The sequence below is a fragment of the Telluria sp. AIW5 genome (assembly GCF_056680575.1).
Genome location: NZ_CM155289.1, coordinates 1,144,473 through 1,202,143, shown reverse-complemented (window position 1 = coordinate 1,202,143; position 57,671 = coordinate 1,144,473). Strand labels below are relative to the sequence as shown.

Sequence of the window (57,671 nt, the reverse complement as noted above, 5' to 3'; positions counted from 1 at the left end):
CCGGCGACGGCAAACAATCGCGGGGGCCGTAGGGTGGGCATGCCCACGCGGACCGTCGCGTCATGTTTGCTTCTTTCACACCCGCACGTGCGAATCGCGGTAACACGTCCACATGATCCGCGATAACGCGTCGGGTTGATCACCGGCCGTTACCGCGTTCATGGGCCAACACGGTGCGAACGTCCGCGTGGGCATGCCCACCCTACGTTAGGCCGCGGCCAGAGGTTGTGGTCAGCGATGTGAATATTCCGGCGACGGCAAACAATCGCGGCGGCGGCGCACCGTAGGGTGGGCATGCCCACGCGAACCGTCGCGTCATGTTTGCTTCGTTCACACCCGCACGTTCGGATCGCGATAACGCGTCGGGTTGATCACCGGCCGTTACCGCGTTCATGGGCCAACACGGCGCCAACGTCCGCGTGGGCATGCCCACCCTACGTTAGGCCGCGGCCAGTGCTTGTGGTCAGCGATGTGAATATTCCGGCGACGGCAAACAATCGCGGCGGCGGCGCACCGTAGGGTGGGCATGCCCACGCGAACCGTCGCGTCATGTTTGCTTCGTTCACACCCGCACGTTCGGATCGCGATAACGCGTCGGGTTGATCACCGGCCGTTACCGCGTTCATGGGCCAACACGGTGCGAACGTCCGCGTGGGCATGCCCACCCTACTCCACCGCCTTGACCATCGACTCGATCACCTTCTTCGCGTCACCGAACACCATCATCGTGTTCGGCATGTAGAACAAATCGTTGTCCAGGCCCGCATACCCCGACGCCATCGAGCGTTTATTCACGATGATGCTTTTCGCCTTATAGGCTTCCAGGATCGGCATGCCGGCGATCGGCGATTTCGGGTCTTTGGCCGCCGGGTTCACGACGTCGTTCGCGCCCAGCACCAGCACCACGTCGGTCTGGCCGAACTCGCCGTTGATGTCTTCCATCTCGGCCACCTGGTCGTAAGGCACCTCGGCTTCGGCCAGCAGCACGTTCATGTGCCCGGGCATGCGCCCGGCCACAGGGTGGATCGCGTAACGCACGTTCACACCGTGTTCGGTCAGTTTATCCACCAGCTCCTTGACGGAATGCTGGGCGCGCGCCACGGCCAGGCCGTAGCCCGGCACGATGATCACCGACTCCGCGTTCTGCAAGATGAACGCCGCGTCTTCGGCCGAACCGGCTTTCACCGGACGCTGTTCCTGCGCGCCGCTGACGGCCGCCACCGCTTCGCCGCCGAAGCCGCCCAGGATCACGTTGAAGAAGGAGCGGTTCATCGCCTTGCACATGATGTACGAGAGGATCGCGCCCGACGAGCCGACCAACGAGCCGGCGATGATCAGCATCGAGTTGTTCAGCGAGAAGCCGATGCCGGCCGCCGCCCAGCCGGAATAGGAGTTCAGCATCGACACCACCACCGGCATGTCGGCGCCGCCGATCGGGATGATGATGAGTACCCCCAGCACGAACGACAGCGCGGCCATGATGGCAAACGGCGTCCAGGCCGGCTCCACCGCATCGGAAAAGCAGAACATCAGTCCCAGCGCGATGAGGGCGATCGCGATGATGAGGTTCAGGATGTGCTGGCCTTTGAAGCGCACCGGCGCGCCCTGGAACAGCCGGAATTTATACTTGCCCGAGAGTTTGCCGAAGGCGATCACCGAACCGGAAAAGGTGACGGCACCGACGAAAGTACCGATGAACAGTTCGAGCCGGTTCCCGAACGGCAGCGCGCGGCCACGCTCGGCAATGTTGAATGCCCAGGGCTCGGACACGGCGGCAATCGCGATGCAGACGGCCGCGAGACCGATCAGCGAGTGCATGGCGGCGACCAGTTCCGGCATCTTGGTCATCTCGACTTTTTTCGCCGCGTAGGCGCCGATCGCGCCGCCCACCACCACGCCCAGCAGCACGAGCGTAAACCCCATGCCGCCGCTGCGCCCGGCCTCGGCAAATTGCGCCTGCAATTTGAAAATCAGGGCGACCGTCGTGACCGCGGCGATCGCCATGCCGGCCATGCCGAAGGTATTGCCCATGCGCGCCGACGACGGCGACGACAGCCCTTTCAAGGCCTGGATGAAGCAGACCGAGGCCACGAGGTAGAGCAGCGTGACCACATTCATGCTGATGAAGTTCATGCGGCCTCCTTCTGGGCCACTTTCGGCGCCGCCGCATCGGCGGACCGTTTGGGTTCCTTCTTCCGGAACATCTCGAGCATGCGCTGGGTGACCAGGAAGCCGCCGAACACGTTCACGGCCGCCAGCGCCACAGCGACCGTCCCCATGGCCTGGCCCAGCGCCCCTTCGGTGAGCCCGGCGGCCAGCATGGCGCCGACGATGATGATGGCGGAAATGGCGTTGGTCACCGCCATCAGCGGCGTGTGCAGCGCCGGCGTCACGGTCCAGACGACGTGGTAGCCGACGTAGATCGCCAGCACGAAGATGATCAGGTTGATGATGGTATGGCTGATTTCCATGTCGGTCTCCGTATTATTTGCGCAAGCTCTCGCCGTCATGGCAGAGCAGCGTCGCGCGCACGATCTCGTCCTCGCGGTCGATGACGAACCTGTCTTCCTTGTCGAAGACGAGTTTTAAAAAGTCGAGCACGTTGCGCGCGTACAGGGCCGACGCATCGGCTGCGACCAGCGAGGCCAGGTTCGGCTCGCCGATGATGTAGACGCCGTGCTTGACCACCGTCTTGCCGAGTTCCGTAAGCGGGCAGTTGCCGCCCTGCTCGATCGCCATGTCGACGATCACCGAACCCGGCTTCATGGCGGCGACCGTCTCCTCGCGAATCAGGATCGGCGCCGCGCGTCCGGGAATCAGGGCGGTGGTGATGATGATGTCGGCCAGTTTCGCCCGTTCGTGCACCAGCTCTCCCTGGCGCCGCATCCAGTCGGCCGGCATCTGGCGCGCGTAACCGCCCACGCCCTGCGCGATTTCGCGCTCCTCGTCGGTAATAAAAGGCACGTCGATGAACTTGGCGCCGAGCGACTCGACCTGCTCTTTCACCGGCGGGCGCACGTCGGAGGCTTCGATCACGGCGCCCAGGCGTTTCGCCGTGGCGATCGCCTGCAGGCCGGCCACGCCGACGCCCATGATCAGGACACGCGCAGCTTTCACCGTGCCGGCGGCGGTCATCAGCATCGGCATGAAGCGTTGGTACGTGTTCGCGGCCAGCATCACGGCCTTGTAGCCGGCGATGTTCGCCTGCGAGGACAGCACGTCCATCGACTGCGCACGCGTAATGCGCGGCGCCGCTTCCAGCGCAAAGGCGGTCAGGCGGCTTGTCGCCATGGCGGCGATGTTGTCGGCATCAAAAGGGTTGAGCATGCCGACGATGACGGTACCGGGGCGCATGCGCGCGCGTTCGGATTCGTTCGGGGCGCGCACTTTCAGGACCATGTCGCAAGCGAAGGCGTCGTCGGCGCTGCCGACCGTGGCGCCGGCGGCGGCGTAGGCTTCGTCGGTGACTGCCGCATGCAGGCCGGCGCCGGACTGCACCACGACCTGGTGTTTACCCGCCAGTTTTTTGACTGTTTCCGGAGTTGCTGCTACGCGTGTCTCGCCCGGCCGTGTTTCGGCCGGAATGCCGATTCTCATGCATGCCTCCTTCATATTGATGTTCTGTTCACAATCTAACACGTAAACATGGCCCTTTTGTCATTACATGGAGGCAGCTCTGCGGACAACATGCAAAGCGGGTGGAAGTGATACAGATGGGGCAGATTGGCCACGGTTTTTGTATCAAATCGCGGCAATTGACGCTTTTTTGTTGCACTGCACAGGTACTTGCAAGCAACGCTTTGCGCACCGCTGTAGAATATCGGCTCATTTGTCGAGGACGCGCATGACCCATACCTTCAGACCGTCAGTCACCGTTGCCGCCATCATTGAACGCGATGGCCGTTTCCTCCTGATCGAGGAAGAGACGAGCGAAGGCATCAAGCTGAACCAGCCGGCCGGTCACCTGGACCCGGGCGAATCGCTCGAGCAGGCGGTCGTGCGCGAATCGATGGAAGAGACGGCGCACGAGTTCATCCCGACCGGCCTGGTCGGCATGTACATGTCGCGCTACTACTCGAAGTCGCGCAATGCCGACATCACCTATTTGCGCTTTACCTTCTGCGGCACCGCCGGCAAGCAGTACGACCAGCCGCTCGACGACGGCATCCTGCGCACCATCTGGATGACGCGCGACGAGATCGCCGCATCGAGCGCGCGTCACCGCAGCCCGATCGTGCTCCAATGCGTGGACGATTACATCGCCGGCCGGCGCACGGATCTCGCGCTGCTGTACACCCACCCGTCGGTGTTCGAAGAAGCACTGACAACAGACCGGACGTAACATGAGCAAGAAAAAAGTCGTGATCGGGATGTCGGGCGGAGTCGACTCCTCGGTCGCGGCCTGGATGCTGAAGGAACAAGGCTACGACGTGGTCGGCCTGTTCATGAAGAACTGGGAAGACGACGACGATTCCGAATACTGTTCGACGCGCCAGGACTGGATCGACGCGGCCAGCGTCGCCGACTTGGTCGGCGTGGACATCGAGGCCGTGAACTTCGCCGCCGAGTACAAGGACCGCGTGTTCGCCGAATTCCTGCGCGAATACCAGGCCGGCCGCACGCCGAACCCGGATGTCCTGTGCAACGCCGAGATCAAATTCAAGGCCTTTCTCGACCATGCGATGAAGCTGGGCGCCGACCTGATCGCCACCGGCCACTACGCGCGCGTTCGCGAAAATTCCATCGGCAAGTTCGAGCTGCTGAAAGCCTTCGACCACACCAAGGACCAAAGCTATTTCCTGCACCGCCTGAACCAGGCGCAGTTGTCGAAGTCGCTGTTCCCGCTGGGCGAGATCCCGAAAACGGAAGTGCGCAAGATCGCGGAAAAGCTGAAGCTGCCGAACGCGGCGAAGAAGGATTCGACCGGCATCTGTTTTATCGGCGAGCGCCCGTTCCGCGACTTTTTGAACCGCTACCTGTCCCATAAACCGGGCCCGATGAAGCTCGATAACGGGCAGACCGTGGGCGAGCACATCGGCCTGTCCTTCTACACGCTGGGCCAACGTAAAGGCATCGGCATCGGCGGATTGAAATCGCACCGGAATGCCGACGGCACCAGCGAGCCGTGGTTCGTCGCGCGCAAGGATATCGAGAACAACACGCTGTACATCGTGCAAGGCCACGACCATCCGTGGTTACTGTCCGCGCGTCTCGACGCGGGCCAGGCGAGCTGGATCGCGGGCGAGCCGCCTGCCCCCGGCCTGCTGTCGGCCAAGACGCGCTACCGCCAGGCGGATGTGGCGTGCACGGTTGCGGCCGATGGCATGGAGCGGTTCGCGCTCGATTTCACGGAGCCGCAATGGGCGGTCACGCCGGGGCAGTCGGCGGTGCTGTATGACGGCGATATTTGCCTGGGCGGCGGGATCATCGACGGGGCCAGCGCGGTACAAAGCTGACATCGGCATTGCCGACCCATGCCCAGCGGCGCACCGGTTTTTACGGTGCGCCGTTTTGTTTTTAGGGCACTGCCAAACCCGGCCAGTAAAGCCTGCGTTCAGGTATACGTAGGGTGGACTCCTGAGTCCACGCGGTGCACCGTTCGCATTCACGCGGCCCAATTACAACACTGCCGCATGCGATAACGATGCCGGCCGTCGTTTCGATTTCGGACATGCCCTACCGCGTGGACTCGGGAGTCCACCCTACGTATCGCGGCGGCTCACGCGCAGGCTAGCGCCTCGACCCGCTTCGTCCCCCGCGGCCGCGCCAGCGTCCACTCGGCGCAGATCCACTCTTCGAATTGTTCAGGCGCCATCGGCCGCGCGTACAGATAACCCTGCACCTGGTCGCAGCCGGCGCTGGCGAGGAAGCGCGCTACCGGCGCCGTTTCCACGCCTTCGGCCACGACCACCTGGCAGAGGTCGTGCGAGAGCTTGATCATGGTCGCCACCAACGCGCGCCGGCGCTCGTCCGTATCGAGGTCGCGTACAAAACTCTGGTCGATCTTGACCACTTTCGCCGGCACTCTCTGCAAATAGGCCAGGCTGCTGTAGCCGGTACCGAAATCGTCGATCGCCAGCTGCACCCCGCCCGCGGCCAGGGCCTCGAGGGTGGCCGTGGCCAGCGTGCGGTTGGTCATCAGCGCGCTTTCGGTGATTTCGATGGCCAGCGCGTTCGCCGGGAGGCCGTGCGCGCGCAGGCGCGCCAGCACGTGGGCGCAAAAATCCGGCTCGAGCAGGTTCACGGCCGATACGTTCACCGCCACCTGCATCACCAGCCCGGCGCGCCGCCAGGCGGATACCTGGAGCAGCGCGCGTTCGAGCACCCAGCGCGTGGTCGCGCGCGCCAGCGAGGTCTGTTCGATCACCGGGATGAATTCGCCGGGCGAGACTTCGCCCAGTGACGGATGGCGCCAGCGCAGCAGCGCCTCGGCGCCGATGCAGCGGCCGGTCGCCAGTTCGATCTTCGGCTGGTACACGAGGCGCAGCTGGCTGTCGTCGTCGAGGGCCGCGCCGAACTCGTTGGCGACCCGGAAGCGGCGCAGGAACACGGCGTTCTGCTCGGCCGAAAAGACGCGCACCCGGTGCGAGCCTTCGATGGCGTCGTGCGACGCGCTGTGCATGTCGCGCAGCAGTTCGAGCGGGTCGGCCTGGCCGGTCGCGAACGGCGCCACGCCGACGGTGGCGGTGGTGACGAAACGGGCGGTGGTGGTCTCGGCGCGCAGCGCGACCCAGGCTGCGAGCCAGTCGCAAAAGCGCGCCAGGTCCGCGCCCGGCTCGGCCAGGAAGGCGAACTGGAACGGGGCCACGTGGTACAGCTTGCGCGCTGGACCGAGTGCGGCGCGCAGCATGCGTGCGGCCTCGCTGATGATGTCGTCCATGAAACCGGCGCCCATCGCGCGCACCGCGCTGCTCATCTGCCCCGGAGTCGCCAGGTTCACCAGCGCGGCCAGGCGCGCTTCGCCGCCGGGACGGTCGAGGGCAAGGTCACGCAGGTCGTCGACGAACTGGCTGCGGTTCGGGATGCCGCTCACCGGGTCGATGCGGCCGATCGCATGCTGGAGTTCGATCTGCGCCATCACCATCGCGGCCAGGTCGGCGAGCCCCGTGCGTTCGGTGTCGCTGATGGTGCGCGGCTCGGTGCCGAGCACGCACATCGCGCCCAGGCAGTGGCCATCGCGCGTGAGCAGCGGCGCGCCGGCATAGAAGCGCACGCCGGACGCTGCCAGGGGGCTGTCGCGGTAGCAGGCGTCAAGCTGGAGGTCGGGAATCACGAGCATGCGCGACGTATTCGCCACTTCGCCGCAGGGCGCCTTCTCGCGCGGGATCGAACAGTGTTCGACGCCGACGCGCGACTTGAACCACTGGCGGTCGACATCGGTGAGCGACACCGCCGCCACCGGCAGCTTGAACAGCTGGGCAGCCATGCGCGTGATGCGGTCGAAGGCTTCGTTGGGAGGCGTGTCGAGCAGGTCGAGCTTGCGCAGTGCGTCGAGACGGACTGCTTCCATCTGTGCCGGCGGATGTTGAGGCATGGGGTTCCTTGTTCCTGTCGACCCCCGACAACCGGGATATGACGAAAATGATTGTGCGACTCATTCTGATCGTCAAATTTCCTGACGTCAACTTAATTCCCATGAATTGATGTGTGAATATGGACTTATGTGGGTAAAAAACAAATATACAGTCGCCCAATCATCAATTTCGGCATTTTATTTGCCGACTCAAGTAAGATGCTGAGAAGTTATTGCTTGAATGGAATTAATACCATGCCAGTATCCTGCCCCGGTGACGGGGACGACCCGATCCTCACCACGCGCGAAGCGGCGCGGCTGCTCGGCATTGCCGTCAGCACGGCGCAGCAATGGAGCGAAACCGGCATCCTGCCGGCCTGGAAGACACCCGGCGGGCACCGGCGCGTGCGCCAGTCCGACGTCAGCGCCCTGCTGCGCGAACGTGCGGGCTTCGGGGACGCCGCCCACCGTGCCGGCTCCATCGACTTCCTGCCCGAAGCCGGCGGCGCCCTGCCGCACCACGAGTATGCACGCCTGGATGCCCTGCGCGCGACCGGCCTGCTGGGCAGCGAAGCGGAAGCCGTGTTCGACCGCCTGACCTGGCTCGCGACCCAGGTGACCGCTTGCCCGATCGCCCTGCTCTCGTTAGTGACGGCGCGGCGCCAGTGGTTCAAGTCGCGCGCCGGCACGGTGCTGCCGCAGACCGCGCGCGAGCATGCCTTTTGCAGCCATACGATCACCCAGGACGGTCCGCTGGTCGTGCCCGACACCCTGCTCGACGCGCGGTTCAAGGACAATCCGCTGGTGCTTGGTGCGCCGCATGTCCGCTTTTATGCGGGCTTCCCGCTGGTCGATGGCGCCGGCTTCCGGCTCGGCGCGCTGTGCGTGATGGACCGCGAGCCGCGCCGCCTGCGCCAGCGCGAGCTGCGCGCGCTGGGAGAATTGACGGCGATCGCGGCCGAGGAAATCAGGCGCCGTCAGAGTCCGGCGTAGCGCCTGCCTGCTGCTTGCGCACCAGCGCCAGCACCGTGTTGCGGATGGTCTTGAGCACCGTATCCGCCCTGAACGGCTTGACGATGAAGCCGTGTACGCCGCGCGCCAGCGCCGACTCGATGGCCGGCGCGTCGAGCGTGCCCGAGACCATGAAGATCAGCGTCTTCGGCAGGTTGGCGCGCAACTGCTCGACGACCTTGCTGCCATCCTCGACCTGCTCGCGCGCGATGCACATGATCTGCGGCCGGAATTTCGCCGCCTGCACCAGCGCAGTGTGGCCGGTGTGGGCCTGGGCCACGACCTCGTAGCCGCCATCGGTCAGCACGGTATTCAACAAGCCGCGTGAAATTGCGTTCGAGTCCACTATCACCGCTTTAAGCATCGCGCACTTTCTTTAAGGAGATTCGTAGGCAAGCATCTTCCAGGTCACGCCGAGGCGCACGTCGGTTTTCAGCTCCACCAGCCGGCGCGACAGATACAGGATGTCGCGCTCGGCGCGCAGGCGCTCGCCCAACGGCGTTTTGAGGATGCCGGCGCCGGCCATCACCGCGTCCAGGCCGCCATACGCATTGAGCAGGCGCGCCGCCGTCTTCATGCCGATTTTGGACACGCCCGGCACGCCGTCGGTGGCGTCGCCCATCAGCGCCAATAAATCGTGCAGCAATTCCGGCGCCACGCCGAACTTGTTGCGCACCCAGGCGTCGTCATGCCACTCGTTTTTAAAATGATCCCACACCAGGGCGCCGTGCGCGATCAGGACATGTAAATCCTTGTCGGTGGTGGCGACGATCGCCTCGCCCCGGTTCTCGTTCAGCCAGCGCATGACGCAGGTGGCGACGACATCATCGGCCTCGACCCCGGGCAGCATTGCCACCGGCACCCCGGCCGTTTTCAGGCGCTTCTGGAATTCCGGCAGCGCTTCCCTCAGCACCGAAGGCATGGGCGCGCGGTGCTCGCGGTAGCGCGGGTAGAGCGCGTGGCGCCAGGTCTGTCCGCCGTAATCGAAGGCAGCCAGCACGTGCGTGGGCGCGTGCGCTTCGAGCAGGTTGCGAAACGAGGAGAACGCATGGCGCAGGGCGATGCCGGCTTTCAGATCGGAGTCGGGCTCCGGGCTGGCTTCATAGACCCGGCGCACGATGTTCAGTCCATCGATCGCGAGCAGCTTGGCCATGCTTTACCTTGCGTAGTCGTACTTGCCGCCGCGTTCCAGGGCGCGCGCGTAGGCCGGACGGGCGTGGATGCGCGCCAGGAAGCTGGTGAGGCGCGGGTATTGCGCGCCCAGTCCGGCGCGCGACGCGGCGGCCTCCAGCGGGAAGCTCATCTGGATATCGGCGCCCGTCATCTCGTTCCCGGCGAACCAATCGCGCGTGGCCAGTTCGGACTCGAGGTAGTCGAGCTGGGAGCTGATGTTCGGCTCGACCAGGGTGCCCTTCACCTTGCGCGCGATGGTGCGCGCGATCGGCCTGGCGAAGAAGGGCATCGGGCCGTGTTCGATGCGGTCGAACACCAGCTTCATCAGCAGCGGCGACATCGCCGAGCCTTCGGCGAAGTGCAGGAAGAAGGTGTACTTCAGCTTTTCCGGGGTGCCGGCGGCCGGGACCAGGCGCCCGTTGCCGTAACGCTCGACCAGGTATTCGACAATCGCGCCCGACTCGGCAACGACCGTCTCGCCGTCGGTGATCACCGGCGATTTGCCGAGCGGGTGCACGGCCTTCAGTTCCGGCGGCGCCAGCATCGTCTTCGGGTCGCGCTGGTATTTCTTGATCTCGTACGGCAGGCCCAGCTCTTCGAGCAGCCACAGGATGCGCTGCGAGCGCGAATTGTTCAGGTGATGGACGGTGATCATGGGCGGGCCGGTCGGATCGGAAAGACCGCTAGCTTAGCATTGTTGCGTCGTTACAAAAAGGCGGGCCGATGTGCGATCAGCATGGCGGCGCCCCGGCGCGGCAGGGTTCGTCAACGCACCGAGCCCGTCAGGCTCGCCCTTTATGATGGATTCATGGGCAAGATTCACATCGGTATCTCCGGCTGGCGCTACGCACCCTGGCGCGGGAAATTCTATCCTCCCGGCCTGGCGCAGGCGCGCGAGCTCGACTACGCCTCGCGCCAGCTGCCGACGATCGAGATCAACGGCTCCTTCTACTCGCTGCAGCGGCCCGAGAGCTATGCCGCCTGGTATGCGGCGACGCCGGCGGACTTCCTGTTCGCGGTGAAAGGCAACCGTTTTATTACGCACATGCTCAAATTGAAGGACATCGATGGGCCGCTGGCGAATGTGCTGGCGTCGGGCGTGTTCGAACTGCGCGAGAAGCTCGGGCCCTTCCTCTGGCAATTCCCGCCGATGGTGCGTTTTGACCCGGAGCGCTTCGAGCACTTCCTCAGCATCCTGCCGCAGGATACGGAGGCAGCGTTGGCCCTGGCGCGCCAGTACCAGTCGCGCATGGAGGGCAAGGTGTCACTGGCGATGACTGAAAAACGCCCGATGCGCCACGCCGTCGAGATCCGCCACGAGAGCTTTCGCGACGAACGCTTCATTGCCCTGCTGCGCAAGTACAACGTTGCCCTGGTCGTGGCCGACACCGCCGGCAAGTGGCCGTATATCGAAGACGTGACGGCCGACTTCGTCTACATCCGCCTGCACGGCGACAAGGAGCTGTATGCCAGCGGCTATGACGACGACGCGATCGCACGCTGGGCCGAACGGATTCGCGCCTGGAGCACGGGCGGACAGCCATTGGAAGACCGCTGCGTCTCGTCGAAGGCGCCACCCAGGCGTGCGAGCCGGGATGTGTACTGCTACTTCGATAACGATATCAAGGTGCACGCGCCATACGATGCGCAGCGCTTAATGGCGGCGCTGGGACTCCCGAGGCCTGATCGTTCGAACACGTAGGGTGGACTCCCGAGTCCACGCGTTACGCTTGCGAACCGCTTACTCCAAATCCACATCCGCAATCTCCGGCGATCCCGCCCAACCATCGGAATACATCCCATCGCGCACATAACGATGAAAGGTCGAATGCGGCCATTCGCACACCTGCCGCACCTGCCCGTGCTTGACCGGATTGAAATGGATGTAATCGACATGCTTCTCCATGTCGAACTCGTCGCGGATCTGATGTTCCCAAAACCGCCGTTGCCAGATCGTCGATTCGTTGCGCTGCCTTGCCGCACGTGTCAACAGTTTGGGGTCATGCAACTGGTCCTTGCACGCGTTGGTCACGTATCGTTTGATTTCCGCCCAGCGCGTCGAATAATCGTTGTCGCCGTCGGGAAGGGTCCAGATACAGTGCATGTGATCGGGCATCAACACCCAGGCATCCACGACGAACGGCCGCGTAATGCGGACCGTATGGATCGCGTTACGCAGAGCGGTGCGCAATGCAGGGGCGCAAAAGATCGGACGGCGGCGGTAGGCGACAACCGTGAAGAAGTAGGTGGAGCCAGCGAATTGGCGGCGGTAGCGGGGCATGGTGCGGCATCGTATGCCGCGGTCGCGTGGGCGAGGATGTGGTGCGTCAATCGGGTGGAAAAAGCGCCAACATGTTCGAGCGGTGTAACGCGTGGAGTCAGGACTCCACCCTACGCTTATCTCCTCTCGTGGAGCTTAATCACCCGATGCTTGCTTCCCTCGGGCGCGGTCGGCTCGGCCGGCGTCTCACAGGTATTGCAACTCTTGCACCCGCCCCCGCAACTATCCGCCGTATCGAGCCAGCGCACCAGCGCCGAATCGCTGCCGCCGCGCGACAGGCGGTTGACGATGCGGATGCGCCACGCGGGCGGCAGGTATTTGGCGCCGACGTAGACGGCGGCAACTACCACGACCAGCGCGACGACGAGTTCCTGCCACATCTCAGCCGCCGCCAAGCGCCAGGGCGACGCGGTAGGTGATGAAGGAGGCGATATACGCCAGCGCGAACATGTAGCCGGCCATCATCCACGCGTATTTCGCGCTGCCGGTTTCGCGGCGCACGACGGACAAGGTCGACAGGCACTGCGGCGCATACACATACCAGGCCAGCAGCGACAAGGCGGTGGCCAGCGACCAGGAACCGGCGATCAGCGGGCCGAGGCTGTTCGCCACCTCGTCACCGGAGCCGGCCAGCGCGTACACGGTGCCGAGCGCGCCGACCGCCACTTCGCGCGCGGCCATGCCGGGCACCAGGGCGATGCAGATCTGCCAGCCGAAACCGATCGGCTCGAAAATCACGGACAGGGCCCGCCCCAGCATGCCGGCCACGCTGTAATAGATCGGCGGCTGTGTCGCGCCTTCCGGTGCGCCCGGGAAGCTCGACAGGAACCAGACCAGCACCATCAGCGTCAGGATGATGGTACCGACGCGCATCAGGAAAATCTTCGCGCGCTCCCACAGGCCCAGCGCCAGCGTCTGCAGGTGCGGCCAGTGGTAGGCCGGCAGTTCCAGCATCAGCGGATGCTGGCCGGTGCTGCTGCGGCGCTTCATGTACCAGGCCACCAGCATCGCGCTGACGATGCCGAGCGCGTACAGCACGAACAGCACCAGGCCCTGCAAATTGAAGATGCCGATTTTACGGTCGGGGATGAAGGCGGCGATGATCAGCGCGTACACGGGGAGGCGCGCCGAACAGGTCATCAGGGGCGCGATCATGATCGTCACCAGGCGGTCGCGCGGGTTCTGGATCGTGCGCGCGGCCATCACGCCGGGAATCGCGCAGGCGAAGGACGACAGCAGCGGAATGAAGGCGCGGCCCGATAAGCCAACGCCGCCCATCATGCGGTCGAGGAGAAAGGCGGCGCGCGGCAGGTAGCCGCAGTCTTCCAGAATCAGGATGAAGAAGAACAGGATCAGGATCTGCGGCAGGAACACGAGCACGCCACCGACGCCGGCGATGATGCCGTCGACGATCAGGCTGCGCAGCGGCCCCGCGGACATGGCGCCGCCGATCCACTGGCCGATGCTGTCGACGGTACCGGTAATCAGATCCATCGGCGCGGCGGCCCAGCTGAACACGGCCTGGAAAATCACGAACATCAGCGCGGCCAGGATGATCGGGCCGGCCACCGGATGCAGGATCACATGATCGATCTTCTCGGACAGGTTGCCCGTGTCGTGCGCATAGCTGGTGGTGGCAGCGAGGATGCGGCGCACTTCGCGCTGGGTCTGTTCGACCGGCACGGCATCGATGCTCGACAGGGGATGCGGCGTGGCGGGCGTCAAAGGCATGCGGTCGAGGGCCTCGAGCAGCGCCCCTTCTCCGCCGGCCTGGATGGCGACCGTCTCGACCACCGGCATGCCGAGTTCCTGAGACAACTTGGCGGTATCGATCTCGATGCCGCGCTTCTTTGCCACGTCGACCATGTTCAGGGCGAGCAGCATCGGCAGCCCGAGGCGCTGGATTTCCAGCACCAGGCGCAAATTCAGGCGCAGGTTCGTTGCGTTGACGACACAGACGACGGCGTCCGGCGCCTGTTCGCCCGCGCGCAGGCCGGCGACGACGTCGCGCGTGATGGCTTCATCGGGGGTTTGCGCGGACAGGCTGTAGGCGCCGGGCAAGTCGAGCACGCGCAGTGCGCGCCCGGCCGGGGAGGTAAAACTGCCCTCTTTGCGTTCGATGGTAACGCCGGCGTAGTTGGCAACCTTCTGGCGCGCGCCGGTAAGGCGGTTGAACAGCGCCGTCTTGCCGCAGTTCGGATTGCCGAGCAATGCGATCAGGGGCGAGCGCGCAGCCACCTGTTGTTCCATGACACCCATCGATTATTCCGGCTGGATCGAGACGAGTGCGGCTTCGAACTTGCGCAGGGCAAAAGTCGATTCGCCGACTTTCACCGCGACCGGGCCGCCCGGCAGCCCGCGTTTGAGCATGCGGATGCGTTCGCCCGGCACGAAGCCGAGTTCCATCAGGCGGCGGGCCACGTCCTGGCCGCCGAGTGCGTGCGGCGCAAGGTGGATCACGGTCGCACTCTGTCCGGCCTTGAGGGCGTCGAGTGTGGTCAAAGTGGGGGCTAAAGTCATGGCGGCGTTCCGATGTGTGGCGTTGATCTGTAGCGCTGATGAGACAGATACTAGCATCATAAACCTAAATGCGAATTATTTCTATTTGGCGGAATGATCACACATCAAAACCGCTTGCGTTCGTCGAAAAATGGTCTCAGAATAGAACACGAATGAGAACGATTCTCATTGATATTGCGACAACGCAGTGCTCAGTTCAAGACTACTTCAGGGAATGATTCGATGATCGTCTGTGTCTGCAACAACATCTCCGACCGTGAAATCCGCCAGGCGGTCGACCTCGGCATCACCTCGATCGCCGCCCTGCGCGCCGAGCTCGGCCTGGGTACCGATTGCGGCAAATGCATCAGCTATGCACGCGAAGTGCTGCACGAAGCCATCGACAGCAAGACCGTGGTCACCGAGTTGAGTTTCCGTTCGACGCAAGCGGCCTGATTTGTCGTTACGGGCGTCGTTTTCCGGGAAACCCCGCCACCTGCGCGCCGCGCGCCGCGCTGGCCTTTTGATATGATTGCCTGAACAACCAACAAAAGGCACATCATGAAGGGCGATCCCAACGTCATCCGGCTGCTCAACGCGCAGCTGACCAACGAGCTCACCGCCGTCAACCAGTACTTCCTGCACGCGCGGATGTACCGGCACTGGGGCTTCTTCAAGCTCGGCAAGAAGGAATACGACGAATCGATCGGCGAAATGAAACACGCCGACAAGCTGATCGACCGCATCCTGATGCTCGACGGCCTGCCGAACCTGCAGGCGCTGCACAAACTCCTGATCGGCGAAAACACCGAGGAAATGCTGGCCGCCGATTTGAAGCTCGAGCGCGCCGCCCAGTTGACGGTCAAGGAAGGCATCGCCGCTTGCGAGGCCGCCGCCGATTACGTGTCGCGCGATTTGCTGCTGCTGATCCTCGAGGACACCGAAGAGCATATCGAATGGCTCGAGACCCAGCTCGACCTGATCGTGAAGGTCGGGATCCAGAATTATCTGCAGAGCCAGATGGTGGAATAAACCGCGCGGCCGCGTCTGTGCGTCGGTCACGCGTGGGCGGCGCATGCGACGCGGCTACGCATCCTCCCGGGTGGAGCCGACCACCCTACGTTTGATCCACCCATACCGGTGCTGACCAGAGGATATTGCCATCCGTCTGAGTCAGCTTCACATAGTAGAAATGTGCGCCGGGCGATGGCGTGAAGCTCACCGTCGCTTCGCTCGCCATTTGCGTCACCACCCCGCCCCGCCCGGGCACCCCTTCCATGATCGCCACCGCGGCCACCTGCTTGCCGGCCGTGCTGGCGAACTGCGCCACCAGGCTTAACGGTCCACTATTGGTAAAGCGCTCGCCCATCATGCGGCCGTTGGCTGTGAGTACCAGCTGCGAGCCCTTGTCCATCGTCGCGAACACGCGCCGGGCGCGCAAAGCGTCGACAAAGCTGTCCAGGCTCAGCGGCGTCCCTAGCGGAACCAGCACGCCGGTACGGTTCGTATACGCCGTGCCCCAGTTGGCGCAGTGGTTGTCCTGGTCCGTGCTGAAGGCAACGTGGTAACCCGCTTCCAGCACCTTGTTGCAGGCCGCCTCGAAATTGCTGCGCCGGGTTTCGCTCTCGCTGTCGTTGACGGAGAAGGCGGTGCTGTTGACCACCTCGCACAGCGCCATCGCCGCGTCGCCGTCGGCCGTATAGCCGAAGGGCGCGCCGTCCACGACGAACTGCCCGCTCATGGCCGGATGGTTGAACTGGCCGACCCAGCCGCGCTCGCGCATCAGCGTGTACAGGGCCGCGTAATCGCTGCGCGGCGTGTCGATATCGGCCAGCAGCTCGCCTTTCGCATTCTTTTCCCAGCCCAGCAGCTGGTCGCTGTTAAAAATATTGAGGTGGCCGCCCTTGTTGATGACGCCCCACTCCATGCCGTAGACGGCCAGGAAATCCGGGTGCGCGTCGTTGAAGGCGGCCGCCGTGTCCAGGCCCTTGCGGTACAGCGCCGTTGCCGTGCCCGGCTCGGCCGCCGCATTGGTGCCGTCGGAGCCGTCGAACATGTGGTTGTGCTCGGAGGTGACGAGGATGTCGAGACTGTGGGACCTGGCATACGCGAAGGCGGCATCGGGCCCGTATTTGGCCGTCAACGGGTCTTGCGCGCCCTTGCAATCGGTGAGTTCGGCGCCGCCATCGCTGTGGTTGGTCTGGCTGTGCAGGTTGCCGAAATAGACGGTGTAGGGCAGCGCGGAGGTGGCCGGCGCGGCGCCCGGCTGGGCCAGGCGGCCCACCGGCAGCGGCGCGAACGGCGGCAGCGCCGGCGCCCGGGACGGCCCGATCTCGATTTGCCAGGCCTGCTCGTGGATGTCGGCCGAGGGAGCGCTTGCCTGAACATCGCGGCTGGCGGCGCGCAGGCGAACGTTATAAACGCCGGCGGCCAGCTTGCCGGCGTCCTGGCCGGACCAGGGCACGGCGACCGACACCGGCGCCTGCACCAGCGGCGTGCTGCCCTGCCAGCGGCGCACGACGACATTATTTGGATTGATCAGTTCGAGCTGCCAGTCGACGACTTGCGCGGCGCGCGCATTCGGATAATCGAAGGCGAGCGTGAAGGTGCGTGCCTCGCCCTTGCCGGGGTCGGGCGCGCGATAAGGCGCGTTCAGGGTGGCTTCGAATTCGCTGTGTTCGTCGATGGCCGCGAACGCGCCGTGGGCGCAGCAGCACAGCAAGAATAAAGCGAGCCGGGAGGGGGTGTGGAGGAAGGTTTTCATGATGCAATTGTTGCAATTGCATCACAAAGAGCGTTTGCGCCATCCCGCGCGCTAGTTGCTATTAATTATATCCTTTTTGACAAAAGGACAGCCTGCGTCATTGCCTGCCGGCGCCGGCGCAGCGCCGGCGCCGGGTCGGCTCAACAGTCAATTAAAAGTGATATTCGGCGCGCACCATCGGCGTGCTGGCGCGCTGGCCGCGCCCGCCCGTGGTCGTGCGCGTGTTGCCGAACTTGTTGTTCCAGAACTGGTATTCGACGCCGACGCGGAAGCGGTTCTTCGGCTGGCCGAAATGCGAACCCAGGTCGTACATCAGCGCCATGTCGATGTTCGTCTCGGCGCCGGTGCCGTTGCCCACTTCGTCCGCGCCCTTGGCCGCGATGAACATGCCGTAGCCCTCGAACGAGACACGCTCGGCCACCGGGATGCCCCAGGTGACCGACAGCGCCGCGTGGGTGTCGTAGGTGTAGCGGCCGTTCACGTTCGAGATCGGGGCAAAGGCGCCGCTCGGCGCGTTCGACTCGCGCAATACCAGCAGGCTGGTATTCAGGAAGCCCGGCACGTCCCACATCAGCGTCGGGCCGGCGACCAGCATGCGCTTGCGCGAGTTGTAGCCGACGTCGTTCTTGGTGTTCCAGTCGAAGCCGAAGGTGGCGCCGACGCCCTTCACCGGGCCGTAGCGCATCTCGGTGCCGCGCAGCGCGCCGATGTCGACGGTATTGCGGTAAACGATATACGCTTCCTGCGCGCCTTCGCTTTGCGTCAGCGAGGCCGGGTCGGACTTGTCGGACTGGAGCAGGTCGACATTGAAGAAGTTGCTGCCGTATTTGTAGCCGCTGGCGTGGGTCAGCGCGAAGATGTGCTTCGTGATGTGCTCGGGATTGAAGGGCTCGGCGAAGCGGGTGCCGTAGCGCCAGCTGATCGAGGTGTCGCTCCAGTCGGCGGCGTTGGCAAAGGCGCAGGACAACAGCAGGGTGGCGCCGGCGGCGAGCAGGGTGGTGTTCTTCATGGTAGGGTCTTCGACTGTGGTTGTTCGTGTGCCGCCAGGGCGGCAGATCCATGCCGGCGCGCGACATGCAGCTCGACGCGATGCGTCAGGCCATCGTCGCTCAGTAGCACCGTATTGCCGCCGACGTCCGCGCCATCGATGCGCAGCGCGGGACTTTCCGCCGCGCGCACGTCGATCGCATAGGTGGAAGAGCGGTAGCGGTATTGCAGTCGAAAACCCGGCCAGCCCTGCGGCAGCTGCGGCGCCAGTACCAGCCGCTCGCCGGCACGCTCGATACCGAGCAGCGATTCGACGACCAGCCGGTACATCCATCCGGCTGAGCCAGTGTACCAGCTCCAGCCGCCGCGCCCAAGATGAGCTGGGGCCGCGTGTACATCTCCCGCCACAACATAGGGCTCGAGCCGGTAGCGCGCGCAGTCGTCGAGCGTGGCCGCCAGGCGCACCGGGTTGAGCATGTCGAACAGTTCCCAGGCACGTTCAATATTCCCCATGCGCGCGAAAGCCATCGCGCACCAGAGCGCCGCGTGCGTGGCCTGGCCGCCGTTCTCGCGCACGCCGGGCGCGTAGCCGCGCAGGCTCCCCGGATCGAGGCTGCCGGCCTCGAAAGGCGGATCGAGCAGCCGGATCAGGCGCGCTTCCGGCTGCACCAGGTGGGTGTCGACCGCTGCCATGGCACTGGCCGCGCGCTCGGCACCGGCGGCGCCGGACAGCACGCTCCAGCTTTGCGAGACCAGGTCGATGCGGCATTCGTCGTTGTCTTTCGAGCCGAGCGGCGTGCCGTCGTCGAACCAGGCGCGCCGGTACCATTCTCCGTCCCAGGCGTGGTGCTCGAGCTGGGTGCCGAGCGCGGTCGCGGCGGCGCGGCAGGTGGTGGCGAAGCCGTAGTCGGCGCGGCGGTCCGCCAGTTCGGCAAAGCCTCTCAATACCTCGATCATGAAGAAACCCAGCCAGACGCTTTCTCCGCGCCCTTTGGCGCCGACGCGATCAAAACCATCGTTCCAGTCGCCACTGCCGATCAGGGGCAGGCCGTGCTCGCCGAAGCGCAGGCTGTGGCGGATCGCGCGCACGCAATGTTCATACAGGTCGCCGCACTGGGTCGATGTGCGCGCCACGTCGAAATACGACTCTTCGCCGAAGTCGAGCGCCCTGCCCTCGAGCCAGGAAACCGATTCGCCCAGCACGCCGATGTCGCCGCTGGCGCGGACGTAGCGGCAGGTCGCCAGCGGCAGCCACAATAAATCGTCCGAGCAGCGCGTGCGCACGCCGGCGTTCGAGGGCGGATGCCACCAGTGCTGGACGTCGCCCTCGACGAACTGGTGCGCGGCGCACAGCAGCAGGTGCTCGCGCAGCAGCGGTGGACGCGTGTGCACCAGCGCCATCGCATCCTGCAGCTGGTCGCGGAAACCAAAGGCGCCGCCCGACTGGTAATAGCCGCTGCGCGCCCACATGCGGCAGGCCAGCGTCTGGTACAGCAGCCAGCCGTTGGCCAGCACGTCGAGGCTGGGGTCGGGCGATTCGATGCGGACCGCGCCGAGCGTCTCGTCCCAGTAGGCCTTGACCTCGTCCAGCGCCGCCTTCGCCGCCGCACTGCCCTGGTGGCGCTGGACGAACTCCGTGCCACCCACGCCCAGCATGAACACCAGTTCCCGCTCCTCTCCCGGCGCCAGCTCGAAGACGACGTTCAAGACCGCGCACGGATCGCGCGCGGCGCCGGCGCTGCCGGAGAGGCCGGCACGGTCCAGCGCCTGCGGCTGCTTCAGGTTCCTGCCGCGGCCAATGAATTCGCTGCGGTCGCAGGTGAATGCGGCGTCCGCCGCGTCGACGTGGAAGAAGGCGACGCGCTCCGACGAGGCGCCGTTCCAGGCATTGCGTGCGCACAGCGCGCCGCTGGCCGGGTCGCGTTCGGTGACGACGTGCATGCTTGATGTCGCGCGCAGCTCCCCCAGCACCCATTCGACATAGCCGGTGGCGGACAGGCGCCGCGGCGCCGCGCTGTCGTTGCGCACCCGCAGGACGCTGTATTTCAGCGGCGCCTCCAACGCGACGAATTGCGAGAGTTCGGAATGGATGCCGTGCGCCGTGTGCGCGAACACGCTGTAGCCGAAGCCGTGACGCGCCAGGTAGTCGCCGCCGGAAGGCGCGGGCAATGCGGTCGGCGACCAGAACACGCCGCTCGCTTCGTCGCGCACATAAAACACTTCGCCGCCGCGGTCGCCGATCGGGTCGTTGTTCCAGGGCGTCAGGCGCAGTTCGTGGGCGTTCTCGCTCCAGCTACAGGCCTGGCCGCTTTCGGAGACGACCGAGCCGAACTGCGGGTTGGCCAGCACGTTGGTCCAGGGCGCCGGCGTCGGGCGATCGGGCGTGATGCGGATGCGGTATTCGCGTCCATCGGGGCTGAAGCCGCCGATGCCGTTGTCGAGCAGGAGCTCACATGGGGCCGACTCGGGTGCCGACTCGGGCGCTGTTGCGGGCACTGCGGCAGGCGCGGTCTGCGGCGCGGCCGTCGTCAGGGCGGGCGTGCCTGGGCCTGGCGCCGCCTGCGCGCGCTGCAGCTGCTCGGCGAGGGTGCCGCGATCGTCGCGCAGCACCACGCGCGCCGCCGCCTGCAGCAGCAACTGGTCCTCGATCGGCAGCTGGTCGAACACCTGCACATAGACGCCGCCCGGACGGTCGAGCAGTTCGGCCGCGCCGCCGGCCTTGATCGTCTCGATGAGCTGCGCGTGCAGCGAATGGGGCGCGCTGCCGCTGTCGCTGCACCAGATCACCAGGTCGACGCTTAGCCCTTTCTGGCGCCACCAGGCGTGCGCTTGCAGCAGCTGGCGTGCCAGCGCGAGCCTGGCCGCGTCCTGGATGTGCAGCAGCACGATCGGCAGGTCGCCCGTGATTGCGTAGGGCCAGAGGCCGGACTGGCCGCGGTGATTGTGCGCGATGAGGGTCGGATCGGCGCGCAATCCACGGTCCGGATACAGCACGGCGCCGGCCAGGCGGGCATACATCTGGCCATCGGCTTCGGTCGCGTTCAGCGCCTGGAGCAGCGCCTGGCCGTGGACCCAGGCCAGTTCGAACGCATGCGCGACGCAGTGCTGGTCCGCGTATTTGGCGGCAAGTTGCAGGGCATCGTCGCGGTTCCCGGCCACGCCCAGTACCAGGTCGACCGTCGCTTCCTCGCCGGGCGCGAGGGTCACGCTACGGCGAATCGCCAGCGCCGGATCGAGCACCGAACCGGCGGCGCCATCCAGCGGCGCGTTGGTCGCCATGGCTGCGGGCAGCACGGCGTCCCTGCCGCGTCCAATAAAATCGGCACGGCTCGTTTCGAACGATGGCTCGCCGCTGGCGCCGCCGTGGACCGTCATCGCGTTCACCAGCACCGGGGTGCGCTCGCCCTCCTCGCGCGGCCGGCGCGTGCACAGGATGGCGTTACGTCCGGCGACGATCTCGGTTTGCACGAACAGCTTGCTGAAGGCGGGATGGGCATCGTCCATGGCCGGCGGCGCCAGCACCGGTTCGGTATAGCTCGTCACTTCGATGCGGCGCGCACGATCGGAGAGGTTCCTGATGCGCGTGCGGCGCAGCTCGACATCGTCCTCGGGCGACACCACGATCTCGGTGACCAGTTCGATGCCGTGGTCACGCCGCCTGATCTGCACCTTCTCTTCCGCGAACACGATCTCATAGTGCGCGGGCTGCGCCAGCGTCGGCTGCCAGGCGCCGGACCACAGCGCGCCGCTATCGAGGTCGCGCAGGTAGCAGAACAGGCCCCAGTCATCGCAGGTGGCGTCGAAGCGCCAGCGGGTAAGGGCCGTCTCGCCGAGGCGGCTGTAGCCGCCGCCATCGCTCGTCACCATCACGTGATAGCGCCCGTTCGACAGCAGCTGCAGCTGCGGCTGCGCCACGCCAACCCGCGTGACCGTACACGCCTGCAAAGGCGCTTGCGCGGCGTCCTGCCGCGCAACGCGTTCGAATGCGCTGGCCTCGACGGCGCCGGTCGCCGGCACCGGCTCCTGCAACAGCAGCAGCGCGGCGCGCAGTTGCGGATCGGCCTCGAAGCGTTTCTGCATCGGGCCATCGTGCAGGAGCGACGACAGCGCCAGCAAGCCGATGGCCTGGTGCTCCGACGCATACGCCCGCACGATGGCGTGGCGCTGGCCGCGCGGCAGGCGCGCGCCGGTGTAGTCGATCGCCTCATACAAACCGTAGCGGCCGGCGGCGCCCAGCGCGGCGATCCGCTGCAGGTTGGCGCAGGCCGCTTCCGGCGCCACCATCAGCGCCAGCATCGAGGCGTAGGGCGCGACTACCAGCTCGTCGCCCAGCCCGCGTGCCATCCCCATTCCCGGCACGCCGAAGGCGCGCGCTTCGTAACGCAGCGCGCCATCGGCGCTGTTGCAGCCCGAATCCGACATGCCCCAGGGTATATCGCGCTGCGCCGCATAGTCGATCTGCACCCGCACGGCCGCGCGGCAGCTGCGGTCGAGCAGCGTGTCGCGCCAGGCCGGCATCACCAGCTGCGGCAGCAAATAATCGGCCAGCGCGCCATGCGGCGAGAGCAGCAATTGCTCGCCGCCGGCGATGCACAGCTGGCGCCCGAGGGCGCTCCAGTGCTCCAGCGGCAGCTGGCCGCGGGCGATGCCGACGAAGCTGGCCAGGCGCGCGTTCGACGCCAGTGCGTCGCAGGCCCCCGCCTCGAAGCGCTCCGTAGCCATGTCGTAGCCGGGTGCCAGCAAATTGGTATCGCCTTGTAGAAGCCAGCCGAAATCCATGTCGGCGAAATCGCGCGCGCACGCGGCCAGTGTCGCAATCTCGCGCATGCGCGCCCGGGCCACGGCGGCGCCCTCCGCGACCATCTGCGCCAGCGCGCGTTCGGCCTCGGTGCCGCCTGGTGCCTCCATCGTGAAAGCGGCCAGCTCACGCAAGGTCGGGATGCGCGTCAGGCTGGCCTCGAACACGTATTCCTGCACGGCGCGCATCCACGGCGCCTGGGCCAGCAAGTCGTCGCGCGCGGCACGGCAATCGGCGTCCAGGCGTGTGGCCCAGTCGCGCAACTGTGCATCCGCCGCTTGCGGCAGCGTGGCCAGCAGCAGCGATGCCGCACGCACGGCCGCGCCCAGGCAATCGGCCAGGCCGGGCAAGGTGTCGGCATTGCGGCAGCGCTCGGGGCCGAGCGCGTCGCGGCAGGCCTCCAGGGACTTGCGCACGACCGGCACTGCGCCTTGCGCATGTTCGTCCACGATGTGCAGCGTGACGCGTAGGCCGTCGAGGGCGCGCGCGCCGGCGATCGGTGCGTCAAGCAGGGCCTCGAGGCCCGTGGCCAGGGTCAGCAGGTGGCCGGCGAGCTTGCCGCTGTCGCTAGTGCACACGCGCGCGGGCTGCAGCGGTGCCAGCGTGCGCGTGTCGTAGCCGCCGTAGAAGTGGCCACGGTGGCGCTCCAGCAGGGCCATGCTCTCGAACGCGCCGCGCACCCGCGCCAGCACGGCGGATTGCGCAGCGAAGCCGAAGTCCCAGGCCGCCAGGTTGGCCAGCAGGGAAAGACCGATCTGCGCCGGGGACGCCGCATGCGTGATCGCCGGTTGCGGCCGCTCCTGGATGGCGGCCGGCGCCAGCCAGTTGGTGTCAGGACCGACGACGTCCTCGAAATACGCCCAGTTGCGCCGTGCCAGCGTCGCCAGGAACTGCGTCTGCTCGGGAGACAGGTCGGCGGGCGGGCGCTCGAACGGCAGGCTGACCCACCAGGCCAGCAGCGGCGACAGGAACCACAGCAGCAGCAGGGGCGCGGCCGCGAACAGGGCGAACGGATGCAGGAAGGTCAGCAGCACGGCGACGACCATCGACAGCAGCGGCGGGAACCACATGCTGCGCCAGGCCGATTCGACGTCGGTGCTCGAGCGGATCAGGCTTGAGGCCTTCCACTGCAGCAGGCGCCGGCGCGAGACCAGCATGCGCCAGCCCGTGCGCGCGATCGCGTGCAGGCTGTACCAGGCTTCATGCGGCAGGAAGGCGGTATTCATCACGGCGCGCGCCAGGCAGCCCGCCGCGCGGTGCGACCAGTTGGCCAGGTGCTGGCGCCACAGCAGGTCGTGCGGCTTGTCAACCAGGGCGACGGCGATCTCGACAAAAGCCGGCAGGAAGAACACGGACAAGGCGGCCGCGCTCCAGAAGGCCGGCGCCGCCAGCCACGCCCAGCACAGCACCAGGGTCGCGGTGAGGCTTGGCGCCACCAGGCTGCGGCGCAGGTTGTCGAACAGCTTCCAGCGCGCCAGCGGCGTCAAGGGGTTCGCTTCGCGCGCGCCATCGTGGGCAGGCACGCGTGCGCGCAGCCAGCCGGCCAGTTGCCAGTCGCCGCGGATCCAGCGGTGGCGGCGCGCGATGTCGTCGCTGTAACGCGCTGGCCAGGATTCGACCAGCTGGGTGTCGCTCAGCACGCCGCTGCGCAGGTAGCAGCCTTCGAGCAGGTCGTGCGAGAGCACGGCGTCGTCGGGCAGGCGCCCGGCCAGCACGCGAGAACAGGTGTCGACTTCGTAGATGCCCTTGCCGATGAAGGAACCTTCGCCGAACAGGTCCTGGTAGACATTCGAGGCGGTGCGCGTGTACGGGTCGATGCCGGGTTCGCCGCCGCACAGGCGCTGGTAGCGCGAGGCGCGAACCGAAGGCAGCGAGGTCGCCACGCAGGGCTGCAACAAGGCGTGGCCGGAGATGACGCGCCGCCCGCCCGCATCGAGCAGCGGCTGGTTCAACGGGTGCGCCATGGCCGCGACCATCTGGCGCGCGCTGTTCATCGGCAGCTGGGTGTCGGCGTCGAGCGTGATGACATAGCGTACGCCTTGTAAATCGCCGGTATTCCCTTCAGCCAGCATGAAGCGCTCGCGCGCGCCGCCGCGCAGCCAGGCGTTCAGGTCGGCCAGCTTGCCGCGCTTGCGCTCGCAGCCGATCCAGGCGTGTTCGCTCGTGCTCCACCTGCGCGGGCGGTGCAGCAGCAGAAAAGGTGCGTGGCTGTAGCGCGCATTGAGCGCAGCGATCGCCGTGCGCGCCTCATCCAGCAATTCGGCGTCGCCGAACATCGTTTCTTCCGGCGCGTCCGTAAAATCGGTCAGCAGGCAAAAGCGCAGTTGCGGGTCGCGGTTCGCGAGGTAGCGCCCTTCCAGCCCTTCGCACAGCGCCTTGACGTTCTCGCTGCTCTCGAGCAGCGCCGGCACGGCCACCAGCGTGCGCGCCTCGAGCGGGATGCCGGTACTGAAATCCATGCGCGGCAAGGGCCTGGGTTTCACCAGCCGCGCTGCCATCAGGTTCGTCAGCGTGAACGCCAGCTGGCTGGCGCCGAAGGCCGACAATAAACCCAGTGCGACCAGCAGCGGCATGCGGGCGCCGCCCTGGTAGGCGTGCACCAGTAGCGCCGCCGTGAACAGCAGCGTGAAGCCGCCGATCGCGCCGAGGTAAGTCAGCAGTGGACGCTTGCGTGCCGCACGCCGCAGCGCCGCCAGCATGCCGCGCGCCGGCTGCAACTGCGCGCGCAGCGCCGGCAAGCCGTCGCCGACCAGGTAGTAGCCGACGTGGCGGGTGCGTGCACCGGCGCCGCCCCCGGCCAGCGCCAGCGCTGCGGCCGCGACCTCGGCCTCGCCCTGCCCGCACTGGCGCGCCAGGCGCTCGACGACGTGGCGGTAATGGTCGCGCGTGGCGAAATCCATGCGGGCGTAGACGCCGGCCGGGTCGCGCCGCAGCGCCCCCTCGACCGCGCTCGCGGTTTCCACGAAGGCGTGCCAGTCGATGCGCTCGAGCAGGCGCAGGCTGGCGAGGGTGTTGGCCAGAGACACGGCATCCAGAGCGCTGTCCTCGCTGTCGCGCGCTTCGAGCGCCGCGATCGTGAGGCCCTCGTCGGCAAGGCGCGTGTCCATCCACCCCAGCACCCGGGACAGCGCATCTCCCCGTCCGGCCAGGCAACGCGCCAGTTCGGCCACGAAGGCCGGCCGTAAAGGCTGGACGGCGCGTGCCATGTCGGCCGCCAGCAGGATCAGGTCGCCGGGGCGGCGCTCGGCCGCCTCGGCCATGCGCCCGGCCCACTCGCGGGCAAGGGCCTGCTGCGCGACACGGGCGTCGAGGCGCACGGCGAGGCGGCGCAGGTTCTCGACCAGCGCCAGGCGCAGCATGATCGGGACTGCCCACAATTCGCCGAGCGTGAGCGGCGCGCCTTCCTGGTAGGCGGCGATGAAACCTGCCAGGCTGCCTGCATCGAGCAGGCCGTCGCCGTGGGTCACCAGCGCCAGGGCCAGCGCGTGGACCCGCGGCTGGCCGGCGGCCTGCGCAGGTGTTTTCAAGCGCGGCAGTCCGCGGCTATAGGCAGGCGGCAGGTGGCGCCGCACGCTGCGGACCTGCTGGCCGATCAGGTAATAGTGGTCGAGCAGGTGTTCGGCGGCGGGAAGCGTGCGGCCCTCGTGCGCGGCCTGCGTCAATGCGGCGCAGGCCGCGGCGATCGTGTCGGCATTCTCCGCCAGGCGCGCCAGCAGGCGCTCGCTTCCATCGTCAGGGCCGAGTAGGTGGCGCGCGGCGAGGCGGCGGCCGTGGTCGGCCATTCGTGCGGCATCGAAGCGCTCGCCGCGCAGGGGCATCCCGTCCGCGGCGTTGGCGTCGCGAACGGGCGGATGCCCCGCGCGCGGCGCGTCGGCCTTGGTGTGCAATTCTTCGTTCAACAGGAGCCTCGATGATGAGCGTGCATGCCGGCCATTACGGGCCTGCGCCAATGCTAAAACGTCATCGAATGCGGGACTGTGCGTTGACGAACGCAGCGGCGCGAACGCAGCGGCGGGATGCCTGCCCACCCGCCGCAAGACGCGCCGCCGCTGGCCGCTTACGGCGCCATCAGCGCCAGGCCGCCGGCCAGGTGGCGCACGTTGCCGTGGCCCAGTTCCTGCGCCATCTGCGCCGCCTGGGCGCTGCGGTTGCCGCTGCGGCAGAAGAACACCAGCGGGCGCGTTTCCCGGCACAGCCAGGCCGCATGTTCAGGAAGCCGCGACAGGGGCAGGCTGTAGGCGGCGCGCCCATGCAGCAAGGGCGTGCCGAGCGCGTGTTCGCAGGCTTCGCGCACGTCCACCAGCAGCGCATCCGGATGGCGCTCGAGGTAGCGCGCCAGCGCGCTGCCATCCAGGCCGCATGGGATCATGCCCCTTGGCGCGGTGGGCGGCAGCGCAGCGGGAACGCCGGCTGCGACGCCCGATCCGGTCGCCGGACAGCGCGCGGGCGGCAGCGTGCCGAGCGCCTGTCCGCAGCGCGCGATGCGGCGGCAGGCCGCGTCGATGAAAGCGTCGTCCACCAGCGGACCGAACGACATGCGCACCGCATTCGCACTGCGTTCTTCCGACAGCCCCATCGCCAGCAGCACGTGGCTGGGCGCCGCCTTCGCCGCCGCACAGGCCGAACCGGCGCTGACCCGCACGCCGGCGGCATCGAACAGGTCGAGCAGCGCCTTGCCCGAGTGGTTCGGTACGGTGAAGTTGAGCGTGGTCGGCAGCGCGTGTTCGAAGGGCGCATTGAAGACGATGGCGGGAAAGGCCGCACGCAGGCTCGTGGCCAGCCGTTCGCGCGCGGCGGCCAGTTGCGCATGGCTGCGGAAGGTGCGCCCCTCTTCCAGCGCGCGCAGCACGGCGCCGAGGGCGGCGATGCCGGCCATGTTCTCGGTGCCCGAGCGCTGGCCGGCTTCCTGGCCGCCGCCGCACATCAGCGGCGTGTAGGGGGCGCCTTCGCGCACGTAGAGCATGCCGACGCCTTTCGGCGCATACAGCTTGTGACCGGAGAACGGCGCGTAATCGATGCGGGTACGGTTCAACTCCAGCGTCAGCTTGCCGAGCGCCTGCACGCAGTCGACCAGCCACAGCGCCTGGCTGCCGGTCTCTTCGAGCACGGCCGCGATGGCGTCGAGGTCGGACACGACGCCGGTCTCGTTGTTCGCGGCCATCGTGCAGATGAGGGCGGCGCGCGGCGCCAGCGTGCGCAAGTCGTCGAGGCGATGGCGGCCGTCGACATCGACCGGCAGCGCCTGCAGCGTGAGCCCCGTGCCGAGCAGCGCGTTCCAGTGCGCCAGGCTTTCCGGCACCGCCTTGTGTTCGGTCGCGCCGTACAGCAGCAGGTCGCCGCAAGGCAGCCCCGCCGCACGGCGCTCACGCACGGCGCACAGGCTCGAGAGCACGGCGGTCTGGATGCCTTCGGTGGCGCCGCTGGTAAACAGCAAACGTCCAGCGGGCGCCCCGAGCACGCGGCGCGCACGGCTGCGCGCATCGTCGAGCAGTGCGCGGGCGCGCAGGCCCGCCGCATGGCTGCTGCTCGGGTTGCCGAAACACGCGCCCAGCGCGTCTTGCGCCGCCTGGATGGCCGCCGGCAGCACTGGCGAGGTCGCGTTCGCGTCGAGGTAAATTTCACTGTTCATGGAAGGGCCCAAATCGCAAAAACTGTAAACACGCGTGCAGATCGTGTTATTGTTAAGCAATATGTTACAAAGGGATGGCGGAAAGCGTGTTCTAAATAAGCTATTAAAAACTAGGTTATTAGCATAGTTGTTCTATTAGTGACGAAAAACTAAAATGAATTCACTAGACAAGTTTGATTGTGCGATCCTCGCCGCACTGCAGGCCGATGCGACCCTGTCGATCTCGGGCCTCTCCGACAAGGTCGGCCTCTCCAGCACGCCCTGCTGGAAGCGCGTCAAGCGCCTCGAGGAAGAGGGCTATATCGAAAGCCGCGTCACCATCGTCAACCGCCAGAAGGTGGGCTTGCCGGTCACGGTGTTCGTGAGCGTACGCACCCCCGAACACGACGAAAAATGGCTGGCGCGCTTTGCCGCCGCCGTCGTCGCCCTGCCCGAAGTGCTGGAATTTCACCGCATGAGCGGCGACGTCGACTACCTTTTAAAAGTCGCCACGACCGACATCGCCGGCTACGACCGCTTCTACAAAAAGCTGATCAAGACGGCGCAACTGAGCGGCGTTTCCTCGGCCTTCTCGATGGAGCAAATCAAGTGCACGACTGCCCTGCCGCTGGAGCTGATCGCGCACGGCCTGCCTGCCTGAGCTGCCTGCACCCCGCTCGCGTTCTATGCGATGATGGCGGCCGTCGTATCTAAACGGAGACAGGCTGATGCCATCGAAATTCCCCCTGGCGCCGCTGGCGCTGGCAGCGCTGCTGTGCGCATCGAACGCCGCGCTGGCGCAGGAACAAAGCGTCAAAATCGGCGTGACCGGCCCGCTCTCGGGCGCCAACGCCTTTGCCGGCAAAGACAATGAAAACGGCGTGCGCCTCGCCATCGAGGAACTCAACGCCCGGAAGATCAAGGTGGCGAATAAAACGCTGCGCTTCGAGCTGCAATCCGAAGACGACGCCGGCGATCCGAAGCAAGGCGTGACGGTCGCCCAGAAGCTGGTCGATGGCGGCGTCAAGTTCGTGCTCGGCCCCTATAACTCGGGTGTCGCCATTCCCGCCTCGCGCGTCTATAACGATGCCGGCGCGCTGATGTCCACGGTCGGCACCAATCCGAAGATCACCCAAAGCGGCTACAAGGGCGTGTTCCGCATCGTCGCCAGCGATTCGCAGGTGGGCGGCGCGATGGCGAATTACGCCGCGCGCGAGCTCAAATTGAAAAACGTTGGCGTCATCGACGACCGGACCGCCTTCGGCACCGGCATCGCGACCGAATTCAAGCGCCAGGCGCAAGCCGTCGGCATGAAAGTCGCAGGCCACGAATTCACCAACGACAAGGCGAGCGATTTCGCCGCCATCCTCACCGCGTTGCGCGCGAAAAAAGTCGACGCCATCTTCTTCGGCGGCTATGCGCCGCAAGCGGCGCCGATGGTGCGCCAGATGAAGGCGCTCGGCCTGAACGTGCCGCTGCTCGGCGGAGATACCCTGTGCAGTCCGGAGATGGCCAAACTCGGCGGCCCGGCCGTCGGCGAGAACGTGCGCTGCGCCCAGGCCGGCGCCATCATCGCCAAACAGCCCGCCGGCCCGGCCTTCCTGACCAAATACAAGGAGCGCTTCAAGCGCGAGCCGGACGTCTACGCGCCCTCCTTCTACGACCAGGCGATGTTCATCGCCCAGGTGATCACGGCCGCGAACAGCCTCGCCCCAAGCGCGGTGGCGCAGCAGCTGCGCACCTTGACCCACCAGGGCGTGGTCGGCAGCTATGGCTACGACGACAAGGGCAACCTGAAAAAGACCGCCGTCACCGTCTACACGTTCAAGAACGGCGCGCTGGCGCCACTGGCAAGCTATTAAGGTATTCAACCCATGAACCAACATTTCAAAGCCGGCGCACTGGCTGCCGCCGTCCTCATCGCCTGCGCACCGGCGCATGCTTTTCACGCGCCCACCGCCGCGACGAAGCAGGTCGCCGCCAATCCCCAGGCCGGCAAGAAGCTGAACGTCCTCGCCGACGAGTACTACGATGCGCTGGCGCGCTTCGACCCGGTCGCGGCCAGCGAGAGCGGCGACAATCGCTTCATCGACCAGATCGGCATGTCGATCTCGCCCGTCGAGCGCAGCAAACAGTTCGCGCGCTATAAAGCCTTCCAGAAGCGCCTGCACGCGATCAAGCGCGCGCAGTTGAACAGCCGTGACCAGACCAGCTACGACATCCTCGACTATGAGCTGGCCATGGCGCTGCGCTTCGAGCCCTTCCCCGAGCACCTGCTGCCGCTGAACCAGATGGACAGCATGCCGGTCACGCTGGCGAACTACGCCAGCGGCCAGGGCGCCCAGCCACTCGCTACTGTCCAGGACTACCGCGCCTACGCCAGCCGCCTGGCGCAGCTCGGTCCCTGGCTCGACCAGGCGATCGCCAACATGAAGGAGGGGATCAAGCGCGGCATCGTGCATCCGAAACCGGTGATGCTCTCCGCCCTGCCCCAGTTCAAGCAGCTGGTGGCCGCTTCGCCTGACGCAAGCATCTACTACACGCCTGTAAAAAACTTCCCGGCCGGCTTCTCGGACGCCGACAAGCGCGCCTTGACGAAACTGTATGCCGATGCGATCGGCACCAAACTCAATCCGGCCCTGGCCCGCCTCGCCACCTTCATCGAGAAGGACTACATTCCGGCCGCACGCAGCACCAGCGGCTGGGACGCGCTGCCGAACGGCGCCGCCTGGTACAAGGTGCGCGTGGCGAGCCAGACCACGACCGACCTGACGCCGGAAGCGATCCACGCGATCGGCCTGAAGGAAGTGGCGCGCATCCAGGGAGAATATGGCCGCATCGGCCCGAAGATGGGTTATACCGGTCCGGCAGCGGGACTGCCGGCATGGGTTTCCCAGCAGCCGAAGTTCAAGCCTTTTAAAACCGAGCAGGAAGTCATCGACGTGTACCGCAAGCTCGACGCCCAGCTGCGCACCAAGCTGCCGTCGATGTTCAACCTGATGCCGAAGTCCCCGCTCGATTTGCGCCTCGAGCCTGAACTGAGCCGCGCCACTGCCTCCGACCATTACACGGCCCCGGCGGTGGACGGCACGCGTCCGGGCGTGTTCTGGTCGGTCGTGAACGATCCGACGCAATATGGCAGCACCGGCATGGTGACGCTGTTCCTGCACGAGGGCCAGCCGGGCCACCACTTTCACATCGCGCTGGTGCAGGAGCTGGGCCTGCCGAACTTCCGCAAATTCGGCGGCAACAATGCCTTCACGGAGGGCTGGGCGCTGTACGCGGAGACCCTGGGCAAGGAGATGGGCCTGTTCGACAAGCCGGAAGATTATTTCGGTCACCTGAACGACGAAATGCTGCGCGCGGCACGCCTGGTGGTCGACACGGGCCTGCACACCAAGGGCTGGACGCGCGAGCAGGCGATCACCTATTTCAGCGATACGCTGGGTTACAGCGAAGCCGATTCGCGCGCACAGATCGAGCGCTACATGGTCTGGCCGGGGCAGGCGCTGGGCTACAAGATCGGTTCCCTGAAGATCCTGGAACTGCGCCACCGCGCGGAAGCTGCGCTGGGGTCGAAGTTCAATCTGCCTGCCTTCCACGACGTCGTGCTGGGGGAAGGAACGCTGCCGCTGGCGCTGCTGGAGAAGAAGGTGGACCGCTGGATTGCGGCGAGTAAGTAAATCACTGTGCAGGACACGCGGACGTTGACGCGTGTCCTTCCGATGTATTCCAGGCGCTCGTTTGCGGCAGCTAGTCCGACTCTGCGCGCTCAGTGAAGCGATGACTTCGCTGAGCGAGAACGCCGGTAGACGGCGAGTTTCTGGTGCCGATGACAGGTTCCAGTTACTGCCACGGCCCACCCGCCTTCCAGTACTGATGTTCTACACTTCCAGCCAGGACGGGAAGCAGGAAGATCTTGAGCTCGTCGATCACAACGGGCAGCTCAGGCGCCTCAAGCTTGTTTTTCTTGAGAAACCCGCGCCAATGCGCGAGTTTGGATGCATCCTGGGCGAAATCATCGGCCAACCCTATCGGCTGCGGGTCGGCCGCTGTTTTCCTGCGCTCGCAGGTTGCCGCCACCGCTTGTTGCATGATCGATCCTTCGAAATCGGAGTGCCGGCTTAGTATCCACAGGTCGAAGTAATCCTTCAAGCGCGTATTGGCCATCGCAAGCGAAATCACGGCCTCGGTTTTCTCTGCCACGACGGTATAGCGGGGGTATGCACGTAATGCAGGGCTGGGCATGCCTTCCAGCAGAACCGGGTACTCGACTTCGTCGACTCCGGGGGTGACGGCATCTCCGTAGCCGATATCGATCTGGATGGGGCAGCGGGCCTTGTCGATGTAGCCCGTGAAAGTAACGCGCACACCCGCGTAATTCGATTCCTTGCGTATCTCGACTGCCTCGACCGTATCGGCATCGAACACGATGCCGTCGTCTGCCGCCATGGTACAAATTTCCCTGAAAATATCTTTCAACGTGTCGAGTCCATGGTCCCCATAACCCATCATATCGACATCCGTGGTCGGGCGGATGGGAATATCGAACCACAAATTGAACAGCATGGCGCCTTTCAAAAGAAACGCGTTGGCGTGTTCCGAGATGGATAGCCGGTATAGCATGCGCTCCAGACCGTAGCGAGTCAGAACCTGCTGATACTCGAAATTGGCCGCTTTCGCCGTGTTCTTGAGCCGAGCGAGGACCGACTGTGGAAGGTTTTTTGCCGAGTTCAAGAAAGCGACTCCAGATAAGGGCGCATGATCCTCTCTACGCGACAGATTTTTCCAAAATGGTAGAGTTCACGCATGGTTACGCGCTTTTGCGCCCAGGCCTCGCGTAGTGCCTCGATGCCGACATCGACACCAATCTTGTTGCGATACTTAAAGCAATCAGCGATCGTTTTCGCGATGCTGTACACCCTGATCAGCTGCCCACTTGCCTGATGTTGTTCTACTCCTTTCGCAAACGCGGCGCCGGAATACCAGACAATCCGAATTGGGGGATAGTCGATTTTCGGAGCACGCGCTTTGTTCGGAAGTGCTAGCCAAACTTCAAAAGGCGATTGGGTCGTCAACCGATGAAAGCGCAGGGCGGTGAGAAGGCAAAAGATACCTTGCGCGCTATAAGCGGCGACGTCGATCAAACTGTCCAGCTCGGTGCTGGGCCGATCGGTGCGCGCATACAGCCCACGTCCAATACGCGTGATTTCGCCCTGGCGCATCAGCCGTGTAAGGGCCATGCTCGACAGGCCCGCCGCGACAGCATCGCTGGTTCGAAACGTCGGGCCTTCGGTTTGCAGTGTTATGAGCAGGGTCTTGGCGTTCATGTCAATATTGTTTCATAGCGTCGGTAGATGTCAACATATACCGACGCCTATAAACAAAACTTGTTTGCAAACGTCGGAAAATATAAACAATTACCGACGCTCTCCAACAACTATGTAGTACCGAAGATCCTTACTCCAAGCATGGAAACTGCACGGACGGGCGAGCTCAATCACGGCAGTCCAGCTACCCGCTTTCGTAGCCTGACAAACCCGGGCGTCACCGTCATGCGCTCATGCCCGCCAGGCTTACTTCACGTTGATGAACGGGATCGCCCCACCGGACACGTTCGGCAGCTTGCCATCCCACTTCTCGATGGCCAGGCGCTGGTTCTCCATCTCGCGCAGGCGGATCAACTCCGGCGTCACCTGCTGGCGCTGGATCGCCAGCGATTCGGCTTCGGCGCGGGCTTGCGCCACGCGCTGGCGGGCTTCGACCTCGATGCGCAGCAGGTCGCGTTCCGCCTTCAGCTTTAGTTGTTCGGCCGTGGTCTTGGCCTCGATGGCTTCGTTGAACGACTTCGAAAAATTAAAATTCACGATCGAGAACTCGTCGACCACGATCGCGTGGCGCGCCAGCCGTTCGCGCAGCTGGGTCACGATCTGGTCGCGCACGTCGGTGCGCTTGGCGATCAGCTCCTCGGCCGTGAAGCGCGCGGTCACCGCTTTCACCGCTTCCTGGACCGAGGGGATGATCATCCGCTCGCCCGGCTCGTTGCCCAGGTCGCGGAACACGGACACGGCGCCTTCGGGCTTGACGTGGTAGTTCAGCGCCACGCGCGTGTGCACGATCTGCAGGTCACGCGAAGCGGCATCGCCCTCGCCTTCTCCCTTCTGGATCGACACGTTGACCAGGTTGATCTTCTGCGCCAGCGGCACGCGAAAATGGATGCCTTCGCTCAGCACCTCGCTGCTCGGGCTGCCAAAGGTCGTCTTCACGCCGCGATGGCCGGCAGGGACGGTGCCGAAGGGCGCCAATGCGAATAACAGAAGCAGCACGATGATACCGACGACGACTTTCAGTGACAGTCTTTTCATGGGTTTCCTTTTCGATTTGTTCTGCCGAACGCTTCCCACTTCGCAGGACTCGCCGCGCTGACGGCCGCTAAAGTATATCGCTGCTGAACTGTTAGAAACCGGGAATTACAAGAAACAACAACTCGGCAACATCGAAGCCGGGAGGGCACCTGCCGGTGGGGCTGTTGCCTGTGCGGTTATTGGTATGCGTGATCCGCGTGGCAGCGAAGCTGCCCACGCTACGGGATGCGTTTCGGATTTGCGGACCGCTACTGCATTATTTCTGCGGCGTGATCCGCCGCACGACACCACCGCCATCGTCGACCACCAGAGCGCGCCATCGAGCGCGGCTCCACCGCCGCCGCAGGGCCCGAAACAACATTGTTTGAATCCATTCAGGCAGTCCACGCGTATATGAGTGGGTAAGACAACCTACAACACGAAAGGACTGCCATGCGTACCCTCAAATCCACATTGGTCATCGCCGCTGTTTTCGCCACCAACGCGTTCGCCCACGCCGACGTCTTGGTGGGCGGCCAGAACATGTTCGCAAACAAGGACATCGTCGACAATGCGGTCAATTCCGCTGACCACACGACGCTCGTTGCGGCCGTCAAGGCTGCGGGCCTGGTCGATACGCTGAAGGGCAAGGGACCATTTACCGTCTTCGCACCGACGAATGCCGCCTTCGCCAAACTGCCCGCCGGCACCGTCGACACCCTCGTGAAACCGGAAAACAAGGCGACGCTGACGAAGATCCTGACCTACCACGTCGTCCCAGGCAAATACGACTTCATGACGCTGAGCGCTGCGATCAAAAAACAGAATGGCACCGCCGAACTGACCACGGCCAGCGGCGGCAAGCTGAAGTTCATGATGAACGGTAAGCACAACATTACCGTCGCTGACGAAAAAGGCCAGACGGCGAACATCAGCACCTACGATGTTTACCAGTCAAATGGCGTGATCAATGTGCTCGATACTGTCTTGATGCCGAACTAAATCTCTCCTGTTCAGGCATGCACGGCGCCGTGACGGTCAGCCAGGGTGCCGTGCATGATACAGGCGAGTCGGCGGCGCCCTGTGCGGGCGACCGCCGCTGTCACTTCTCCGAGACGATCCGCCACACCACCCCGCCGCCATCGTCCACGACCAACAATGCGCCATCGGCCGCGACTTCCACCGCGGCCGGGCGGCCCCACACATCGCGGTCGCTCAGCACCATGCCGGTCATGAAATCCTGGTACTGGCCGGTCGGGGCGCCGTTCTTCATCATCACGCGCACGAGCTTGTAGCCGGTGCGATTGCCCCGGTTCCAGGAGCCGTGCAGGGCGAGGAAGATGTCGCCCTCGTACTCTTTCGGGAAGGCGTGTTGCGCGCCCTGCGGGGCCTGGTACACGACCATGCCGAGCGGCGCGGAATGCGCCTGGATCAGGGTGTCGGGGACAGTCACCTTGCTCTTCAGGTCGGGCCGAATACCCTTTAAACGCGGGTCTTCGTTGGCGCCGATGTAGTACCACGGCCAGCCGTAGAAGCCGTCCTTCTTCACGCGCGTGAGGTAGTCGGGCGGCAGGTTGTCGCCCAGTTCGTCGCGCTCGTTCACGCTGCAAAAGAGATCGCCGGTCTTCGGATGCACCAGCATGCCGACGCAGTTGCGCAGGCCGTTCGCATATGGCCGGCGATTCCGACCGTCGACGTCGAAGGCCAGCACGGCGGCGCGCTCGGTCTCTTCGCCCCAGGCGGCACCCACGCCATATTTCGCTTCCCACTGCGCCAGCGGCTGCGATGGTTTGGCGCCGATGCCCGCCGCGATGTTGGTGGCCGAGCCGACCGCCAGGAACAGCGTCTTGCCGTCGTTCGAGAACGCGAGGGTGCGCGTAACGTGGCCGCCGCTGGAGTCGCTGATCTTGTCGACGATGACTTCCGGCTCGCCCTTCGCCTTCAGCTCGCCGACGCTGTACGGGAAGCGCACCACCGAGTTGACGTTGGCGACGTACAGGTATTTTGGATTCGGCCCGGCCGGCCACAGGGCCATGCCGTAGGGACGCGACAAGCCGCTGGCGAACACGCTGCTGGTCTCGGCCTTGTCGCCGTCTTTTGAACGCAACACCGTGATCTGGCCCTTGGCCGGTTCGGACAGGAAGATGTCGCCGTTCGGTGCGCGCAGCGGCAGGCGCGGCTTGCCGAGCTTGTCGGCGTAGATGCCGATCTTGAAACCTTTGGGGACGGCGGGCATGGCGCCGTCGGGACGTGGCGCTAATTTCGGGCCGTTGCCGGCGCTGTCGCTGGCGAAGGGCGCAGCCAGGTCGGCCGGTTTGATGTGGTGCAGGTCGCCGGGTTTATCAAGGGTCGAGGCGGCGCTGTCCCTGGCTTCCTTCGTGCCCGTGCTCGCTGCGGGAGCGGCGGCCTTGCCGCTTCGGGTGGCGAGGTAGTCGATCACGGCGGCGCGCTGCCTGGCATCGGCGACGCCGATCGGCATCGCGGTGCCGGGGATGTCCTTGTTCGGGTCGCGCAGGAAGACGTCGAGTTCTTCGCGGGTCCAGGTTTTGCCGGCGGCGCCGGCTTTGGTGAGCGCGTCGGTGTAGTTGAAGCCGGGGACGGCGGCGGCTTTGCGGTTGATGAGGTTGAACAGGCCGGGGCCGGCGCGCGAGGTCATTGCCGGGTCGACGGTGTGGCAGCTGGCGCAGTTCTGGTCGAAATAGGTTTGGCCGGTGGGGGCGGCGCTGGCCGTGGCGGCGGCGGCGAGCGCGAAGCTGGCGGCGATGATCGGGGTTTTCATTGTTGTTCTTTCGGTTGTCATGTCGTAGTCGGATCGACGGAACAAGAAGCGCAAACCTTAGTAGGGCTGTTGCCTGTGCTGTTAGTGGTGCGCTTCATCCGCATGGGCACGAGTGCCCATCCTACGGGACCTGCCGCGTATCCGGTGCGCGATGCGCGCGCCGCAGGATACGGAAGACGGCGCGTATCCGGGGCGGCGGGCTGCTGATTACTCGACCATGAAGACGGGATAGCGGCGCCATTCGGGTTCGCGGTATTTGTCGCAGTGGGCGAAGACGAAGTCGAGGACAGCCTCCTGGTTCGACAACAGGGACGGATTCGCGGCTTTCCATTCGGCGAATTTTGCGGCCAGGGCCGGCTCGTCAAGCAGCATCTGCTCGGCTTCGTCCTCGAACACGTAGTCGGAATATGCTTCCTTCTTTTCCAGCACGCTGTTGAAGAAACCCCAGCGGAAGAAGCTGTCGTGGGCCAGCGGCTCCAGCGTTTCGACGACGTAGCGCGCCTTGTCCTGGTCGAGCGAAACGATGACGTCGCCGGCGCGCACCAGCACCTGGCCGCGGCGCTTTTCCAGCTGCACATCGTCGTGGAACATGTGGCCTTCGTAGGCGGTAGGGCGCGAGGACACCGACGCGATGTGATAGTACGCCACGTCCTGCATGCGGTCTTCACTCACGCGCTCCATCCGGACGCCATTCAACTCCATGCGCTCAATCGCTTCGCGCCAGGCTTGCGGAATGATGTAGGCCTTGGGCGCCGCCACCGTCACGTCGGCCTTGAAGCGGTTGTAGTAGGTGATGTCGCGTTCCCACGGGCTGCTACGGTCGTAATACAGGCGCGAATAGTCACCCAGCACGCTCGGCTTGTACTTGGCCTCGTAGCCTTTGAAACGGAAGGTCGACGTGTTCTCTTCGTCCATCACCCAGTGGACCGGCCACTCGGCGCGGGTGCGGCCCGCGTCCTTCGCGGCGCGGCGCAGCTGCTGGATCTGCGCGCCGTGCTGCACCGTAAAATCGAGCGCCGTTTCGACCAGGGCACGCATCGATTCGTAGCGGTCCTTGAACGGTTTCAGCATGTGCGTCTCCGGCATGAAACCGATCGTGTGGTGCAGGGCCGCGTAGCCGGTCGAGAAGCGCGCCGTCTCCAGGAATTCGGCGATGCCGTGGTCCGGGCTGTCCTTGACCGGGTTCACATATGGGCAGGTCGGCCAGCCGCGCGCTTCCATCCCGGCGAACATGGCGGGGAGCATGGTGCCGGTCAGGAAGCCGCCCAGCTCCGAACCCAGCTTGTCGGCCTGGGTGTGGATCAGGGTCATCGTGTAGCTGTAATCGGCGCCGTTCGACGTATGCGTATCGACCATCACGTCCGGGTCCCAGCTCGTGAACAGCTGATTGAAGACCTGCGCGGTCAGGGTGTCGCACTTGACGAAGTCGCGGTTCAGGTCGAGGTGGCGGCTGTTGCCGCGGAAGCCGAACTGCTCGGGGCCGTCCTGGTTCACGCGCGAGGTATTCGCGCGATTCAGGCTGCCGTCGACGTTGTACAAGGGGACGAACAGGAACACGGTCCGGCCCAGCGCGGACAGGCGCTCGGGTTCGATGCAGAAGTCGCGCACCAGGGCCATGCAGGCGTCGACGCCTTCCGGTTCGCCCGGGTGGATGCCGTTGTTGTTGAAGAAGACCGGACGCCCTGCCGCCTTGATCGTATCCCGGTCGAACACGCCGTCGCTGCTCACCACGCCGGCGTGGATCGGCACGCCCGCATCCGAGCTGCCGACGACGCCGAACTTCAGCACCTTTGGATAGCGGCGCGCGAGGTCTTCGTACCAGGCGATGCATTCGCTCAGGGTCGTGGTCTGGTTCTGGTTGCCCAGTTCATAGGGCGTGTTCAATGCGTTCGACATGATGGGTGTGGGGAGATTGAGTCAGGCCGCTACGATACCGCAGATGCGCCGGACAGTGGCAGTGCAATCGCCAGCGTGGTGCCCCGTCCGGGCGCGGAACGGACGGCGATCGTGCCGTGCAGCGCCACCACGCGCTCGCGCATGCCGATGATGCCGATGCCCTCCGAACTGCTGGCTGGATCGAAGCCCTGGCCGTTGTCCTCGACCTCGATGCGCAGCATGTCGTTGGCGGCATCGAGCACCAGCGTTACCTCGGCCGCGGTGGCGCGTGCGTGCTTCATGATGTTCGACAGCGCTTCCTGCACGATGCGGTAGGCGGAGATTGCCAGCTCGTTGCCGAGGCGTGAAAAATCGCCCTCCGAGTGGAAGGCGAAGCGGCAGTCGGCGCTGTCGTAATGGCGCAGCATCTCCTCGACGGCGCCGTGCAGGCCGAGCATGTCGAGCACCTCGGGGCGCAATCTCCGCACCAGGCGCCGGCCGTTCGCGTACAGGTCGAGCGCAAGTTTGGTGATGGCCTGCGCCTTGCCGCGGATTTCCTCCACCTCCGGCCCGGGCCGGGCCTTCGCGGCCAGCGTGCCGATGCTCTGCGCCTCCAGCCGTACCGCGATCAGCGAGGCGTTCAACTCGTCGTGAATCTCGACCGCAATGCTTTTTCGCTCGTCCTCGATGATGCTGTTTACTTTCTGGATCAGCTTGCGCTTGTCGGCATCGGCCCGCAAGGCTTCGTTGCGCGAGGCGAGCAGGTCGCGCGTGCGCTCGGCCACCTTGTTTTCCAGGTCCTGGGTCGATTGGTCGAGCGCCACCGACATGTCTCCGATCGAGGCCTGCAGCTCCCCTACTTCGCCGCCCGTGGTCACCGGCAGCTCGACCCGGTAGGTGCCGCCGCGGATGGAACGCAGGGCGCCAATCGCCTCCTTCAGGGGCAGCGTCAGCGAGCGTGCCAGCACCCAGGCGAGGATGCCGCTGGCGACCAGCGCCAGCGCCGCCATCGCCAGTTCGATGCGAAAGCGCCGGCCCTGCTTGGCCAGCATGTTCGAGGGCGACATCCGCACCCGCACCGCGCCGACGATCTCGGTGGTGAGCGTCGGCGGGCGGGCGTCGCTCGAGGCGGAGACGTGCGGCGTGCCGTTGTCCGTGAAGAGGTTGATCCAGACGACCTGCTTGCGGATCGGCGCTTCGTAATAATGCGGCTCGGCGCCCTGTGCGGTTTCCGAGGTGACGCGCACCGCGCGCTTTCCGCTGGCGTCGACCACGTCGACCCGGTAAATGCTGCTGTCGGACTGCACCAGGCCGTTGATCGTCAGGCGCAGGTCCGTCAAATTACCCGAGATGACGTTGTATTCGCTGGTCTCGGCCAGCGCGCGCGCCAGGATGCGTCCGCGCTCGCTCAACTCTTCGGCTACCTGGGCGCGGTGCGCGTACCAGGAATACCAGACGAAAGCCGTGAACAGGAACACCACCGGCAGCATGGTAATGAAGGCCATGCGCAGGCCGATGCTCCAGCTGCGCCAGAACCTTAAGCTCATGGCCGCGCGCGCGCAAAACGGCGCGCTTCATTGGTGACCAGGATGTCGAGCGAGCGCGCCACGCCCTCGTTGATCGCGGTATGAAAATAGCGCGGGAATTGCGGCGCCGGCAGCTCGCCGCTGGCGACAAAGCTGGCCGCCATTTCCGCCACCTGCGCGTTGATGTCCTCGATCTCGGAATAGGTCGTCGCCAGCGCGCCCACTTTCACCATGTCGCTTGAAAAGCCGATCACCGCCTGCTTGCGGCGATAGGTGGAGAGCAGGATGTTGCGGATATTTTCCGGGTTGTAGATCGCGCTGTCGGGCAGCGCCAGCAGCACTTCGCTGCGCTTGACGCGCGCGAGCACGTCGTCCACGTCGTCCTCGCGCGTCGCCTGCAGCACCTCGGCCTGGCCGAGCAATGCCGGCTGCAGGAAGCCGGTGTCGGGCCCGAGGATCGCGGCCACGCGCACTGGCCGCCGGTACAGCAGCGTGGCCAGGCGCACCTGGTCGGCGGGCGCCGGTTCGGCGTACACCGCCGTCATGGTGCGCGCGCGTCCGGGCGGCAGCCGGTCCACTACCGCACGCCAGACCTGGCTCGAGGTGAACGCGGAGATCACGACGCAATCGCAGTGCTGCGCGGCTGCCTTGCGCAGTGCGTCCGGGCCGATGGCGATATAGACCATGCGCCGGCGCTGGGCGAGTTCGGTGCGGAAGGCGGCGAAGGTCGGCACCAGGCGTTTATATAGATCTTCGGCGATGCGCACCGTGAGGCCGCTCTCGTCGCCCGTGAGGATCTGGAAGCGGTAACCGGATACAGGCGTTGGCGCCGGCGCGGCAGCTGCGCCGGCAGCGAGCAAGCATCCTGCGATCAGCGCACGCAGCCGCATCAGGGCTGGATCAGGCCATACTTCACCGCCAGTTTCGTGATGTGGGCCTGGCGCTCCACGCCCAGCTTTTCCTTGATCGACTGGCTGGTATTGCTGATGGTCTTGGTGGACAGGTTCAGCTTTTCGGCGATCTCGCCATTCGTCAGGCCTTCGGCCATCAGCTTGAAAATCTCGAGGCCGCGCTCGTCGAGCTGCGATTGCGGCGAAACGTCGCCGCGCACCGCGATGCTGGCCAATCTCTCGGCGATCTGCGGCGGAAAATACAGTTTGCCCGCTTTCGCCTGGCGCACGGCCGCGGCCAGGTCGGCCGGGTCGCAATCCTTGGTGACAAAGGCATGGGCGCCGATGCGGTAGGTCTCCTTGATCAGGCTATCCTGGTCGAACTGGCTGAGGAAAACCACCTTCGCCTGCGGGTCGGCGCGCAGGATGTTCTGCGCCGCGTCCAGTCCCGTCAGCTCGGTGCCGAAGCGGATGTCGAGGACGACCACGTCCGGCTTGTGCTCGGCGTACTGCGCCAGCGCTTCGTCGGGCGTGCGCGCCTGCGCGACAACATCCATGCCCTCGGCCGCGAGCGACATCGCAAAACCGGTCATCACGATCGGGTGGTCGTCGGCCAGCATGACGCGAATTGGTTTCAAGCTGCTCACATTTCTCTCCGTTCCTTACATCCGCTTACCAATGCCTGGCAGCGATGTGTGCCAGCCGACAGAAGCCGGGCCGGTATGGGTTGATTATTTCATACAACGGCGCCTGAAGCGAGGGGCTACCTGCCCGTGACGATGGACACCGATGATTCTTCCGTAAGCAGCATGGCATGCACGGTTGCCAAGAAAACGCTTTACTCATTGCTAGCCAATGGCATATATTATTTCTATTCCTTAGAAATATGCAGCACTTTCCGTAAGCAAGAGCCCTGAAGCCATTCGCCGGGGCAGAACAACAAGGAGATCGCCATGCATTTCTCGCACATGCACCCCCATAGCGGCAGCAAAGCCGGCAAATTCGCCCTGGTCGCCGGCCTGCACGCGCTGATCGCGGTCGGCGTCGTCAACATGATGAACAATAAGGTCATCTCGATGCCCTCGCTGCCCGATGACCTCACCGTGTTCATGACGCCCGAACCCGTGCCGCCGCCGCCACCGCCGCCGGAACCGCCAAGGCCGATGCCGCGGGTCGCGCCGCCGGACGTCGTGGTGCCGAAAGTCGAAGTCGAGGTGCCGCCGCCCGTGATCGACAACCCGGTGCAGGCGACGACCGAGGTGGCGCCTCAAGAACCAACGCAGCCGGCGCAGGCAGAGGTGCCGGCCCAGCCGACCACACCCCCGTCGAACACGGGCGCAATGCGCAGCGCCGTGCTGGCCGACGCCAACGGCTGCGCCAAGCCGAACTACCCGGCGAACGCCGCCCGCAATGGCGACAGCGGCACCGTGACGCTCGCCCTGCTGGTCGGGGCCGATGGCCGCGTGACGAGTTCGCGGATGCAGAAGTCGAGCGGCTCGCGTGAGCTCGACCGTGCCGCAGTGGGCGCGCTGAGCATGTGCCAGTTCAAGCCGGCGATGAACAACGGCGTACCCGAAGCCGGCTGGGCGCAGATTGCCTACGTCTGGACGCTCGAATAAAGTAAATCGTTTCCGTTTTACCCGCCATCCCTCAGCCTGGCGGGTTTTTTTGTGCCTGTGTTTTTTGGCAGGCCCGTGTTCGGCCCTTCATACGACAAGGATGCGGTCCATGTTTTCCGATTCAGCCTCACCTGCCTGCGCCGGCTTCGCTGCCGTGTTCATGCTCGTTGCCGCCCTGTCCTGGCTGGCCTTCAGCCCGGCGCAGCCGCCCTTGCCGGCGCCCTTGCCTTTGAATGCACCCGCGGCGCAGTTCTCGGCGGCGCGCGCAGCGAGCGACCTCGGTGTACTGGCACGTGCGCCGCGTCCGATTGCAAGCAGCGCCAATTACGCAGCGCGTGCCTACCTGCTCGCACGCCTGCGCGCCATCGGCCTGGAGCCACAGGTGCAGCGCGCCCTCGTGCAGAAGAACTATGTCGACTACAACGCCAACTACGAGGCGACGATGGGCATCGTGCACAACGTGCTCGTGCGCCTGCCCGGCACCGCGCCCGACCGGCTGCGCCGTCCCGGCCTGCTGCTCGTCGCCCACATCGACAGCGACCGCACCAGCCTCGGCGCCAGCGGCGCGGCGCCGGTGGCGGCCCTGGTCGAGACCTTGCGCGCGCTGCGTGCGGGCGCCCCGCTGGCGAACGACGTGCTGGTGCTGTTCGCGGACGGCGAGCATGTCGGCAGCCTCGGCATGCAGGCCTTCGCCGAGCAGCACCCGTGGGCGCGCGAGGCCGGGCTGGCGCTGCGCTTCGACGGCGCCGGCAGCGGCGGGCCGCTCCTGCTCTACAACACCGTCAATGCCAACAGCGCAGCCATCGACGGCTGGCTGCGCGCGGCGCCGGATATCCAGGGTTCGTCGCTGATGCACGAGGTGCACCAGCTCGCACCTGGCGCGCTGCGCATCGGTGCACTCGGCCTGCTCGGCGTGCCGGTGCTGCAGTTCGCGAACACCGGCCGGCCGTTTGGCCGCGATGGCGCGCTCGATACGTCGCAGCGCTTCGAGCCCGCCACGCTGCAGCAGATGGGCGATACGATGCTGCGCCTGGTGCGCGCGTATGGCAATGCGCGCATCGACCCGCAGCCATTCAAAGGGCAAGTCTACTTTCCCCTGTCCTTCGCCGGCACCATGCATTACGGCGGGGAGCTGGTCTGGCCCCTGACGCGCTTGACTTGCCTGCTGCTGGTCGGCGCCGTCGTCCTCGCGATGCAGCGCGCGAACCTGCACTATCCCGCCCTGCTGCAGGCTTTCTTCATCGTTCCCTCGATCGCGGTGGCGCTCGGGGTCGGCGCCTGGCAGTTGTGGATACACTTCCCCGGCTTGCACCGCGCATGGAACCCGGTGTCTCCCGAGCGTGCACACTACGCGCTGCTGTATCTGGCCGCGGTGTGCGCGCTGTGCGCCGCCGTGTTCATCGCCGCGCAGCGCGTGCTGCAGCGCCGGACCGGCACTGCGGCGGCACTGCTGGCGAGTCTCGCCTGCCTGGTGCTGGTGCTGCTGCTGGCGAGCTGGTTCGCGCCCGGTGCCAGCTATCTGGTCGCGTGGCCGGTGCTGGCGGCGCTGGCCTCGTTCTCGGTGCTGCATGCGAAGCGGGTTGCCGCCTGGCCGCCGGCGGCGCGGCTGGCCGTGCTGCTCGCAGGCGTGCTGCCCGCGGTCGTGCTGGTGCTGCCGGTGCTGCGCGACAGCTTCCTGGTGCTCTCGCCCGAGCGCATGAATTTACCGGTCGCGATGCTGGCGCTGGTGCTGGGCGCGTCGACGCTGCTGCTGGCCTGTGCACCGCTTTACGCCGCGCGCACGCTGCTGCTGGCGGGGCTGGGCGGCCTGGCGCTGGCAGGCAGCGCCAGCGGGTCCGACGAGGCGCCGCCGCTGCGCGCGAATGGGCTGGTGTATTACAAGGACATGCCGACCTGGGACGCCTACTGGCTGCATCCGGCAGGCGCACTCGATCCGTGGGAGAGAAAACTGTTCGCCAAGCTGAAGGAGCCGTATGTCTTCCTCAACGTCTTCGGCTGGGAGAGCCCGCGCCAGTGGTATGCCTGGGCGCCGCGCGACGGCCTGAAATTTCCCTTCGTGCGCATCCTGCGCAACGGCAAGGCGCCCGACCGCCACGCCGACTTCACGCTGGTGTCGGAGAACCGCGCGCCGGAGATCCGCCTGAAAGTCACCGGGGCGAAGCCGAAGCGCGTGACGGTGAACGATCGCGTCCTGATCGACGTGCCGGCCAAGACGCTGACGATGGTGCTGTACGGGATGGAGGACACGCTCCTGCACTTCCGGATCGAGGTGCTGTCCGATCCGATCTTCGCCGTGCGCATCGAGGAAGTGCTGCCCGGGCTGCCGGAACGCCTGCTGCCGCCACGGCCCGCGGCGCCGGCGCTGATCCCGTCGAGCGGACAATCGATCGCGGCCGATACGCTATGGTTCTACTAGCGGTGCTTGCTCTACAATGTGGCGCGCACCCAGGTGCGCGTCTCTCAGTGCGACCCCATTAACCACCGCAGCAGGATTCCATGCACAAGATCGTCTCCTCCGTCGTCCTCACCGCCCTCGCCGGCAGCCTCGCGCTGGCCTTCCCTGCCTACGCGGCCCCAGGCAAAGCGCAAGAAGCCGTAGTCAAAGAAGCGCCGCTGCGCGGCCACCTGTCCTTCCTCGCATCGGATGCGATGGAGGGGCGCGGCACCGGCCAGCGCGGCGGCGAACTGACCGTGAACTACCTGGAATCGCAAGCGATGGCCGTCGGCCTGAAGCCCGCGAACGGCAGCAGCTACCGCCAGGAAGTCAAGATCGCCGGCGTGCGCTCGCTGCCGCAGCAAAGCAATGTCGGCATCGTCGCCGGCGGCCAGGCGCTGCCGATGACCTTCGGCGCCGACTGGGTCTGGGGCCCGGGCGATGCGAAGCCCGAGCACAGCATGGATGCGGAACTGGTGTTCGTCGGTTACGGCATCAGCGCGCCGGAAGAAGGCTGGGACGACTATAAAGGCCTGGACGCCAGGGGCAAGGTGCTGGTCATGCTGGTCAACGACCCGGCCCCCACCGCCGCCGAGCCGAAGCGCTTCAATGGCGCCGGCCTCACCTACTATGGCCGCTGGACGTATAAATTCCAGGAAGCGGCGCGCCAGGGTGCGGCCGGCGTCCTGCTGATCCACACCGATGCATCGGCTTCGTATGGCTGGAGCGTGGTGCAGACCAGCTGGGCCGCCGCCGAGCGCTTTCAACTCGCCGACGCCGATCTCGGCACCGGCATGCAGGGCTGGATGACCGACGCCGCCGCGCGCAAATTATTTGCCGCGGCCGGCCAGGACCTCGATCGACTGCGCGCGGCTGCCGAAGACAAATCGTTCAAGCCGGTAGCCTTGAACGCCCGCGTAAAAGGCGAGACCCGCGCCACGGTGCGCACGCTGAACGAATTCAACGTGGCCGGCATCGTGCCGGGTACGGACCCGAAACTGAAGGACGAAGTCGTCATCTACAGCGCCCACTGGGACCACATGGGCAAGCAGGGAACCGAGGGCGACACCATCTTCAACGGCGCCGTCGACAATGCCTCGGGCACGGCGGGCCTGCTGGCGATGGCGCAGGAAGCGGCGCGTCATCCTGCCAGGCGCTCGCAGATGTTCCTGTGGGTGGCGGCCGAAGAGCAAGGCCTGCTGGGCAGCGCGGCCTACGCGGCGCGTCCGCTGTGGCCGGCCGAAAAAACGGCGGCCAACCTGAACCTCGACAGCCTGAATTTCGTCGGCGCGGCGAAGGACATCGGCGTGTCCGGCAGCGAGCGCACGGAGCTCGGCGCGATGGCGGCGGCAACGGCCAAGTCGATGGGCTTGACGGTGGCGCCAGCGAAACCGGACCTCGCCGGCGGCTACTTCCGCAGCGACCATTTCAGTTTTGCCAAAGCCGGCATCCCGGCCTTCTCGGTGGGCGGCGGCAGTGCCTGGGTCAACGATGTCGAGGCGAACAACACCAAGGCCAAGGCCTATCGCGCGCGCTACCACCAGGTGACGGACGAATACGATCCGAGCTGGGACTTGTCGGGCATGGTGCAGCAGGCGCAGTTCACGCTGAACCTGGGCCGCATGGTGGCGGATTCTCCGAAGATGCCGGCCTGGAAGGCGGGCGACGCCTTCGGCAAGCTGCGCGCCGCGGCCAAGTAATCGCTACATTGTATGAACTCGCCTGGTCTGCAATGACCAGGCGATTGTAGGGTGGGCTCCGCCCACGCGGTACGGCTTTGGCATCATGGCACGCGCCCGAGCCCACCGATTGCTGTGAAATATTATTTCGCAGTGTCGGTGTATATGAAATTTTATTTCACTCAATAATCCCGCACACAATCCTCGCCCCGCCCCCACCGAGCGGCGCCGGATGATCCGCTTGATTGTCCCCGCCCGCATGCACCATCAGCGCCTTGCCCTTCACATCGGCCAGTTTCAAGCGCGGCGCCAGCACCGGATTGTTCGCCACACCCGAGCTCTCGACATACAGCGCCGGCAAATCGCCAATATGCCCATCGCCCCACGGCAGCCCATGCTTCTTGCTGCCCGTGGTATCAAGATGCCCGCCCGCCGCACCCGCCGGCACCGGCTTGCCTTCCTTCTGGTTCGTGTCGCAGCTGCCGTTCTCGTGCACGTGGAAGCCGTGTACGCCCGGCGGCAGGCCGGTCAGCGCCGGGGTAAAGACGAGGCCGAATTTCGAGTCGCTGATCGTCACCGTGCCGCTTGACTTGCCGATGCCGGCGTCCGACACCGCATGCATCGTCGCGCGCAGTTCGGCCGCATGCACGGCCGCCGCCGCCCAGGTCGAACTGAGTACCAAAGCGCAGATCCATTGAGCTTTCATGGCATTCCCTTTCAGTCATCTGGTTATTGAATGAACAGGCCAACGCAGATCAGTGTAGACCATCCGGAATGATGAGGGCGTCCGTCCCGGCGGGATTTATTGGTCCGGGAGAAGCGCGTCCGACTCCGGCTCACCGGCATCCGCGCCGGCCCCGGCAAAGCGCGTCCCCATACCGGTCGCGATCGACTTGATGCGCTGCGCAAGGCGTTCGGCCACGACGGCGTTCCGATGATCGAGGTCCGGCGTGATCTCGGCGGTGACAAGCGGCACCGCGACGGCGACCTGCTGCGCGACCTCGATCGCCAGCTTCTGCAGGTAGCGCACGCCCACACCCAGCGTTTTTGCGAGGTCGGCCAGATGCGCATCGGTCAGTTTGCCGGGCTCCGACTCCCCGGCGATATCGAACGCGAACCCGCCCGACAGTCCCGGGTAAATGCGGGTGCACGCAGGCAAAATGGAAGAAAGTGATGGATCGTTCATATTTAGCTTGAAACCGGCAGCGGCATGCGAGGAAGTGAACGATCAGTTACATTGGCGCGCGGCCGTGGTGGGCGCACGGGCCTGCTTTGGCGTGCCCGCCGATGAACCAGCGCACCGCCCCCACCGCCACTTCCGGCGGAATCACATGTCCGCCCTGGAATTCCCGATACGTCAGCGCGTAGTCCACGGCGCGCAACTGGCGCACGATCTTGCGCCCGCAGGCATCGATCGGCAGCACGGTGTCCTGCTCGCCATGCGACACGAAGACGGCCGGCGCGCCCCGCTGTTCGATCGGGCCGATGAAGCCGGGCGAAAACGCCAGCACATGCGTGAACAGCGCGCCATTCGCCAGCCCCAGCGTCAGCGCATACGAGGCGCCATCCGAAAAGCCGCCGATACCGATGTGCGCCGGATCGATCGCGTAGTGGCCGAACACGTAGTCGAGCGAGCGGTCGACCAGGGCCAGGTCGGCGCCATAAGCGCGGCGGGCGATGATGTCCCAGGTGGCGGCGTGCGAGGCCGGCGCGACCAGGATCAAATTCTCCTTGTCGGCCAGGTGCAGCAGGATGCGCAGGCCGTCGTGGGCGTGGCCGCCGGCGCCGTGCAGCAGCAGCACCAGGGGCAGCGGGTGCTCGAGGCGGTAGTGCGGCGGCACATAGATATAACTGTCGCGCCGGCTGCCCAGCCCGAGCTTTTGCAGGCCGGGTTCGGGCTGCGGGGCGTCCTTGGGGGGAACCGTAAAAGTCGCGCTGAGATGGCCCCGGTCGTTCATGCCGCCCTCCTCGTCACGTCGGCAAGGGCAGTGTAGAACGGGGCGTCCGCGTGCGGCGCGAGGTTTGCGTTAGCGGACCTGGTTCGGCGCCGTGTCGAATTCGGCGAGTACGCCGCAGGTGTCCTTGATCCTTGCGTAGTCGCTCATCAGGTTGGCCAGCGACATCGCGTGCACCTCGTCCGCACTGCGCTGCACGCCCGCGTAATCGCGCATCGCGAAGGCGAAGGTCGCATCGGACACGACGACGGTGTCAAAACCCAGGTTGCCGGCCGTGCGCGCGCTGGCTTCCACCGAATTGTTGGTGCTGACGCCGACGATCACGATCTCGTTCAGCCCGCGCACCCGTAGCCAGCGCTCGAGCGTGCTGTTGATGAAAGCGTCGGGCACGTTCTTCTCGACCACGTGTTCATGCGCCAGCGGTTGCAGGGCGTCCTGGAACGCGGCGCCGGACTGTCCGGGCGCGAACAAGGAGGTGGGCGAGCGCGAGATGTGGCGCACGTGGACGACCGGCGCCCCGGCCTTTCTCCACGCCTGCAGCAACTGGGCGATGTTGTCTTCCGCCTGCGGGTTGTTGCGGCTGCCTGCTGCGGGATCGGCCATGCCCTTTTGCATGTCGATGATGATGAGGCATGGGAGCGGTTTGTTCATGTTGGTCCTTGATGGATCAGTTGAGTTTCAGCTGCCAGTAGCCGACATCGACCCAGCGTCCAAACTTCAGGCCGACTTCGCTGAAATGCGCCACCTTCTGAAACCCCAGCCGCTCGTGCAGGCGCACGCTCGCTTCGTTCGGCTGGGCGATGCCGCCGATGACGAGGTGGAGTTCGCGCTGGCGCAGTTCGGCCAGCAAGGCTTCGTACAACTCGCGACCTCGGCCCTGTCCAGCATATTCCGGATCGAAGTAGACCGAGCTTTCGACTGCGAAGCGATAAGCGGCCCGGGCGCGCCATTTGGTGGCGTAGGCATAGCCGATCAGTTTGTCGCCGTCGAGCATGACGAGCCAGGGCAGCTTGCTTGATGCGACGTCGGCGATGCGCTGGGCCATGTCGGCTTCCTGTACCGGCTCCTCTTCAAAGGAGATAGTCGTTGTCGCGATGTAGTGGTTGTAGATGGTGCAGATGCGGGTGGCATCCGCGGAGGTGGCGGGGCGGATTGTTCTGGTAGAGGTCATTTTAAAGCGAGCGGTTGTTAAATGAACATCAGGAAACTATTTTCGCACAGTAATGCGCACTTGCCCGGCGTCTGTTCAGAATTGTTCAGCCAAACACAGACGAAAAAAAACGGCACCCGAAGGTGCCGTCTTGTTCAGCTAGCTGAAGCGATTACTCGCCATCACCATGATGCTCGACCGGAGCCGCCGCATTCTGCTGGTCTTCCATCGCCTGCAGCTCAGCCGCCATATTGGCCTTCTCCTGCTGCAGCAGTGCCTGGCGCTCTTCCGCCTCCCACACTTCCTTCTCTTTGCGGGCGCGGTGGAATGCCAGACCGGTACCGCCAGGAATCAGGCGGCCGACGATGACGTTTTCCTTCAGGCCGCGCAGGCCGTCGCGCTTGCCCATGATCGCCGCTTCGGTCAGCACGCGGGTGGTTTCCTGGAACGATGCGGCCGAGATGAACGAATCGGTCGACAGCGATGCCTTGGTAATACCCAGCAGAACGTTTTCGTAGGTTGCCTGCAGTTTGCCCGCGGCTTCCATGCGGTCGTTCTCTTCCAGCAGCTCCGAACGCTCGACCTGCTCGCCGACGATGTAGTCGGTGTCGCCGGCTTCGACGATCGCCACACGGCGCAGCATCTGACGCACGATCACTTCGATGTGCTTGTCGTTAATCTTGACGCCCTGCAGACGGTAGACGTCCTGCACTTCGTCGACGATGTAACGGGCCAGCGCTTCGATACCCAGCAGGCGCAGGATGTCCTGCGGATCGGCCGGACCGTCGACGATCATCTCGCCCTTGTTCACGACCTGACCATCGTGGACCAGCACTTGCTTGTCCTTGGTAATCAGGAACTCGTGCTTGTTGCCGTCCATGTCCGTGATTTCCAGACGCTGCTTGCCCTTCGTTTCCTTACCGAAGGCCACCGTACCGGTGACTTCGGCCAGCATGCCCGCGTCTTTCGGCGAACGTGCTTCGAACAGCTCGGCAACGCGTGGCAGACCACCGGTAATGTCGCGGGTCTTCTGCGATTCGGTCGGGATACGTGCCAGCACTTCACCCACCGAGACGGATTGACCGTCCTTCACCATGATCAGCGCGCCAACCTGGAAACCGATGGCCACGGCGTGTTCGGTGCCGGCAATCTTGACTTCCTGGTTCTGTTCGTTCAGCAGTTTGACCTGCGGACGCAGCACTTTACCGGCCGAGCCACGACGCTTCGGATCGATCGCGACCAGGGTCGACAGACCGGTCACATCGTCGACCTGGCGAGCGACGGTGACGCCCTCTTCCACGTTCTCGAAGCGGATCGTACCGGCGTACTCGGTAATGATCGGACGGGTCAGCGGATCCCAGGTTGCCAGGGCGGTACCGGCTTTCACAGCCATGCCGTCCTTGACGATCAGGGTCGCGCCGTACGGCACCTTGTGGCGCTCGCGCTCGCGGCCATGGTCGTCCGTGATCAGGACTTCGCCCGAACGCGAGATGACGATCTGCGAACCCTTGCCGTTGGTGACGTAACGCATCGTCGCGGTGAAGCGAATCGTGCCGTTCGACTTGGCTTCGACCGACGAGGCCACTGCCGCACGCGATGCCGCACCACCGATGTGGAAGGTACGCATGGTCAGCTGGGTACCCGGCTCACCGATCGACTGTGCTGCCACGACGCCGACTGCTTCGCCGCTGTTGACCATCGAACCGCGGCCGAGGTCGCGTCCGTAGCAATGTGCGCACAGGCCGTAGCGCGTGTCGCAGTTCAGCGGGGTGCGGACCTTGACTTCGTCGATGCCGAGGCGCTCGATCTCTTCGACCATGTCTTCGTCCAGCAGCGTGCCGGCCGGGTACACGGTTTCCTGGGTCTCGGGATTGACGACATCCTGGCCCGTCACGCGGCCGAGGATACGGTCGCGCAGGGCTTCGATGACTTCACCACCTTCGACCATCGCCTTCATGTGCGTACCGTTGCTGGTACCGCAGTCGTCCTCGATCACCACCAGGTCCTGGGTCACGTCGACCAGGCGGCGGGTCAGGTAACCCGAGTTTGCGGTCTTCAGCGCGGTGTCGGCCAGACCCTTACGGGCGCCGTGCGTCGAGATGAAGTACTGCAACACGTTCAGGCCTTCACGGAAGTTCGCCGTAATCGGCGTTTCAATGATCGAACCGTCCGGTTTCGCCATCAGGCCGCGCATACCGGCCAGCTGGCGAATCTGGGCTGCCGAACCGCGGGCGCCCGAGTCGGCCATCATGTAAATGGCGTTGAACGATTCCTGCGTGCCTTGGGTGCCGTCGCGACGGGTGACCGGCTCGACTTTCAGCTGGTCCATCATGGCCTTGCCGACTTCGTCCGAGGTCTTGCCCCAGATGTCGACGACCTTGTTGTAACGCTCGCCGGCGGTGACCAGGCCCGAGCTGTACTGCTGCTCGATCTGCTTCACTTCCGCTTCGGCGGTCGCGATCATGCCCTTCTTGACGTCCGGGATCTTCATGTCGTCGACGGCGATCGAGATACCGGCGCGCGTCGCCAGGCGGAAGCCCGACTGCATCAGCTTGTCGGCAAACACGACGGTCGCACGCAGGCCGCACTTGCGGAACGACGTGTTGATCAGCTTCGAGATTTCCTTCTTCTTCAGCGAGCGGTTCAGCACGCTGAACGGCAGGCCTTTCGGCAGGATCTCGGACAGGATCGCGCGGCCGACGGTGGTCTCGTAACGCGTGACGGTGCGCTCGAACTCTTCGCTGCCGGCAACGCGTGGGTATTCGACGATACGCACGGTGATGCGGGTCGCCAGTTCGACTTCCTTGTTGTCGTACGCGCGGATGACTTCCGACACGTCCGGGAACATCATGCCTTCGCCCTTGGCGTTGATCGCCTCGCGCGATGCGTAGTACAGACCCAGCACGATATCCTGGGACGGCACGATCGACGGTTCGCCGTTCGATGGGAACAGGATGTTGTTCGACGCCAGCATCAGCGTACGCGCTTCCATCTGCGCTTCGATCGACAGCGGGACGTGGACAGCCATCTGGTCACCGTCGAAGTCGGCGTTGAACGCCGCGCAGACGAGTGGGTGCAGCTGGATGGCCTTGCCTTCGATCAGGACCGGCTCGAACGCCTGGATACCGAGACGGTGCAGGGTTGGTGCACGGTTCAGCATGATCGGGTGTTCTTTGATGACATCTTCGAGGATGTCCCACACGACCGGTTCCTGGATCTCGACCAGCTTCTTCGCCGCCTTGATGGTCGTAGCCAGACCCATCAGTTCGAGCTTGTTGAAGATGAATGGCTTGAACAGTTCCAGGGCCATCAGCTTCGGCAGGCCGCACTGGTGCAGTTTCAGCTGTGGACCGACCACGATGACCGAACGGCCCGAGTAGTCGACGCGTTTACCGAGCAAGTTCTGACGGAAACGACCGCCCTTACCCTTGATCATCTCGGCCAGCGACTTCAGCGGACGCTTGTTGGCGCCGGTCATCGCTTTGCCGCGACGGCCGTTGTCCAGCAGCGAGTCCACTGCTTCCTGCAGCATGCGCTTTTCGTTACGCGTAATGATTTCCGGCGCGCGCAGTTCCATCAGGCGCTTCAGGCGGTTATTACGGTTGATGACGCGGCGATACAGGTCGTTCAGGTCGGAGGTCGCGAAACGGCCGCCGTCCAGCGGGACGAGCGGACGCAGCTCCGGCGGCAGGACCGGGAGCACTTCCATGATCATCCAGTCCGGCTTGATGCCCGAACGCTGGAATGCCTCGAGCACTTTCAGGCGCTTGGCGTATTTCTTGATCTTCGCTTCGGACTTCGATTCCTTCAGTTCCACGCGCAGGGCTTCGGCATCGCGGTGGATGTCGATCGAGCGCAGCAGTTCACGGATACCTTCCGCGCCCATGTAGGCGGTGAAGTCGTCGCCGTACTCTTCGTACTTGGCGGCGTAATCGTCTTCCGACATGATCTGGCACTTCTTCAGCGGGGTCATGCCAGGATCGGTCACGACGTATGCTTCGAAATACAGAACGCGTTCGATGTCCCGCAGCGTCATGTCCAGGACCATGCCCAGGCGCGACGGCAGCGATTTCAGGAACCAGATGTGCGCGGTTGGCGACGCCAGTTCGATGTGACCCATGCGTTCACGGCGCACTTTGGCGAGCGTGACTTCGACGCCGCACTTTTCGCAGATGACGCCGCGGTGCTTCAGGCGCTTGTACTTACCGCACAGGCATTCGTAATCCTTGATCGGGCCAAAGATCTTGGCGCAGAACAGGCCGTCACGCTCAGGCTTGAAGGTACGGTAGTTGATGGTCTCGGGTTTCTTGACTTCACCGAACGACCACGAACGAATTTTTTCGGGCGACGCCAGGCCAATCTTGATGGCGTCGAAGCTCTCGTTTTGCTGTACTTGCTTGAATAGATCGAGCAGTGCTTTCATGTATCACTCCAGAGGTGACTAAATTTCATTGCGAGGCGCCGATACGCAGACGCCTCAAACCAAGCGGTATTCAGGAAAAGGGAAAGACTCCCCCTCCCCTTTTCCTTCTTAGTTACGCTCGAGGTCGATATCGATACCCAGCGAGCGGATTTCCTTGACCAGCACGTTGAACGATTCAGGCATACCGGCGTCGATCACGTGGTCGCCCTTGACCAGGTTCTCGTACACCTTGGTACGGCCATTCACGTCATCCGACTTCACAGTCAGCATTTCCTGCAGCACGTACGATGCGCCGTACGCTTCCAGTGCCCACACCTCCATCTCACCGAAGCGCTGGCCGCCGAACTGGGCTTTACCGCCCAGTGGCTGCTGCGTCACCAGCGAGTACGGACCGGTCGAACGCGCGTGCATCTTGTCGTCGACCAGGTGGTGCAGCTTGAGCATGTGCATGTAGCCAACGGTGACCTTGCGCTCGAACGCTTCGCCGGTGCGGCCGTCGTACATGGTGACCTGGTTCTTCGAAGGCGTCATGCCGAGGTGCTTGGCAATCTGGTCCGGGTAAGCCAGGTCCAGCATGCGATGGATCTCGGTTTCGTGCGCGCCGTCGAAGACCGGCGTTGCAAACGGCACACCCTTCTTCAGGTTGCCGGCCAGGCCCATGATTTCTTCATCGCTGAAGCTGTCGAGGTCTTCCTTCTTGCCGGTCTCGTTGTAGACCTGGCCCAGGAAGCCGCGGACTTCTTCGACCGCTGCCTGCTTCTGCAGCATTTCGCCGATACGCAGGCCCAGGCCCTTCGCCGCCCAACCGAGGTGGGTTTCGAGGATCTGGCCGACGTTCATACGCGACGGAACGCCCAGCGGGTTCAGCACGACGTCGGCTGGGGTGCCGTCCGCCATGAACGGCATGTCTTCCACCGGCACGATACGCGAGACCACACCCTTGTTACCGTGGCGACCCGCCATCTTGTCGCCCGACTGCAGGCGGCGCTTGACGGCCAGGTAGACCTTGACCATCTTTTGCACGCCAGGCTGCAGCTCGTCGCCTTGCGTCAGCTTCTTGCGCTTCTCTTCGAAGGCCAGGTCGTACTGGTGACGCTTCTCGTTGATCGATTCCTTGATCGCCTCGAGTGCGTTGGCGCTTTCGTCGTCGGCTGGACGGATGTCGAACCAGTGGAACTTGTCCAGGTCAGCCAGGTATTCCGACGTAATAACCGCACCTTTCGCCAGCTTCTTAGGGCCGCCGTTGACAACCTTACCTACCAGCATACGCTCCAGACGCTGGAAGGCGTCGCCCTCCACGATACGCATCTGGTCGTTCAGGTCCAGGCGGAAACGCTTCAGCTCGTCGTCGATGATCTGCTGTGCACGCTTGTCGCGGGTGATGCCTTCGCGGGTAAACACTTGCACGTCGATCACGGTGCCGACCATGCCCGAAGGCACGCGCAGCGAGGTGTCTTTCACGTCCGACGCTTTTTCGCCGAAGATCGCGCGCAGCAGCTTCTCTTCCGGCGTCAGTTGCGTCTCGCCCTTCGGCGTGACTTTACCGACCAGCACGTCGCCGGCGGTGACTTCGGCGCCGATGTAGACGATGCCCGATTCATCCAGGCGCGCCAGCTGGTTTTCAGCCAGGTTCGAGATGTCGCGGGTGATTTCTTCCGCGCCGAGCTTGGTGTCGCGCGCGACAACCGACAGCTCTTCGATGTGGATCGAGGTGTAACGGTCGTCCTTGACGACGTTTTCCGAGATCAGGATCGAGTCCTCGAAGTTCAGGCCGTTCCACGGCATGAACGCGACCAGCATGTTCTGGCCCAGGGCCAGTTCGCCCAGGTCGGTCGATGCGCCGTCGGCAATCACGTCGCCACGGGCAACGCGGTCGCCAACCTGCACGATCGGACGCTGGTTGATGTTGGTGTTCTGGTTCGAACGGGTGTACTTGATCAGGTTGTAGATGTCGACACCGACTTCGCCGGCAAGGGCTTCGTCGTCGTTGACACGAATAACCACACGGCCCGCGTCGATGTAATCGACGACGCCGCCACGCACAGCCTGCACGGTGGTGCCCGAGTCGACCGCGACGGTACGCTCGATACCGGTACCGACCAGCGCCTTTTCAGGACGCAGGCAAGGCACGGCCTGGCGCTGCATGTTCGCGCCCATCAGTGCACGGTTCGCGTCATCGTGCTCGAGGAACGGAATCAGCGACGCTGCGACCGAGACGATCTGGCCAGGCGCCACGTCCATGTACTGGATGCGCTCTGGCGAGACCAGGATCGTTTCGCCGGCTTCACGTGCCGAGACCAGTTCGTCGACCAGCTGGCCTTCTTCGTTGATCGCTGCATTCGCCTGGGCGATGATGTAGCGGC

Annotated in this window: 43 protein-coding genes (1 of these 43 only partly in view); 13 read left to right on the top strand and 30 right to left on the bottom strand. The window is 65.0% G+C overall.

Annotated elements, in window-relative coordinates:
* Window positions 1-666: 666 nt before the first annotated feature.
* Genes AC1MEM_RS05305 through AC1MEM_RS05295 form a run of 3 tightly spaced genes read right to left on the bottom strand, consistent with a single transcriptional unit; the run spans window position 667 to window position 3,597 of the window.
* Window positions 667-2,133 carry an NAD(P)(+) transhydrogenase (Re/Si-specific) subunit beta gene (locus AC1MEM_RS05305; RefSeq protein ID WP_499475796.1) on the bottom strand — a complete coding sequence of 489 codons (1,467 nt, stop codon included), beginning with the start codon at window positions 2,131-2,133 and terminating at the stop codon, window positions 667-669.
* Window positions 2,130-2,471 carry an NAD(P) transhydrogenase subunit alpha part 2 gene (locus tag AC1MEM_RS05300; RefSeq protein ID WP_499475795.1) on the bottom strand — a complete coding sequence of 114 codons (342 nt, stop codon included), beginning with the start codon at window positions 2,469-2,471 and terminating at the stop codon, window positions 2,130-2,132. The genes AC1MEM_RS05305 and AC1MEM_RS05300 overlap by 4 nt, the downstream gene beginning before the upstream one ends.
* Window positions 2,472-2,484: 13 nt before the next feature.
* The gene (locus AC1MEM_RS05295) at window positions 2,485-3,597 is read right to left on the bottom strand and encodes a Re/Si-specific NAD(P)(+) transhydrogenase subunit alpha (protein ID WP_499475793.1); all 1,113 of its coding nucleotides are present in this window, start codon (window positions 3,595-3,597) and stop codon (window positions 2,485-2,487) included.
* A gap of 247 nt (window positions 3,598-3,844) precedes the next feature.
* Here AC1MEM_RS05295 and AC1MEM_RS05290 point away from each other — a divergent pair, with 247 nt between their 5' ends.
* Both AC1MEM_RS05290 and mnmA read left to right on the top strand, forming a co-directional pair.
* Complete coding sequence (locus tag AC1MEM_RS05290) at window positions 3,845-4,342, top strand: NUDIX hydrolase (RefSeq protein WP_499475792.1); 498 nt, start codon at window positions 3,845-3,847, stop codon at window positions 4,340-4,342.
* Between the two features lies 1 nt (window position 4,343).
* Window positions 4,344-5,456 carry a tRNA 2-thiouridine(34) synthase MnmA gene (mnmA, locus tag AC1MEM_RS05285; RefSeq protein ID WP_499475791.1) on the top strand — a complete coding sequence of 371 codons (1,113 nt, stop codon included), beginning with the start codon at window positions 4,344-4,346 and terminating at the stop codon, window positions 5,454-5,456.
* A 263-nt stretch (window positions 5,457-5,719) separates the two neighbouring features.
* Here the strand turns inward: mnmA and AC1MEM_RS05280 are convergent, their stop codons facing one another.
* The gene (locus tag AC1MEM_RS05280; protein ID WP_499475789.1) at window positions 5,720-7,534 is read right to left on the bottom strand and encodes a sensor domain-containing phosphodiesterase; all 1,815 of its coding nucleotides are present in this window, start codon (window positions 7,532-7,534) and stop codon (window positions 5,720-5,722) included.
* A 234-nt stretch (window positions 7,535-7,768) separates the two neighbouring features.
* Between AC1MEM_RS05280 and AC1MEM_RS05275 the strand changes: the two genes are divergently transcribed.
* Window positions 7,769-8,506, top strand: a complete 738-nt coding sequence (locus tag AC1MEM_RS05275; RefSeq protein ID WP_499475787.1) for a GAF domain-containing protein — start codon at window positions 7,769-7,771, stop codon at window positions 8,504-8,506.
* On the opposite strand, the gene AC1MEM_RS05270 is transcribed toward AC1MEM_RS05275, so the two are convergent.
* From AC1MEM_RS05270 to AC1MEM_RS05260, 3 genes are read right to left on the bottom strand one after another with little or no spacing between them, the layout of a single operon-like run.
* The gene (locus tag AC1MEM_RS05270) at window positions 8,481-8,870 is read right to left on the bottom strand and encodes a response regulator (RefSeq protein ID WP_499475786.1); all 390 of its coding nucleotides are present in this window, start codon (window positions 8,868-8,870) and stop codon (window positions 8,481-8,483) included. The two genes, AC1MEM_RS05275 and AC1MEM_RS05270, sit on opposite strands and share 26 nt — an antisense overlap.
* Before the next feature lie 30 nt (window positions 8,871-8,900).
* Window positions 8,901-9,677 carry a 5'-3' exonuclease gene (locus AC1MEM_RS05265; RefSeq protein WP_499475784.1) on the bottom strand — a complete coding sequence of 259 codons (777 nt, stop codon included), beginning with the start codon at window positions 9,675-9,677 and terminating at the stop codon, window positions 8,901-8,903.
* A 3-nt stretch (window positions 9,678-9,680) separates the two neighbouring features.
* Window positions 9,681-10,352 (bottom strand): glutathione S-transferase family protein, encoded by a 672-nt coding sequence (locus tag AC1MEM_RS05260; protein ID WP_499475783.1) that lies wholly within the window; start codon window positions 10,350-10,352, stop codon window positions 9,681-9,683.
* A 153-nt stretch (window positions 10,353-10,505) separates the two neighbouring features.
* Here AC1MEM_RS05260 and AC1MEM_RS05255 point away from each other — a divergent pair, with 153 nt between their 5' ends.
* A complete protein-coding gene (locus AC1MEM_RS05255) occupies window positions 10,506-11,399 on the top strand; it encodes a DUF72 domain-containing protein (RefSeq protein WP_499475782.1) in 894 nt (297 codons plus the stop codon).
* 39 nt (window positions 11,400-11,438) lie between these two features.
* On the opposite strand, the gene AC1MEM_RS05250 is transcribed toward AC1MEM_RS05255, so the two are convergent.
* From AC1MEM_RS05250 to AC1MEM_RS05235, 4 genes are all read right to left on the bottom strand, one after another.
* Window positions 11,439-11,978 carry an REP-associated tyrosine transposase gene (locus tag AC1MEM_RS05250; RefSeq protein ID WP_499475780.1) on the bottom strand — a complete coding sequence of 180 codons (540 nt, stop codon included), beginning with the start codon at window positions 11,976-11,978 and terminating at the stop codon, window positions 11,439-11,441.
* A 116-nt stretch (window positions 11,979-12,094) separates the two neighbouring features.
* Window positions 12,095-12,358, bottom strand: a complete 264-nt coding sequence (locus AC1MEM_RS05245) for a DUF6587 family protein (RefSeq protein WP_499475779.1) — start codon at window positions 12,356-12,358, stop codon at window positions 12,095-12,097.
* A gap of 1 nt (window position 12,359) precedes the next feature.
* Entirely contained in the window at window positions 12,360-14,237 is a 1,878-nt protein-coding gene (gene feoB, locus AC1MEM_RS05240) for a ferrous iron transporter B (RefSeq protein ID WP_499475777.1), read from the bottom strand.
* A 3-nt stretch (window positions 14,238-14,240) separates the two neighbouring features.
* On the bottom strand, window positions 14,241-14,498 hold the full coding sequence (locus AC1MEM_RS05235) for a FeoA family protein (RefSeq protein ID WP_499475776.1): 258 nt from the start codon (window positions 14,496-14,498) through the stop codon (window positions 14,241-14,243).
* 222 nt (window positions 14,499-14,720) lie between these two features.
* Between AC1MEM_RS05235 and AC1MEM_RS05230 the strand changes: the two genes are divergently transcribed.
* Together AC1MEM_RS05230 and bfr are read left to right on the top strand one after the other, a co-directional pair.
* Window positions 14,721-14,933, top strand: a complete 213-nt coding sequence (locus AC1MEM_RS05230) for a (2Fe-2S)-binding protein (protein ID WP_499475775.1) — start codon at window positions 14,721-14,723, stop codon at window positions 14,931-14,933.
* Between the two features lie 105 nt (window positions 14,934-15,038).
* Entirely contained in the window at window positions 15,039-15,509 is a 471-nt protein-coding gene (gene bfr / locus AC1MEM_RS05225; RefSeq protein ID WP_454165903.1) for a bacterioferritin, read from the top strand.
* Window positions 15,510-15,594: 85 nt separating this feature from the next.
* Here the strand turns inward: bfr and AC1MEM_RS05220 are convergent, their stop codons facing one another.
* From AC1MEM_RS05220 to AC1MEM_RS05205, 4 genes are all read right to left on the bottom strand, one after another.
* Window positions 15,595-17,241: a CehA/McbA family metallohydrolase gene (locus AC1MEM_RS05220; protein WP_499475773.1), complete on the bottom strand. Its 1,647-nt coding sequence runs from the start codon at window positions 17,239-17,241 to the stop codon at window positions 15,595-15,597.
* A gap of 151 nt (window positions 17,242-17,392) precedes the next feature.
* Window positions 17,393-18,250: an outer envelope protein gene (locus AC1MEM_RS05215; protein WP_499475771.1), complete on the bottom strand. Its 858-nt coding sequence runs from the start codon at window positions 18,248-18,250 to the stop codon at window positions 17,393-17,395.
* On the bottom strand, window positions 18,247-26,925 hold the full coding sequence (locus tag AC1MEM_RS05210) for a GH36-type glycosyl hydrolase domain-containing protein (protein WP_499475770.1): 8,679 nt from the start codon (window positions 26,923-26,925) through the stop codon (window positions 18,247-18,249). Before AC1MEM_RS05210 ends, AC1MEM_RS05215 begins: the two co-directional genes overlap by 4 nt.
* 158 nt (window positions 26,926-27,083) lie before the next feature.
* A complete protein-coding gene (locus AC1MEM_RS05205) occupies window positions 27,084-28,655 on the bottom strand; it encodes an aminotransferase class V-fold PLP-dependent enzyme (protein WP_499475769.1) in 1,572 nt (523 codons plus the stop codon).
* A gap of 154 nt (window positions 28,656-28,809) precedes the next feature.
* Here AC1MEM_RS05205 and AC1MEM_RS05200 point away from each other — a divergent pair, with 154 nt between their 5' ends.
* The 3 genes from AC1MEM_RS05200 (at window position 28,810) to AC1MEM_RS05190 (ending at window position 32,317) form a co-directional block, all read left to right on the top strand.
* Window positions 28,810-29,295, top strand: a complete 486-nt coding sequence (locus AC1MEM_RS05200) for an Lrp/AsnC family transcriptional regulator (protein ID WP_499475768.1) — start codon at window positions 28,810-28,812, stop codon at window positions 29,293-29,295.
* A 67-nt stretch (window positions 29,296-29,362) separates the two neighbouring features.
* Window positions 29,363-30,496: a branched-chain amino acid ABC transporter substrate-binding protein gene (locus AC1MEM_RS05195; RefSeq protein WP_499475767.1), complete on the top strand. Its 1,134-nt coding sequence runs from the start codon at window positions 29,363-29,365 to the stop codon at window positions 30,494-30,496.
* 12 nt (window positions 30,497-30,508) lie between these two features.
* The gene (locus AC1MEM_RS05190) at window positions 30,509-32,317 is read left to right on the top strand and encodes a DUF885 domain-containing protein (RefSeq protein WP_499475766.1); all 1,809 of its coding nucleotides are present in this window, start codon (window positions 30,509-30,511) and stop codon (window positions 32,315-32,317) included.
* Between the two features lie 163 nt (window positions 32,318-32,480).
* Here the strand turns inward: AC1MEM_RS05190 and AC1MEM_RS05185 are convergent, their stop codons facing one another.
* From AC1MEM_RS05185 to AC1MEM_RS05175, 3 genes are all read right to left on the bottom strand, one after another.
* A complete protein-coding gene (locus AC1MEM_RS05185) occupies window positions 32,481-33,371 on the bottom strand; it encodes a nucleotidyl transferase AbiEii/AbiGii toxin family protein (protein WP_499475765.1) in 891 nt (296 codons plus the stop codon).
* Window positions 33,368-33,964, bottom strand: a complete 597-nt coding sequence (locus tag AC1MEM_RS05180) for a type IV toxin-antitoxin system AbiEi family antitoxin domain-containing protein (RefSeq protein ID WP_499475764.1) — start codon at window positions 33,962-33,964, stop codon at window positions 33,368-33,370. Before AC1MEM_RS05180 ends, AC1MEM_RS05185 begins: the two co-directional genes overlap by 4 nt.
* A gap of 246 nt (window positions 33,965-34,210) precedes the next feature.
* Window positions 34,211-34,999, bottom strand: a complete 789-nt coding sequence (locus tag AC1MEM_RS05175; protein ID WP_499475763.1) for a prohibitin family protein — start codon at window positions 34,997-34,999, stop codon at window positions 34,211-34,213.
* Between the two features lie 432 nt (window positions 35,000-35,431).
* On the opposite strand from AC1MEM_RS05175, the gene AC1MEM_RS05170 reads away from it, so the two are divergent.
* A complete protein-coding gene (locus AC1MEM_RS05170) occupies window positions 35,432-35,980 on the top strand; it encodes a fasciclin domain-containing protein (protein ID WP_499475762.1) in 549 nt (182 codons plus the stop codon).
* Between the two features lie 100 nt (window positions 35,981-36,080).
* Here AC1MEM_RS05170 and AC1MEM_RS05165 read toward each other — a convergent pair whose 3' ends face one another.
* The 5 genes from AC1MEM_RS05165 to AC1MEM_RS05145 all read right to left on the bottom strand — a co-directional run bounded on the left by AC1MEM_RS05165 (window position 36,081) and on the right by AC1MEM_RS05145 (window position 42,695).
* Window positions 36,081-37,757, bottom strand: a complete 1,677-nt coding sequence (locus AC1MEM_RS05165) for a PQQ-dependent sugar dehydrogenase (protein WP_499475761.1) — start codon at window positions 37,755-37,757, stop codon at window positions 36,081-36,083.
* A 207-nt stretch (window positions 37,758-37,964) separates the two neighbouring features.
* Window positions 37,965-39,653: a M14 family zinc carboxypeptidase gene (locus AC1MEM_RS05160; RefSeq protein WP_499475760.1), complete on the bottom strand. Its 1,689-nt coding sequence runs from the start codon at window positions 39,651-39,653 to the stop codon at window positions 37,965-37,967.
* Window positions 39,654-39,682: 29 nt separating this feature from the next.
* Complete coding sequence (locus tag AC1MEM_RS05155) at window positions 39,683-41,179, bottom strand: sensor histidine kinase (protein ID WP_499475759.1); 1,497 nt, start codon at window positions 41,177-41,179, stop codon at window positions 39,683-39,685.
* Window positions 41,176-42,048, bottom strand: a complete 873-nt coding sequence (locus tag AC1MEM_RS05150; protein ID WP_499475757.1) for a hypothetical protein — start codon at window positions 42,046-42,048, stop codon at window positions 41,176-41,178. The genes AC1MEM_RS05155 and AC1MEM_RS05150 overlap by 4 nt, the downstream gene beginning before the upstream one ends.
* A complete protein-coding gene (locus AC1MEM_RS05145) occupies window positions 42,048-42,695 on the bottom strand; it encodes a response regulator (RefSeq protein ID WP_499475756.1) in 648 nt (215 codons plus the stop codon). Before AC1MEM_RS05145 ends, AC1MEM_RS05150 begins: the two co-directional genes overlap by 1 nt.
* Before the next feature lie 306 nt (window positions 42,696-43,001).
* On the opposite strand from AC1MEM_RS05145, the gene AC1MEM_RS05140 reads away from it, so the two are divergent.
* From AC1MEM_RS05140 to AC1MEM_RS05130, 3 genes are all read left to right on the top strand, one after another.
* The gene (locus tag AC1MEM_RS05140) at window positions 43,002-43,667 is read left to right on the top strand and encodes an energy transducer TonB (RefSeq protein WP_499475755.1); all 666 of its coding nucleotides are present in this window, start codon (window positions 43,002-43,004) and stop codon (window positions 43,665-43,667) included.
* 109 nt (window positions 43,668-43,776) lie between these two features.
* Window positions 43,777-46,083 carry a M28 family peptidase gene (locus AC1MEM_RS05135; RefSeq protein ID WP_499475754.1) on the top strand — a complete coding sequence of 769 codons (2,307 nt, stop codon included), beginning with the start codon at window positions 43,777-43,779 and terminating at the stop codon, window positions 46,081-46,083.
* An 80-nt stretch (window positions 46,084-46,163) separates the two neighbouring features.
* Window positions 46,164-47,801, top strand: a complete 1,638-nt coding sequence (locus tag AC1MEM_RS05130; protein ID WP_499475753.1) for a M28 family peptidase — start codon at window positions 46,164-46,166, stop codon at window positions 47,799-47,801.
* Between the two features lie 157 nt (window positions 47,802-47,958).
* Here AC1MEM_RS05130 and sodC read toward each other — a convergent pair whose 3' ends face one another.
* The 7 genes from sodC to rpoB form a co-directional block, all read right to left on the bottom strand.
* On the bottom strand, window positions 47,959-48,486 hold the full coding sequence (gene sodC / locus AC1MEM_RS05125; RefSeq protein WP_499475751.1) for a superoxide dismutase [Cu-Zn] SodC: 528 nt from the start codon (window positions 48,484-48,486) through the stop codon (window positions 47,959-47,961).
* Between the two features lie 96 nt (window positions 48,487-48,582).
* Window positions 48,583-48,966, bottom strand: coding sequence for a hypothetical protein (locus AC1MEM_RS05120; RefSeq protein WP_499475750.1), 384 nt, complete (start codon window positions 48,964-48,966; stop codon window positions 48,583-48,585).
* A gap of 46 nt (window positions 48,967-49,012) precedes the next feature.
* A complete protein-coding gene (locus AC1MEM_RS05115; RefSeq protein ID WP_499475749.1) occupies window positions 49,013-49,738 on the bottom strand; it encodes an alpha/beta hydrolase in 726 nt (241 codons plus the stop codon).
* Window positions 49,739-49,807: 69 nt separating this feature from the next.
* The gene (locus AC1MEM_RS05110; protein WP_499475747.1) at window positions 49,808-50,386 is read right to left on the bottom strand and encodes a cysteine hydrolase family protein; all 579 of its coding nucleotides are present in this window, start codon (window positions 50,384-50,386) and stop codon (window positions 49,808-49,810) included.
* Window positions 50,387-50,402: 16 nt separating this feature from the next.
* Complete coding sequence (locus AC1MEM_RS05105; RefSeq protein WP_499475746.1) at window positions 50,403-50,906, bottom strand: arsinothricin resistance N-acetyltransferase ArsN1 family B; 504 nt, start codon at window positions 50,904-50,906, stop codon at window positions 50,403-50,405.
* A 151-nt stretch (window positions 50,907-51,057) separates the two neighbouring features.
* The gene (gene rpoC / locus AC1MEM_RS05100; RefSeq protein ID WP_499475745.1) at window positions 51,058-55,308 is read right to left on the bottom strand and encodes a DNA-directed RNA polymerase subunit beta'; all 4,251 of its coding nucleotides are present in this window, start codon (window positions 55,306-55,308) and stop codon (window positions 51,058-51,060) included.
* A 108-nt stretch (window positions 55,309-55,416) separates the two neighbouring features.
* Window positions 55,417-57,671, bottom strand: the 3' portion of a protein-coding gene (rpoB, locus tag AC1MEM_RS05095) for a DNA-directed RNA polymerase subunit beta (protein ID WP_499475744.1). 1,855 nt of this gene lie beyond the right edge of the window; 2,255 of the gene's 4,110 nt are visible here — the last part of the coding sequence; its start codon lies beyond the right edge, outside the window; it ends in the stop codon at window positions 55,417-55,419.

What these genes read in the sequence shown, in the direction of transcription:
- AC1MEM_RS05305 (WP_499475796.1), bottom strand. Translation starts at nt 2,133, where the DNA reads ATGAACTTCATCAGCATGAATGTGGTCACGCTGCTCTACCTCGTGGCC.
- AC1MEM_RS05300 (WP_499475795.1), bottom strand. Translation starts at nt 2,471, where the DNA reads ATGGAAATCAGCCATACCATCATCAACCTGATCATCTTCGTGCTGGCG.
- AC1MEM_RS05295 (WP_499475793.1), bottom strand. Translation starts at nt 3,597, where the DNA reads ATGAGAATCGGCATTCCGGCCGAAACACGGCCGGGCGAGACACGCGTA.
- AC1MEM_RS05290 (WP_499475792.1), top strand. Translation starts at nt 3,845, where the DNA reads ATGACCCATACCTTCAGACCGTCAGTCACCGTTGCCGCCATCATTGAA.
- mnmA (WP_499475791.1), top strand. Translation starts at nt 4,344, where the DNA reads ATGAGCAAGAAAAAAGTCGTGATCGGGATGTCGGGCGGAGTCGACTCC.
- AC1MEM_RS05280 (WP_499475789.1), bottom strand. Translation starts at nt 7,534, where the DNA reads ATGCCTCAACATCCGCCGGCACAGATGGAAGCAGTCCGTCTCGACGCA.
- AC1MEM_RS05275 (WP_499475787.1), top strand. Translation starts at nt 7,769, where the DNA reads ATGCCAGTATCCTGCCCCGGTGACGGGGACGACCCGATCCTCACCACG.
- AC1MEM_RS05265 (WP_499475784.1), bottom strand. Translation starts at nt 9,677, where the DNA reads ATGGCCAAGCTGCTCGCGATCGATGGACTGAACATCGTGCGCCGGGTC.
- AC1MEM_RS05260 (WP_499475783.1), bottom strand. Translation starts at nt 10,352, where the DNA reads ATGATCACCGTCCATCACCTGAACAATTCGCGCTCGCAGCGCATCCTG.
- AC1MEM_RS05255 (WP_499475782.1), top strand. Translation starts at nt 10,506, where the DNA reads ATGGGCAAGATTCACATCGGTATCTCCGGCTGGCGCTACGCACCCTGG.
- AC1MEM_RS05250 (WP_499475780.1), bottom strand. Translation starts at nt 11,978, where the DNA reads ATGCCCCGCTACCGCCGCCAATTCGCTGGCTCCACCTACTTCTTCACG.
- AC1MEM_RS05245 (WP_499475779.1), bottom strand. Translation starts at nt 12,358, where the DNA reads ATGTGGCAGGAACTCGTCGTCGCGCTGGTCGTGGTAGTTGCCGCCGTC.
- feoB (WP_499475777.1), bottom strand. Translation starts at nt 14,237, where the DNA reads ATGGGTGTCATGGAACAACAGGTGGCTGCGCGCTCGCCCCTGATCGCA.
- AC1MEM_RS05235 (WP_499475776.1), bottom strand. Translation starts at nt 14,498, where the DNA reads ATGACTTTAGCCCCCACTTTGACCACACTCGACGCCCTCAAGGCCGGA.
- AC1MEM_RS05230 (WP_499475775.1), top strand. Translation starts at nt 14,721, where the DNA reads ATGATCGTCTGTGTCTGCAACAACATCTCCGACCGTGAAATCCGCCAG.
- bfr (WP_454165903.1), top strand. Translation starts at nt 15,039, where the DNA reads ATGAAGGGCGATCCCAACGTCATCCGGCTGCTCAACGCGCAGCTGACC.
- AC1MEM_RS05220 (WP_499475773.1), bottom strand. Translation starts at nt 17,241, where the DNA reads ATGAAAACCTTCCTCCACACCCCCTCCCGGCTCGCTTTATTCTTGCTG.
- AC1MEM_RS05215 (WP_499475771.1), bottom strand. Translation starts at nt 18,250, where the DNA reads ATGAAGAACACCACCCTGCTCGCCGCCGGCGCCACCCTGCTGTTGTCC.
- AC1MEM_RS05205 (WP_499475769.1), bottom strand. Translation starts at nt 28,655, where the DNA reads ATGAACAGTGAAATTTACCTCGACGCGAACGCGACCTCGCCAGTGCTG.
- AC1MEM_RS05200 (WP_499475768.1), top strand. Translation starts at nt 28,810, where the DNA reads ATGAATTCACTAGACAAGTTTGATTGTGCGATCCTCGCCGCACTGCAG.
- AC1MEM_RS05195 (WP_499475767.1), top strand. Translation starts at nt 29,363, where the DNA reads ATGCCATCGAAATTCCCCCTGGCGCCGCTGGCGCTGGCAGCGCTGCTG.
- AC1MEM_RS05190 (WP_499475766.1), top strand. Translation starts at nt 30,509, where the DNA reads ATGAACCAACATTTCAAAGCCGGCGCACTGGCTGCCGCCGTCCTCATC.
- AC1MEM_RS05180 (WP_499475764.1), bottom strand. Translation starts at nt 33,964, where the DNA reads ATGAACGCCAAGACCCTGCTCATAACACTGCAAACCGAAGGCCCGACG.
- AC1MEM_RS05175 (WP_499475763.1), bottom strand. Translation starts at nt 34,999, where the DNA reads ATGAAAAGACTGTCACTGAAAGTCGTCGTCGGTATCATCGTGCTGCTT.
- AC1MEM_RS05170 (WP_499475762.1), top strand. Translation starts at nt 35,432, where the DNA reads ATGCGTACCCTCAAATCCACATTGGTCATCGCCGCTGTTTTCGCCACC.
- AC1MEM_RS05165 (WP_499475761.1), bottom strand. Translation starts at nt 37,757, where the DNA reads ATGAAAACCCCGATCATCGCCGCCAGCTTCGCGCTCGCCGCCGCCGCC.
- AC1MEM_RS05160 (WP_499475760.1), bottom strand. Translation starts at nt 39,653, where the DNA reads ATGTCGAACGCATTGAACACGCCCTATGAACTGGGCAACCAGAACCAG.
- AC1MEM_RS05155 (WP_499475759.1), bottom strand. Translation starts at nt 41,179, where the DNA reads ATGAGCTTAAGGTTCTGGCGCAGCTGGAGCATCGGCCTGCGCATGGCC.
- AC1MEM_RS05150 (WP_499475757.1), bottom strand. Translation starts at nt 42,048, where the DNA reads ATGCGGCTGCGTGCGCTGATCGCAGGATGCTTGCTCGCTGCCGGCGCA.
- AC1MEM_RS05140 (WP_499475755.1), top strand. Translation starts at nt 43,002, where the DNA reads ATGCATTTCTCGCACATGCACCCCCATAGCGGCAGCAAAGCCGGCAAA.
- AC1MEM_RS05135 (WP_499475754.1), top strand. Translation starts at nt 43,777, where the DNA reads ATGTTTTCCGATTCAGCCTCACCTGCCTGCGCCGGCTTCGCTGCCGTG.
- AC1MEM_RS05130 (WP_499475753.1), top strand. Translation starts at nt 46,164, where the DNA reads ATGCACAAGATCGTCTCCTCCGTCGTCCTCACCGCCCTCGCCGGCAGC.
- sodC (WP_499475751.1), bottom strand. Translation starts at nt 48,486, where the DNA reads ATGAAAGCTCAATGGATCTGCGCTTTGGTACTCAGTTCGACCTGGGCG.
- AC1MEM_RS05120 (WP_499475750.1), bottom strand. Translation starts at nt 48,966, where the DNA reads ATGAACGATCCATCACTTTCTTCCATTTTGCCTGCGTGCACCCGCATT.
- AC1MEM_RS05115 (WP_499475749.1), bottom strand. Translation starts at nt 49,738, where the DNA reads ATGAACGACCGGGGCCATCTCAGCGCGACTTTTACGGTTCCCCCCAAG.
- AC1MEM_RS05110 (WP_499475747.1), bottom strand. Translation starts at nt 50,386, where the DNA reads ATGAACAAACCGCTCCCATGCCTCATCATCATCGACATGCAAAAGGGC.
- AC1MEM_RS05105 (WP_499475746.1), bottom strand. Translation starts at nt 50,906, where the DNA reads ATGACCTCTACCAGAACAATCCGCCCCGCCACCTCCGCGGATGCCACC.
- rpoC (WP_499475745.1), bottom strand. Translation starts at nt 55,308, where the DNA reads ATGAAAGCACTGCTCGATCTATTCAAGCAAGTACAGCAAAACGAGAGC.